The sequence below is a fragment of the Rhodococcus sp. ARC_M12 genome, from assembly GCF_022810385.1.
Classification (GTDB): domain Bacteria; phylum Actinomycetota; class Actinomycetes; order Mycobacteriales; family Mycobacteriaceae; genus Rhodococcoides; species Rhodococcoides navarretei.
On sequence record NZ_JALGQI010000016.1, the window covers coordinates 1 to 57671 of the forward strand.

51 protein-coding genes and 2 pseudogenes (1 of these 53 running past the window's edge) are annotated in these 57671 nt (G+C 65.0%); 20 read left to right on the top strand and 33 right to left on the bottom strand.

The window, feature by feature from the left end; all coding sequences use genetic code 11:
* The coding region (locus MTX35_RS19420; RefSeq protein ID WP_243596519.1) for an AraC family transcriptional regulator at positions 1-121 on the top strand (121 nt) is incomplete at its 5' end.
* Positions 122-256: 135 nt separating this feature from the next.
* On the opposite strand, the gene MTX35_RS19425 is transcribed toward MTX35_RS19420, so the two are convergent.
* The 5 genes from MTX35_RS19425 to MTX35_RS19445 all read right to left on the bottom strand — a co-directional run bounded on the left by MTX35_RS19425 (position 257) and on the right by MTX35_RS19445 (position 6595).
* The gene (locus tag MTX35_RS19425) at positions 257-1000 is read right to left on the bottom strand and encodes a recombinase (protein WP_243596533.1); all 744 of its coding nucleotides are present in this window, start codon (positions 998-1000) and stop codon (positions 257-259) included.
* A gap of 368 nt (positions 1001-1368) precedes the next feature.
* Entirely contained in the window at positions 1369-2535 is a 1167-nt protein-coding gene (locus MTX35_RS19430; protein ID WP_068373931.1) for a site-specific integrase, read from the bottom strand.
* A gap of 205 nt (positions 2536-2740) precedes the next feature.
* Positions 2741-3973, bottom strand: coding sequence for a TniQ family protein (locus MTX35_RS19435; protein WP_243596534.1), 1233 nt, complete (start codon positions 3971-3973; stop codon positions 2741-2743).
* Positions 3970-4908 carry a TniB family NTP-binding protein gene (locus MTX35_RS19440; protein WP_243596535.1) on the bottom strand — a complete coding sequence of 313 codons (939 nt, stop codon included), beginning with the start codon at positions 4906-4908 and terminating at the stop codon, positions 3970-3972. Before MTX35_RS19440 ends, MTX35_RS19435 begins: the two co-directional genes overlap by 4 nt.
* Positions 4909-4912: 4 nt before the next feature.
* Positions 4913-6595: a Mu transposase C-terminal domain-containing protein gene (locus tag MTX35_RS19445; RefSeq protein ID WP_243596536.1), complete on the bottom strand. Its 1683-nt coding sequence runs from the start codon at positions 6593-6595 to the stop codon at positions 4913-4915.
* A 133-nt stretch (positions 6596-6728) separates the two neighbouring features.
* Between MTX35_RS19445 and MTX35_RS19450 the strand changes: the two are divergent.
* Positions 6729-7925: pseudogene (locus MTX35_RS19450) on the top strand (Na+/H+ antiporter NhaA); the annotation flags it as partial.
* A 90-nt stretch (positions 7926-8015) separates the two neighbouring features.
* On the opposite strand, the gene MTX35_RS19455 reads toward MTX35_RS19450, so the two are convergent.
* Both MTX35_RS19455 and MTX35_RS19460 read right to left on the bottom strand, forming a co-directional pair.
* Positions 8016-9101: a DNA polymerase domain-containing protein gene (locus MTX35_RS19455; protein WP_243596537.1), complete on the bottom strand. Its 1086-nt coding sequence runs from the start codon at positions 9099-9101 to the stop codon at positions 8016-8018.
* A 2-nt stretch (positions 9102-9103) separates the two neighbouring features.
* Positions 9104-10153 (bottom strand): ATP-dependent DNA ligase, encoded by a 1050-nt coding sequence (locus tag MTX35_RS19460; protein WP_243596538.1) that lies wholly within the window; start codon positions 10151-10153, stop codon positions 9104-9106.
* A gap of 86 nt (positions 10154-10239) precedes the next feature.
* On the opposite strand from MTX35_RS19460, the gene MTX35_RS19465 reads away from it, so the two are divergent.
* Positions 10240-10839: a hypothetical protein gene (locus MTX35_RS19465; protein ID WP_243596539.1), complete on the top strand. Its 600-nt coding sequence runs from the start codon at positions 10240-10242 to the stop codon at positions 10837-10839.
* Positions 10836-12278 carry an MFS transporter gene (locus tag MTX35_RS19470; RefSeq protein WP_243596540.1) on the top strand — a complete coding sequence of 481 codons (1443 nt, stop codon included), beginning with the start codon at positions 10836-10838 and terminating at the stop codon, positions 12276-12278. The genes MTX35_RS19465 and MTX35_RS19470 overlap by 4 nt, the downstream gene beginning before the upstream one ends.
* Positions 12279-12295: 17 nt before the next feature.
* Here MTX35_RS19470 and MTX35_RS19475 read toward each other — a convergent pair whose 3' ends face one another.
* The 5 genes from MTX35_RS19475 to MTX35_RS19495 all read right to left on the bottom strand — a co-directional run bounded on the left by MTX35_RS19475 (position 12296) and on the right by MTX35_RS19495 (position 16892).
* Complete coding sequence (locus tag MTX35_RS19475; protein ID WP_243596541.1) at positions 12296-13174, bottom strand: universal stress protein; 879 nt, start codon at positions 13172-13174, stop codon at positions 12296-12298.
* Between the two features lie 115 nt (positions 13175-13289).
* Entirely contained in the window at positions 13290-13895 is a 606-nt protein-coding gene (locus tag MTX35_RS19480; protein WP_243596542.1) for a hypothetical protein, read from the bottom strand.
* A gap of 120 nt (positions 13896-14015) precedes the next feature.
* Entirely contained in the window at positions 14016-14843 is an 828-nt protein-coding gene (locus MTX35_RS19485) for a hypothetical protein (protein WP_243596543.1), read from the bottom strand.
* Complete coding sequence (locus tag MTX35_RS19490) at positions 14840-15727, bottom strand: universal stress protein (RefSeq protein WP_243596544.1); 888 nt, start codon at positions 15725-15727, stop codon at positions 14840-14842. Before MTX35_RS19490 ends, MTX35_RS19485 begins: the two co-directional genes overlap by 4 nt.
* 142 nt (positions 15728-15869) lie before the next feature.
* Positions 15870-16892, bottom strand: a complete 1023-nt coding sequence (locus MTX35_RS19495; protein ID WP_243596545.1) for a nitroreductase family protein — start codon at positions 16890-16892, stop codon at positions 15870-15872.
* A gap of 249 nt (positions 16893-17141) precedes the next feature.
* On the opposite strand from MTX35_RS19495, the gene ilvD reads away from it, so the two are divergent.
* Positions 17142-18872, top strand: coding sequence for a dihydroxy-acid dehydratase (ilvD, locus tag MTX35_RS19500; protein WP_243596546.1), 1731 nt, complete (start codon positions 17142-17144; stop codon positions 18870-18872).
* 245 nt (positions 18873-19117) lie between these two features.
* On the opposite strand, the gene MTX35_RS19505 is transcribed toward ilvD, so the two are convergent.
* Positions 19118-21223, bottom strand: coding sequence for an MFS transporter (locus tag MTX35_RS19505; RefSeq protein ID WP_374230334.1), 2106 nt, complete (start codon positions 21221-21223; stop codon positions 19118-19120).
* 139 nt (positions 21224-21362) lie between these two features.
* Here MTX35_RS19505 and MTX35_RS19510 point away from each other — a divergent pair, with 139 nt between their 5' ends.
* A complete protein-coding gene (locus MTX35_RS19510) occupies positions 21363-22034 on the top strand; it encodes a TetR/AcrR family transcriptional regulator (RefSeq protein ID WP_243596548.1) in 672 nt (223 codons plus the stop codon).
* An 86-nt stretch (positions 22035-22120) separates the two neighbouring features.
* On the opposite strand, the gene MTX35_RS19515 is transcribed toward MTX35_RS19510, so the two are convergent.
* Together MTX35_RS19515 and MTX35_RS19520 are read right to left on the bottom strand one after the other, a co-directional pair.
* Positions 22121-22777: a serine protease gene (locus MTX35_RS19515; RefSeq protein WP_121871385.1), complete on the bottom strand. Its 657-nt coding sequence runs from the start codon at positions 22775-22777 to the stop codon at positions 22121-22123.
* A 66-nt stretch (positions 22778-22843) separates the two neighbouring features.
* On the bottom strand, positions 22844-23569 hold the full coding sequence (locus MTX35_RS19520; protein ID WP_243596549.1) for a DUF6319 family protein: 726 nt from the start codon (positions 23567-23569) through the stop codon (positions 22844-22846).
* Positions 23570-23949: 380 nt separating this feature from the next.
* On the opposite strand from MTX35_RS19520, the gene MTX35_RS19525 reads away from it, so the two are divergent.
* Genes MTX35_RS19525 through MTX35_RS19535 form a run of 3 tightly spaced genes read left to right on the top strand, consistent with a single transcriptional unit; the run spans position 23950 to position 28695 of the window.
* Positions 23950-26247 (top strand): glycerol-3-phosphate 1-O-acyltransferase, encoded by a 2298-nt coding sequence (locus MTX35_RS19525; protein ID WP_243596550.1) that lies wholly within the window; start codon positions 23950-23952, stop codon positions 26245-26247.
* Positions 26244-27671, top strand: coding sequence for an HAD-IB family hydrolase (locus MTX35_RS19530; RefSeq protein WP_243596551.1), 1428 nt, complete (start codon positions 26244-26246; stop codon positions 27669-27671). Before MTX35_RS19525 ends, MTX35_RS19530 begins: the two co-directional genes overlap by 4 nt.
* Positions 27664-28695 (top strand): adenylate/guanylate cyclase domain-containing protein, encoded by a 1032-nt coding sequence (locus MTX35_RS19535; protein ID WP_243596552.1) that lies wholly within the window; start codon positions 27664-27666, stop codon positions 28693-28695. Before MTX35_RS19530 ends, MTX35_RS19535 begins: the two co-directional genes overlap by 8 nt.
* On the opposite strand, the gene MTX35_RS19540 is transcribed toward MTX35_RS19535, so the two are convergent.
* The 8 genes from MTX35_RS19540 to MTX35_RS19575 are packed head-to-tail and all read right to left on the bottom strand — an operon-like array spanning position 28677 to position 36061.
* Complete coding sequence (locus MTX35_RS19540) at positions 28677-29738, bottom strand: MSMEG_0565 family glycosyltransferase (RefSeq protein WP_243596553.1); 1062 nt, start codon at positions 29736-29738, stop codon at positions 28677-28679. The genes MTX35_RS19535 and MTX35_RS19540 overlap by 19 nt on opposite strands.
* Positions 29735-30586, bottom strand: coding sequence for a carbon-nitrogen hydrolase family protein (locus tag MTX35_RS19545; RefSeq protein WP_037194809.1), 852 nt, complete (start codon positions 30584-30586; stop codon positions 29735-29737). The genes MTX35_RS19540 and MTX35_RS19545 overlap by 4 nt, the downstream gene beginning before the upstream one ends.
* A 7-nt stretch (positions 30587-30593) precedes the next feature.
* Positions 30594-31886 (bottom strand): MSMEG_0569 family flavin-dependent oxidoreductase, encoded by a 1293-nt coding sequence (locus MTX35_RS19550; protein WP_243596554.1) that lies wholly within the window; start codon positions 31884-31886, stop codon positions 30594-30596.
* Positions 31883-32173, bottom strand: coding sequence for an MSMEG_0570 family nitrogen starvation response protein (locus tag MTX35_RS19555; RefSeq protein WP_243596555.1), 291 nt, complete (start codon positions 32171-32173; stop codon positions 31883-31885). The genes MTX35_RS19550 and MTX35_RS19555 overlap by 4 nt, the downstream gene beginning before the upstream one ends.
* On the bottom strand, positions 32166-33059 hold the full coding sequence (locus MTX35_RS19560; protein ID WP_243596556.1) for a carbon-nitrogen hydrolase family protein: 894 nt from the start codon (positions 33057-33059) through the stop codon (positions 32166-32168). The genes MTX35_RS19555 and MTX35_RS19560 overlap by 8 nt, the downstream gene beginning before the upstream one ends.
* A complete protein-coding gene (locus MTX35_RS19565) occupies positions 33056-34471 on the bottom strand; it encodes an MSMEG_0567/sll0787 family protein (RefSeq protein ID WP_243596557.1) in 1416 nt (471 codons plus the stop codon). Before MTX35_RS19565 ends, MTX35_RS19560 begins: the two co-directional genes overlap by 4 nt.
* A 1-nt stretch (position 34472) precedes the next feature.
* Positions 34473-35528, bottom strand: coding sequence for an MSMEG_0568 family radical SAM protein (locus MTX35_RS19570; protein ID WP_243596558.1), 1056 nt, complete (start codon positions 35526-35528; stop codon positions 34473-34475).
* Between the two features lie 8 nt (positions 35529-35536).
* Positions 35537-36061, bottom strand: coding sequence for an MSMEG_0572/Sll0783 family nitrogen starvation response protein (locus tag MTX35_RS19575; RefSeq protein WP_068048684.1), 525 nt, complete (start codon positions 36059-36061; stop codon positions 35537-35539).
* Between the two features lie 249 nt (positions 36062-36310).
* Between MTX35_RS19575 and MTX35_RS19580 the strand changes: the two genes are divergently transcribed.
* From MTX35_RS19580 to MTX35_RS19590, 3 genes are all read left to right on the top strand, one after another.
* The gene (locus MTX35_RS19580) at positions 36311-36691 is read left to right on the top strand and encodes a hypothetical protein (RefSeq protein WP_243596559.1); all 381 of its coding nucleotides are present in this window, start codon (positions 36311-36313) and stop codon (positions 36689-36691) included.
* Complete coding sequence (locus tag MTX35_RS19585; RefSeq protein ID WP_243596560.1) at positions 36684-37088, top strand: hypothetical protein; 405 nt, start codon at positions 36684-36686, stop codon at positions 37086-37088. The genes MTX35_RS19580 and MTX35_RS19585 overlap by 8 nt, the downstream gene beginning before the upstream one ends.
* A gap of 323 nt (positions 37089-37411) precedes the next feature.
* Positions 37412-38878 carry an HNH endonuclease signature motif containing protein gene (locus MTX35_RS19590; protein WP_243596561.1) on the top strand — a complete coding sequence of 489 codons (1467 nt, stop codon included), beginning with the start codon at positions 37412-37414 and terminating at the stop codon, positions 38876-38878.
* Between the two features lie 97 nt (positions 38879-38975).
* Here MTX35_RS19590 and MTX35_RS19595 read toward each other — a convergent pair whose 3' ends face one another.
* Positions 38976-39404 carry an SRPBCC family protein gene (locus MTX35_RS19595; protein WP_243596562.1) on the bottom strand — a complete coding sequence of 143 codons (429 nt, stop codon included), beginning with the start codon at positions 39402-39404 and terminating at the stop codon, positions 38976-38978.
* Positions 39405-39463: 59 nt separating this feature from the next.
* Between MTX35_RS19595 and MTX35_RS19600 the strand changes: the two genes are divergently transcribed.
* From MTX35_RS19600 to MTX35_RS19610, 3 genes are all read left to right on the top strand, one after another.
* Entirely contained in the window at positions 39464-41737 is a 2274-nt protein-coding gene (locus MTX35_RS19600) for an ATP-dependent DNA ligase (RefSeq protein ID WP_243596563.1), read from the top strand.
* A gap of 232 nt (positions 41738-41969) precedes the next feature.
* Positions 41970-43184: a lipase family protein gene (locus MTX35_RS19605; RefSeq protein ID WP_243596564.1), complete on the top strand. Its 1215-nt coding sequence runs from the start codon at positions 41970-41972 to the stop codon at positions 43182-43184.
* An 85-nt stretch (positions 43185-43269) separates the two neighbouring features.
* Positions 43270-44268, top strand: coding sequence for an iron-siderophore ABC transporter substrate-binding protein (locus tag MTX35_RS19610; RefSeq protein WP_243596565.1), 999 nt, complete (start codon positions 43270-43272; stop codon positions 44266-44268).
* Positions 44269-44270: 2 nt separating this feature from the next.
* Here MTX35_RS19610 and MTX35_RS19615 read toward each other — a convergent pair whose 3' ends face one another.
* The 4 genes from MTX35_RS19615 to MTX35_RS19630 all read right to left on the bottom strand — a co-directional run bounded on the left by MTX35_RS19615 (position 44271) and on the right by MTX35_RS19630 (position 50186).
* Positions 44271-46154, bottom strand: a complete 1884-nt coding sequence (locus tag MTX35_RS19615; protein WP_243596566.1) for an ABC transporter ATP-binding protein — start codon at positions 46152-46154, stop codon at positions 44271-44273.
* Positions 46155-46255: 101 nt separating this feature from the next.
* Entirely contained in the window at positions 46256-48571 is a 2316-nt protein-coding gene (gene lon / locus MTX35_RS19620) for an endopeptidase La (protein ID WP_308198147.1), read from the bottom strand.
* A gap of 108 nt (positions 48572-48679) precedes the next feature.
* Complete coding sequence (locus tag MTX35_RS19625; RefSeq protein ID WP_243596567.1) at positions 48680-49381, bottom strand: type 1 glutamine amidotransferase domain-containing protein; 702 nt, start codon at positions 49379-49381, stop codon at positions 48680-48682.
* 37 nt (positions 49382-49418) lie between these two features.
* On the bottom strand, positions 49419-50186 hold the full coding sequence (locus tag MTX35_RS19630) for a putative protein N(5)-glutamine methyltransferase (protein WP_243596568.1): 768 nt from the start codon (positions 50184-50186) through the stop codon (positions 49419-49421).
* A 184-nt stretch (positions 50187-50370) separates the two neighbouring features.
* Between MTX35_RS19630 and MTX35_RS19635 the strand changes: the two genes are divergently transcribed.
* Both MTX35_RS19635 and MTX35_RS19640 read left to right on the top strand, forming a co-directional pair.
* Positions 50371-51177, top strand: coding sequence for a pentapeptide repeat-containing protein (locus MTX35_RS19635; RefSeq protein ID WP_243596569.1), 807 nt, complete (start codon positions 50371-50373; stop codon positions 51175-51177).
* A gap of 161 nt (positions 51178-51338) precedes the next feature.
* Positions 51339-52226, top strand: coding sequence for an oxidoreductase (locus MTX35_RS19640; RefSeq protein WP_243596570.1), 888 nt, complete (start codon positions 51339-51341; stop codon positions 52224-52226).
* Positions 52227-52236: 10 nt separating this feature from the next.
* Here the strand turns inward: MTX35_RS19640 and MTX35_RS19645 are convergent, their stop codons facing one another.
* Together MTX35_RS19645 and MTX35_RS19650 are read right to left on the bottom strand one after the other, a co-directional pair.
* The gene (locus MTX35_RS19645) at positions 52237-53280 is read right to left on the bottom strand and encodes a glycerophosphodiester phosphodiesterase family protein (protein WP_243596571.1); all 1044 of its coding nucleotides are present in this window, start codon (positions 53278-53280) and stop codon (positions 52237-52239) included.
* Positions 53281-53291: 11 nt separating this feature from the next.
* Positions 53292-53852, bottom strand: a complete 561-nt coding sequence (locus tag MTX35_RS19650; RefSeq protein WP_243596572.1) for a TetR/AcrR family transcriptional regulator — start codon at positions 53850-53852, stop codon at positions 53292-53294.
* A 60-nt stretch (positions 53853-53912) separates the two neighbouring features.
* Between MTX35_RS19650 and zapE the strand changes: the two genes are divergently transcribed.
* From zapE to MTX35_RS19665, 3 genes are all read left to right on the top strand, one after another.
* Complete coding sequence (gene zapE / locus MTX35_RS19655) at positions 53913-54854, top strand: cell division protein ZapE (protein ID WP_243596573.1); 942 nt, start codon at positions 53913-53915, stop codon at positions 54852-54854.
* A gap of 126 nt (positions 54855-54980) precedes the next feature.
* Positions 54981-55355, top strand: a complete 375-nt coding sequence (locus MTX35_RS19660; protein WP_243596574.1) for a hypothetical protein — start codon at positions 54981-54983, stop codon at positions 55353-55355.
* Between the two features lie 85 nt (positions 55356-55440).
* The gene (locus tag MTX35_RS19665) at positions 55441-56325 is read left to right on the top strand and encodes a pirin family protein (protein ID WP_243596575.1); all 885 of its coding nucleotides are present in this window, start codon (positions 55441-55443) and stop codon (positions 56323-56325) included.
* Positions 56326-56334: 9 nt separating this feature from the next.
* Here the strand turns inward: MTX35_RS19665 and MTX35_RS26070 are convergent, their stop codons facing one another.
* From MTX35_RS26070 to MTX35_RS19675, 3 genes and pseudogenes are all read right to left on the bottom strand, one after another.
* On the bottom strand, positions 56335-56889 hold the full coding sequence (locus MTX35_RS26070; protein WP_308198148.1) for a CBS domain-containing protein: 555 nt from the start codon (positions 56887-56889) through the stop codon (positions 56335-56337).
* Between the two features lie 125 nt (positions 56890-57014).
* Positions 57015-57347 (bottom strand): annotated as a pseudogene (locus MTX35_RS26075) (CNNM domain-containing protein); the annotation flags it as partial.
* Positions 57344-57671, bottom strand: the final stretch of a protein-coding gene (locus tag MTX35_RS19675; protein WP_279396118.1) for a hemolysin family protein. The gene runs 1079 nt beyond the window's last position; the window shows 328 of its 1407 coding nt (coding positions 1080-1407); the start codon falls outside the window, past its right edge — the gene reads right to left on this strand; its stop codon occupies positions 57344-57346. The gene MTX35_RS19675 and the pseudogene MTX35_RS26075, both read right to left, overlap by 4 nt.

Here is a 57671-nt window from a genome sequence, read left to right on the forward strand (position 1 = left end):
CGCTTCCGAACTCGGATACAGCGACCTCGCCAACTTCTCTCATGCCTTCAAACGCTGGACCGGGCGCTCTCCGAAAGATTTCCGAAACCCACGACTCTCGGACGACCCGGATTCGACGTAGACCACACAGACGGGGTCAGATCGATGCATCGTTCGTTCGCGGCCTGGTCGATCTTCGTCTCGGAGATGTCGGAGACGTCACCGCCTCCCTGCCGTGAGAAGAAGAGTGTGTGCAGACCCGAGTACGAACCACTTGTCACTCGACGGTGTCGGCCGGTACGCGTGCGGTCTCCGATTCGAGACAGTCGACGAGTGCTTCCAACAGGCTGTCCGCGCGGGTTTCGACATCGGCGAGGACGGAGTCCACGTCGTCGAGAAGACCGTGGGCGTGTCTACGCGCAAGCGTTCCGCGTTCGTAGTAGCCGGGGTCGAGCAGGACCCGCGGTACTGGATCCGGTGCCGTGCTCTGCTCCGGATGTTGTGACCGCGCAGTGGGCTGCAGGTGGGTGGGTGCCCGTCCGTCCAGGTGCATTCGCACGATGCCCGCGACCGCACGGGCGGTCAGCGGGGTCGCAGTCAACGGGGTGTGGCCCCACCGGTCGATAGGAGTCGACAGCGGCTGTTTCCCGGCCGGGTCGAAATACCGGTCGTATCCGCCGAGCCCGGTGCCGTCCACGGCATCGAGAGCGTCGGCGAGCATTCGGGTGCTCGGATACCGGGTCCGATGGCCGAGTACCTCACACCAGCGCTGATACACCATCCGCGGCGAGATGCCCGTCCCCGCCAGCGCGAGGGAGGTGAGGGTATGAACGCCGATGCCTGTCTCGATGCGAAGGGCGTCGAGACCCGCATCGGCGGTGACATCGCATGCCCGCAGGGCCGCGATCTGCGTGTACGGCAGACCTGTCGTAGCGAGCGTGAGGATCAGTACGTCTCTGCGTGCGAACAACGCTGACGGCCAACCGTATTCGGGAAGCCGCGCGATGATTCCGCCGATCACGGCTGCCACCTCTTGCAGGCGCGACGTACGCGCCACGTCCAGCGCAGCCCGAACGATCTCCGCACACCCCGGAGGGGGTAATAGATGCCGATGATGAGCGGTGTCGATCACCGCGATCCGGCGGCGTTGGGTCGTCGGCGCGGCGGGGTGCGCGTGGAGGAACCGAGCAAGTGACTCCGGAGAGGCCGCCAGTGAGGGTTCGCCATGGGCGGTGCACCAGTCCTCGAACAGTGACCACGTGTGCCGATCCCGCCTCGGTATCGACGTGTTCGTGATGTCCGCTGGTCGTATCGGACAAGGGCGGTCGTCGTGGTCAGCATCTGCCCCGGTCGACCCGCCGCCGGTCACTGGCTCGGTCGGGTGCCCGGTCATAGGCCGAGCTCGGTGACCGCGTTGCCGACCAGAGGGGCGTGCTCGCGGGCATATGTTTCGACCATTGCGGGTGTGGTGTGCCCGGTTTGGCGCATGATCGCATGCGCCTCAGCTCCGTTGCGGAAGGCTTGCGTGACGAAGCCGGAACGGAGGGAATGCCCGCCGAGCTGAGCGACGGTGACGGGGTCGTATCCAGCTCGAGTAGCGCGGCGGCGGATCGCCGCGTGCACCGCGGCTCCGGACAGGGCTGAGTCGGAGAGGTTGCCGTTCTTGCGGACGGACCGAAACAGAGGGGACCGTTTCTCGACCACAGGAAGGGTGCCGCGACAGATATGGGAGTCGAATTCCACTGCGCGGGAGAGTATTCGGATGACAGCAACTCTGCCGCCGGTGTCGAACGCTGCGACGATCTGCAGCCAACGCACCCACGCGCAGACCGGGCATGACTCGTAGCGGTCAGTGAACGGTAACGCCTTCACTGCTCCGGTGCCGTCCTGGTCGGTCTTCGACTTCCGGATACGTACGTGCGCGCCGTCGAGACGGTCGCGGCGGACATCGCGGCATTCGAGCGCCACGAGTTCACTACGTCGAAACGCGCCGGTGTAGCCCATCAGCAGCAGCGCGGTGTCGCGCCGTTCGAGGACCTCCGACGCCCACCCGATCGAACTGCGACGCGAGTACTCGACGATCGTGGTGATGTCGGAAGTCAAGAGCGGCGCCCGCGGATTGCGGGGCCGCTCCCCCGCCGACGCGTAGTCGCGGCGGATACCGGCGAGGGTGGCGCGCACCATCTCGTGCCCGCACGGGTTGTCGTGGCCCGTAGCGCGGTGACGGTCGGCGATCGCAGCAACCCACTTACCGAACGTCGACGGTGCGTACGCTCGCGTCCCGTCGACTGTGAGTGTGTCGGCCGCTCCGACGAGGTAAGCGGCCACGGTCGCCGGATGCGCCGGCATCACCTGATGTCCGTGCAGGGTGCACCAAGTCTCGAATCGTCGCCACGCCGATGCGTAGGCGCGGCGGGTTCCGGCCGACCGAGCCGATGCCATCGAACGTTCGATCCGGGCTGCAACGTCAACCGACAACTCGGGAAGCGGTGCCGAGCCGCCGCTGAGAACGATCGAAAGCGCGTCCGCGTCCGCGTTCACCAACGGTTCTCTCATGACGGGAACTGTAACGGAGCCCCCCGACACAGTTCGCGAACCGAAAAGACGCTCAGCTGGCGTTTCGTCGAAGATGCTGCGGGAAGGAAAATTCTCGTCGGTCACCGCACAAATAACGTTGGTGACTATGACCCCGGCGCGAAAACGGGCTTCTCGGCTGTCGCCGCGCGTGCATCGCGGACGACCCCGCTCCATCGGGCGATAGCTATGTCGGCGGATGTTGCAGCGGGATCCCGTGGTCGAGGAACAGTTGCACCGTCTCATCCAGCTCCGCCGCGGTGCGGCACCCCCAGCGCAGGAAGTTGTACAACGAACTGGCGGATGCGCGATCGACGCGCGCCGCCGCGATGGCGGCCTCAGCCGCAGCGTGCGCGTCAGCCCACAGATCGCGCTCGGGTGCGGGATAAGACGAGCGCGTCGGAGCTGTCCCGGGATCGACCGGCTCATAGGGACGTGGACGCAGCAGAGATGCGTGCGCACCGCCGGCATCGATCTCACCGCTCTCGACCATCGCAATGCCGATCGCTGCGGCCTCGAGGACTTTCGCCTGCTCGTCCCAGTGCAGGTCCTCGAACGGAACCCACGCTGTCCGGAGCGGGCGAGAACGACCGGCGGCCTTCCAGATCGCAACGAGTCTCGTCGCCCACCGTCCGGTGCGAACCAGCGGTGTGGACACTTCGTCGACGACGGTGCGCAGAAGCCGAAACCACACAGCGGCGTGCACCCGGCCTGGGCCGAGTTCCACCCATCCCGTCGTCAGAGCCTCGGTACTGCGCCGATCGAGGTCCGTGACCGCTGAGGGAACCGGAACGGGCGAGACCCGTTCGTCCGAACCGAACCGGACCTGATCCCAGAAGATTGCATGACCAGGGAAAGCAGAGCAGGGTTCGAGTCGACAACGGTGGTCGAGGCAGCTGCTCAGCACCGGATATTGCTGCAGCAGAGTCATGTTGATATCAGCAGTGGATTCGAGGCTGTCGAGACATGCCGGGCATGCCCGACTGCGCGGAGTGCTCGCCCACGGCAACCATGCCTCGCTCGTGGGTGTGCGACGTCGTCGATCCTGCCTCGCGAGGTCGGCCGGTAGCAGGATCGAGAATTGGTGGACGTAGGTGTCGAAGTCGCAGTCGGCGGGGTCGGTGCTGTCGAGCAACCACGGTGTCCACCCCGCCAACGTCATCATCCGCACCCTCTCTACCGGGACTGCGCCGCGACCGGCCAGCTCGGCAAGTATCGGCTCCGGTGTGTAGCGGTCGAGATCCTCGACAGCACAATCGATATCGAGGTCTGCTAGCAGGTCAGAAGGCTTGATGGGCGGATACAGCTCGCATATCCGGGCCAACCAGGACGAGAGGACCTCACCTGGCAGTGGCGGCGGGTGCAGCGGCCACGGGCGAACGTACGCATCATCGGGCATCGCCGCGAGCCGCGCGTTCACGCGAGGTGGCGCTCGAACTGGCGGCGTCGCTCCGTGGGACCGAGGTACGGAGTGCGTGTGAGCACCGATGAGGTGATCGCTTCCTCTCCGCTGTCGACGGCGGTCACTGCTGCGGCAGTGAGCAGCGTTGTCAGTTCACCGATGGTGCCCTCGGAGCGAGTGAGGAGGTAGTCGGTCATCTCCGGTGATGTCAGGTGCGAGGGTTTACGGAGGGGGAAGCTCGTGGTGAAGCTGGCCAGCAGTGATCTGGTGTCGGCAGTGTTGGTCCAGACCGGCAAAGTCATGGGATGGAATCGGTTCTCCAGCTGGGGATCGGTTCGGATGGCGAGGTAGGCGTCGCGGGTTCCGACAGCGACAAGAGGAATGCGTAGTTCGTTGCCCAGGAACCGCAGCACGTTCAAGAATTCGCGGCGGACGTTGTCGCGGCCGGCGAGAACATTGTGGAGCTCGTCGATGATCAACATCCGTACGCCGGTGGCGCGGAGCAGCATCAATGCTTGCTGTTCGAGTTCGTGGACCCGATTGCGTGGTCGGGTCGGTGTTCCCAACGCTGTGAGCAGTGCGAGGTAGAACCGGCCGGGTGACGGGTCCGGGGGCATCTGCATGCACAACACCGGTGTCTGCTCGCGGTCGGACAAGCTGATCGGCGGATGAGTGCGCCGGAACTTTTCGATGATCATCGACTTGCCGTTGTTCGTCGGACCGAGCAACAGTAAGTTCGGCATACGCTGTCGGTCCGGCCACGACAGCAACGACTCCAGATGGTCGATGACCGTACGGGCCTGCGGATACCCGATCCACCTCTCCGACCGGATCGACCGGATCCGGTCCGCGTCGTCGAGTGCGGTGAGCGGTCGAACCGACTCCCGAAGGTGCCCCAAATCCTCGCTGGACGACTCGGTGGGTTCGTCGCTGCTTCCTGTCGATGAGGTCATCGCGTCACCATTCCTCGATGTCGCTGAAGACCGGCGTTGCGGTGCCGCCGTCCGCTCGAGGCTCCACCGGCGGGTGGATCGCCGGGATCGGTGCACACGCGGCGGCGCCGGTGAGATGCGTGCGGCGGGCACGGTTGCGCCGGGCTTTGCGGGTGGCTTTCTGCGAGCGGTCGGTGACCTCGCGCATCTGCTCGATCATCGAAAACAGTGCGCTCTCATCGACGTTCGACCGACCTTGTTCGCGGAGACGGGCGATAGCAGCTCTGTGCTCCCACAGTGTCACCGCGGGATGTGACATCGTCCGGTACGGCACCTCGACATAGCCGGCACCGTCTGGTTCGAGGACCCAGATTCTGCTCAAATCGCGTGGGTCACGTCGTATCACGAACCGCCCCAAATCCTCTCGCCGCGCAACCCACGGTTTGAGCGCGTTCGAGAAGTAGTGCACGTGATCGAGGACGAAGCCCGTGCGCGTCAGACGTCGCCGGATGACGGGAAGAAAGTCCACCAGGAACGCGGTTTCGCCGAGCACCACACGAGGGGCATGACCAACTGCGGCGACCCCACCGGCCCACACGGCGGCCGGAGTGTTCCCGATCCCTGTGTGAACGCTCGCGTGATACGAGGCTACAGCCAGGACCAGCCAGCGCTCCAACTCACGCAATGTCAACGCCGCGTGCTTGTCCGAGTCGTAACTTCCTCGGTCCGCTGGGTTCGAGAAGGTGGTCCCAGGCAGCTCGTGCACCGCCGTCATCGCCGTTCCGATGATGCGTTCGACGATCCCGCCGTAGTGCGGTCGGCCCGGAGGACGGTATTCGAGTGTGATGGCGTGCTGGGCGCATCCGCGGCGCAGCGCTTCGCTTTTGAACTCGGAGGCGTTGTCGAGATACAACTGTTTCGGTTTCCCTGCCATCGGCCACTGCACCTGCTCCGCGAGCTCGCATGCCTCCAGCCATGTCTGCTTCTCGCAGCACACGCGGCCCAGGCACAACCCGACCGATATCGACGACGGCGGCTCCAGAGTGACGACGAACCCGAGTACGGAACGGCTGAAGACATCAATGGCGAGCGTCAGGTAGGGGCGGCCGATCGGTTGCCGCTCGTACTCGTCGACGACCATCAGATCGACGACGGTGTGGTCGATCTGGACCTGATCGAGAATCCCCGCAACCGTCGGTGGACTGTCGCCGGCGGAATGACGTGGTCGGGCGGCATCGGGTCCTCCGCGTGACCTGGCCACCGATGCCGGATGGAGCGCGGCGATACGCGCGGTGACGGTATTTCTGGCCGGCACTGGCAAACCCGCGCGGTGACACGCCAACGCGATACGTCGGTGCAGTGCAGCGACACTCAGCTTCTGGCGGTGAAGAAAATAGCGGGTGAGATGATCGCCGATCACTTCCTCGACCTCAGCCGTCACTCGGCTGCGGCCACGCCCTCCCGACGAGACCTTCGTCAGAAGATCGGTGACTGTCCCCGTCCCGTTCCTGAGCCTGCCGACCAACGTGTAGACCTGCCGCCTGGACAATCCCAACCGTTGCGCGGCATCGTCGACCGCTTCCGAACGCACCGGATGCATCTCCAGCAAGGGAGCCAGGACAGCGAAACGGGCCTCGGCCTGGGACCACCGCTCCCCCGACGCTGTCAGCACACCGGTCTCCACGACGTCGAGCTTGTCGGGGTCCATCACAAGCCTCCCTGTCACCGAGAGCCGAACGTGCGACCGTGCACCGCACTTCTGACATCAGAATGTCAGAAGACACGTGCACTCACCCTCGAAACGCCTGCAAAGAGTGCAGCCGTCTTCTGAAACTGACAGCGGCGTCGGATACTTCGTGGTCGCCCTGTTCACGTGGGTTGCGATGTATGAGTCCGGAGTTCACCCCACCCTTGCCGGAGTGATGATCGCGCTGATCCTTCCGGTCTACCCGCCGCGCCGCACCGAGGTGGAACGCGCGTCGGACCTGACGCGCGCGTTTCGGCAGTCACCCAATCCCGAGTACGCCCGAGCGGCCCGCCTCGGACTCGATCGCGCGGTGTCGGTCAACGAACGTCTCATGCGGCTCTACCAGCCGTACACGGCGTTCATCATCGTGCCGATCTTCGCGCTCGCCAACGCCGGAGTGGTGCTGAGCTCGGACACTCTGAAAGCCGCATCGACCTCGACGCTCACCTGGGGCATCATCGCGGGCCTCGTCCTCGGCAAGCTCGTCGGAATCACCGCTGCCTCGGCCATATTCGCGAAACTGCGGCCGTCGTCCCTCGCTCCCGGGCTGACGCTCTCGCATATCGCCGGTGGTGCGGCGATGTCCGGAATCGGGTTCACCATCTCGCTGTTCATCATCGACCTCGCCCTCGACGACGAGTTGCTCGCCGACGAGGCGCGCGTCGGCGTGCTGGCGGCATCGGTGATCGCCGCGGCGCTCGGTTGGATCCTGTTCCGCGTCGACGCGAAGATCCATCCCCCGAAAGCCGAAGCATCCCTGCGCATTCTGCGTCCGGTCAGCGCGAAGCGCGATCACATCCGCGGTCCGGTGGACGCACCATTGACCATCGTGGAGTACGCGGATTTCGAATGCCCGTTCTGCAGCAAGGCCACCGGCAGCGTCGCCGAGGTACGCAAGCACTTCGGCGACGACCTGCGCTACGTCTACCGGCACCTGCCGCTCGACGACTACCACCCCCATGCTCGGTACGCCGCCTACGCCAGTGAAGCCGCGGCAGCGCAGGGCAAGTTCTGGGAGATGGCCGACGTGCTGTTCCGCAACAGTGACGCACTCGAACCCGACGACATCGACGGCTATGCACGCGATCTCGGCCTCGACATGGACAGATTCGAGGACGACATCCGCACCGGCGATCACGTCGTTCGCGTCGAGGACGACGAACTCGACGCGTCGTCCTCGGACGTGGACGGCACCCCGACGTTCTACCTGGGACGCGGCGACAAGGACCTCATCCGACACGTCGGACCATACGATGCGGCGACGTTGATCCGGGAACTCGAATCCATGTGAGCGCGGGCAAGGGTGCACTGAACACGGCTGAATCGACGGGATCCCGTCGATGCGGCCACGTAGTGTGCACTCCTGCCCGGGCCGAGCGAGCTAGCTTTCGGTGCGATTGCCCTCCGCATCCCAGTGCTCGGCAACTTTTTTCGACGGCTGCACTCGTGGCGGTTCGCCCGGCATCTTGGGGTAGTCGGGCGGGAAGTTGAGTTCTCCGCCGGGCAGTGTTTCCCACAGGTGCAGAAGGGGTTCGAGAGCGTAGGCCTGTGAATCCATGTCGGCCCACGGATCGCCGTCCTGAATCAGCTCCGGCACTGTGACGAGGTTGAATTCACGTGGATCGGTGACGTCGGCCAACTGCGACCACGTCAGCGGAGTACTGACCGGCGCGCCCGGCCGAGCCCGCAGACTCCACGCGCTGGCGATGGTTCGGTCCCGGTTGTTCTGGTTGTAGTCGATGAAGATGCGTTCTCCGCGTTCCTCTTTCCACCAGTTGGTGGTCACCCCGTCGTCGCGCCGTTCGAGTTCACGGCCCAGACCGATGGCCGCGTGGCGCACCTGCTCGAAGGTGTACTGCGGCTCGATGCGAACGTAAATGTGGATCCCTCGATTACCGCTCGTCTTCGGGTAGCCGCGTAAGCCCAACTCTTCCAAGAGCTCTCGGGTCACGTCGGCGACGCGCAGGGCGTCCGCGAACGTGGTGCCCGGCTGTGGATCGAGGTCGAGACGCAACTCGTCGGGATGGTCCACCTCCGGTCGACGTACCGGCCACGGGTGAAACGTCAGCGTGCCCATCTGCGCCGCCCACACCAGCGCGGCCGGTTCCGATGGGCACAGCTCCTCGGCGGTGCGCTTGCTGGGGAACGCGATCTTCACCGTCTCGATCCACTCGGGCGCACCCTTGGGCAATCGCTTCTGATAGAAGCCGTCGCCCTCCTTGTCCTGGGGGCCGAGCGCCAATCTCATGCCCTCGCGATAGCCGTCGGGCCATCGTTCCATCGCGGTCGGGCGGTCTCCGATCGCCCGCATCAGTGGCTCCCCGACGGCCGCGAAGTACTCGCACACCTGCAGTTTGGTGATCTCCGGAGTGCGTTCGGTCGCCTCGTAGATCACGCGATCCGGGCTCGACACCCGCACGTCGCGTTCGCCGGCCTGCACGAACGCCGGTGGTGTTTTCGCGGCCATGACTATCGTCCCCCGGCAATGACGTCGGCAACGTCGTAACGCACCGGAACCTCGAGCTGGTCGTAGGCACACGAGCGCGGATCACGATCGGGTCGCCACCGCAGGAAGCGCGCCACGTGCCGCAGCCGTGCCCCTTCCATCTGGTCGTAGGCCACCTCGATGACCCGCTCGATGCGCACCGGGATCCAGTTTCGGTCGTTCGACGAGTTCCAGCGGGTCGCTTCGCCGTCGTACGTGACGTCGTCGCCGAGTCGGAGCGGTTCGAGTTCTTCGAGCAATTCCAACCGGCGCTTGTCGGTGAATGCCGACGCACCGCCGATCATGCGCAGATCGTCACCGTCGTAGAGGCCGAGCAGCAGCGATCCGATCCCGTTACCGGACTTGTGAATTCGATAGCCGATCAATACGCAGTCGGCGGTACGCGCATGCTTGATCTTGATCATCTCGCGCTTGTTGGGCAGATAGACCCCGTCGAGTCTCTTGGCCACCACACCGTCGAGTCCGGCACCTTCGAAACGCTCGAACCAATCCTCGGCCACCGCAGCGGCGTCGGTGGCGGAGGTGACGAAACAGCTCGGCCCGCCCGTGCCGACCGCGTCGAGCAATCTCGCCCGCCGCGTCGAGAACGGCTCGCTCGTCAGGTCCTCGTCGCCGACGGCCAACAGGTCGAAGCCGATGAACTGCGCCGGAGTCTTCTCCGCAAGCATCGTCACCCGACTCGCCGCGGGGTGAATTCTTTCCGACAGCGATTCCCAATCGAGACGAGTGGAACCGTCCTTCTCGCGCGGCACGACGATTTCACCGTCGACAACGATCTTCTCGGGCAGCTCGGATTTGATCGCCTCCACCAACTCCGGGAAATACCGGGCCAGGTCCTTGCCGCCGCGGGACCCCAGCACCACCTCGTCTCCGTCACGGAAGACGATGGCCCTGAATCCGTCCCATTTCGGCTCGTACGACCACACAGCCGGCCCGTCCTCGGGCTGCGCGGGCACCACTTTCGCGGCTTTGGCGAGCATCGGTGCGACCGGCACGGCAAGAGGAAGATCCACGCAGTTCATCCTGCCTCATGCGGCCGACAAGCGAGTCGGATATTTTCTAGACGAACACGGTCGAACCTACGAGGGCAGGACTCACCATGGCGTCATCCAGTCGTTCGGTCCGCGCTCTCGTTCTCGCGCTGTTCGGTTGCACAGCCCTGATGCTCGGCGGGTGCGCGTCGGAGGTGTCCGGCACCGCGATCGCGATCTCCGGCGCGACCATTCCGGCCACCACGACCACCAGTCCTCCCACCACCGCACCGCCCACCGACATCGCCGACGGCGGCAGTGTCGACATCGATGTGGAGGTAGGTGAGTGCGTCACCCTGGGCGGTACCGTCGACGAGGCGGCCATCGCCAACGCGACCTGCGGATCTGCGCAGTCCAACTATGTTGTCTTCGCCAAGACGCCGACCTCGGCCGAGTGCCCCGAGGACGCCGATCAGTACTACTACGAGACCTACTTCGACATCGAACAGGGAGCCCTGTGTCTGGACATCGACTGGCAGGTCGGCGGATGCATGGACCTCGTCGGTGAATTCGCTCAGCGGGTCGACTGCGCCACTCCCGGTGCCGACACCCGCCGCGTCGTGACCATCCTCGAGGGCACCTCGTCCGTCGACGACTGCCCCGATCCGGCGCTCTACGGATTCGAGAAGGACTCGCGCAACTTCGTCGTGTGCGTCGAACAGTTGTGACCACTACCGACATCTCGCTGTCGAGCGCGCGGGGGCGGTGGATCGTCGCAGCCACGGTGCTCGGCTCGGCTCTGGCGATGCTCGACGCCACCGTGGTCAACATCGCGCTCCCCGCCATCGGTCGCGATCTCGGTTCCGGCGTCACCGGCCTCCAGTGGACGGTGAGCGGCTACACCTTGACGCTGGCGTCGCTGATTCTGCTGGGCGGATCCCTCGGTGACCGACTGGGGCGCAGACGGGTGTTCGTCTGGGGCACGGTCTGGTTCGCGGCCGCCTCGGTGCTGTGCGGACTGGCTCCGAGTATCGAGGTGCTGATCGCGGCGAGACTTCTTCAGGGCGTCGGCGCGGCGTTGCTGACACCAGGGTCGCTCGCGTTGATCTCGGCGTCGATCAAGGCCGAGGACCGAGGGGCTGCAATCGGTCTGTGGTCAGGGCTGGGCGGCGTCGCGTCGGCGATCGGTCCACTGCTCGGGGGATGGCTGGTCGACGCCGTCGGGTGGCGATCGGTGTTTCTGATCAACGTCCCGCTCGCAGTCGTGGTCGTGTGGGTGGCGGCGAAACATGTTCCGGAGAGCCGGGATCCGCACGCATCCGGCCGACTCGACGTACCGGGCGCGGTGACGGTGGCCGCCGCACTCGGTCTGCTCACGTACGGCCTCATCGAGTCCCACGTTCTGCCGCTGGTTCTCGGTATCGCGGCCGTCGCACTGTTCGTCGTGATCGAGCGGCGCTCGCACGATCCTCTGGTACCACCATCGCTGTTCGCGTCGCGAGTGTTCCTGGCGGCCAACCTCGTGACGTTCGCCGTGTACGCGGCCCTGGGCGGAGTGTTCTTCCTGCTGGTGTTGCAGTTGCAGTTCGCCGTGGGCTATTCACCCATCGCGGCCGGGGTGGCCACGCTGCCGATCACCGCTCTCATGCTCGTCCTGTCCGTCCGTGCGGGGCGAATCGCCGGACGCATCGGACCTCGTGTTCCGATGACCGTCGGGCCACTGCTGTCGGCGCTTGGCCTGTTGCTGATGTTGCGCATCGGGCCCGGATCCACCTATGTCACAGACGTTCTGCCTGCGGTTCTCGTCTTCGGGCTCGGCCTGTCCGCTCTGGTGGCCCCGCTGACCGGAGCGGTACTGGGTGCGGTGTCCACCGATCGCGCCGGAATCGCGTCGGGCGTCAACAACGCGGTGGCCCGCACCAGTCAGCTGCTCGCCGTGGCTGCCCTACCGGCGCTCGCCGGTATCGCGGGCTCCGATTACTCCGCGCCGGAGGTGTTCTCGGACGGATTCCACACCGCGATGCTGCTGTGTGCCGGACTGCTGGTGATCGGTTCCGTCATTGCCGCAGTACTGATTCGCGGAACCGGCCAGGACGCGTCGAACTGCCCACCGCACTGCGATATCGGCTCACCGCCGATGGCACCGCGGAGCAAGGACCAGGACTGAGCGCTCATCGCACTGGGTCATCGCACGATGAGTACCGAGCAGTCGGCGTGGTGGACGAGGTTCTGACTGACCGATCCCAGAATCGTTCCGAGGAATGCACCCCGGCCTCGGCAGCCGACCACGATCATCGATGCCGACGCGGACATCGCACGCAGGCCTCGCGTCGGGCTCGACTGCGAGCTCACAGTACTCAGTGCCACATCCGGGTACTTCTCGTGCACGGTCTCCACATGCCTGTCGAGCCAATGCTGTTCGTGAGCCCGAATACTCACCCAATCGACATCCTCGAATCCTGTTCCCAGACCTGCCTGAGCGGCGAATCCCCAGTAGTTCACGGCGACCACCGGCGCGCCGAGGGTGTGCGCGATCTCGAGTGCGGCCCCGAGTGCCCGATCCGACTGCTCACTTCCGTCGACCCCCACCACGATCGGGCGGGCAGGGTCGGCACTGTCGACGGCGGTACGCATGAGCAGCACCGGGCACTGGGCATGCGTCACGACTCGGAGCGTGTTGCTGCCGAGAGTCAGGTCTCGCAGTGCGCTCGACTTCCTCGATCCCAGCACCACCAGTTCCGCGCCGGCATTCGACACGTACGAGGCGATGGTCCCATCGGCGGTGACGGTCTCGACGGACACCTCGGGTGCCGCGTGGTGAATCGCTGCCTCGGCGCGAGCGAGATGCTTGCGACCGATCGCGCGCAGGTCTCTTTCCAGCGCACCGCCGTCGACGAACGCCGCCGATCCGTACCAATCCCCCTCGGGGACTGCATGAACCAGACGCACGGGTGCGCGCACCTTCGCCGCATAGGCCGCCGCCCAGTGCGCCGCGGCATCGGCCTCGCTGGAGCCGTCGATGCCCACCAGGATGGGAAGTATGCGGTCGGTGGAATTGCTCATGATTCTTCCTCGTCTCGTGGTCGACTGTCCGTGCAGTCGAATCGAATCGACCGTAGATCTGCAGCCGCGTCCACCTTCAGAGCACTTGGTCCATCATCGAGGTGGCCGAGGTCCCTCATGTCGAGTCTCCCTTGGTTCGACCACGTTCGGTCTCGAACTTCAGCCAGTCGCGGTCCCACTGACGCATTCGCGCACGCCAACCGAAATGCCTCGTCGCCTGGAGCGCGACGAGAACAACGACTGTGCAGGCCACCCAGAACCCAACGGCTGCACTGATTCCCACCACAGCGTTCGAGGTGGAGGACGGCGGTTCCGCAACCCGCCTGCCCTCGGAATCGACTCGCACCGGAACTGTTGCCCCCTGTTCGGCTTCGTCCGGAACTCGAACCTCGTCGCTGTGCCGCTGTCCCGGTGGCCACTCCCAGGCGACCGTTGCGTAGTGCTCGGTCGGATCGAAGACTGCACTCTCTTCCGATCGCAGCGTCGGTTCACTCGTCACCAGGGCATCGATCTGCTGGGTGGTGGCCCGCGTTCGGGCCGACGCGGCATCGAGATCGGCGTACGTGAGCGATCCGAGCAGCGCGGAGAACGGGACGAGTCCCAGAATCACCGCCAGCCCACACGCAAGAACGAGGGCGGAGGTTCGATCACGGCCTCGCATCAGGGGATTGGTACTCCACGGTGCCAGGTGCCACCAGCGAGCGACCTCGAATCCGAACACCGCAACCACCCACTCTCGGAGAATCGTGCGTCCTTCGAGTGTGTCGCAGCGGACGAAGGGCGCACCAGGGCACAAGGTCGTGAACAGCAGGTCATGAACAGCAGGTCATGAACGGCAAGCTCAGCGGAAGAGGGCCGACACCTCGTCGAGATCGGCGTCGGTGCGGCGACCACTCGCATCCAGTTCGACGTAGAAAGTGTCGTAGCCTCGGGGATCTGCCCCGTGCTCACCGGTGCTGCGCCGCTCGAACACTCGCGCATTCGGCCATCGAGAGCGCACTGCCGTTCCGAGGATGTGCCCGTCCGGTGAGACCCCGCCGATCGGTCCGTACTCCGCGATCATCACGGCATGAACCACTGCCCCGATCGAGGCGGTGGTCACCGGAAAGACTCTCGGCCCCCGAGCCGTCGGGATGTCGACCGTGATGGAATCGGACGCCAGCACTGTCTCGTTGTCGGTCATCGTCGTGGCCCTCCGTCGTGCGGCGTTCGATTCCGGGTGAGTGTTGCGGCGAGGGCATGTCAGTTCGACGCCCGAGACCGATGTCGGGGTCACCTCGACCAGTCGGTGCATCGGAGGTTCGTCCGAATGCGGCTGCGGCAGAGCCTGTTCGAGAGCCTCGCTTCGCCCGCCCGGGACGGCACGCGCGATACCGTGGACGACGACGGTGGAGACTGTTCCGCGAACGGAATCCTCGGCGTCGAATTCCAGCACGACCGACGAGTCGAGCATGCTGCGCCCCAACTGCGACCGTCCCGCTGCGTAGAAGTACACCCGACTCCCGATCCAGATGCAGGGCACGACGTCGACGGTCGGGCCGAAGTGGTCGTGGCCGATCGACCGAGCCATCGGCGCGTTTCGTGCGAGTCGGCCGGCGGTGCTCGCGTCGAGGATGCGTCGACGTTCTTCGCTGTGGCGCACACGATTCGGAACCGTCCGGTTGGTCATCGGTCCCTGCAGATCATCACGGGGCAGTGCGCGCGCCGGGTGAGGTTGCTACTGGTCGACCCGAACAGTGCACTGGCCACCACACCTCGCCCGTGGCTGCCGACCACCACGATGCCGGCCCGTGTGGATTGCTCTATCAGTAGGTGTGCCGGGTTGCCCAGCTGCACAACGTGTTCAACGGTGACGTCCGGATATTTTTCGCTCCACCCGGCGAGGCACTCGGACAGCAACAACTGCTGCTCGCGCTCTATCTCGGCATCGTCCGGCGATCCGGGCAGGGACAGAGCGGCACCCTGGGACAACGAGCTCCAGGCATGTGCGGCGATCATCGGCACCGCGAGGAGCGAGGCCAGCTCGAACGCGTGCTCGACCGCCGCCTCACTCGTCGCACTGCCGTCGATACCGACGAGAATCGGTGCGTCGACGGTGTCGATTCCTTCCCGCCACACGATCACCGGACACCACGCCGAGGTCGCGGTCTTCTGTGCCGTGCTCCCGAACAACGCAGACACGATGGGCCCTGAACCGGCATTACCGACGACCAGCATGCGCGCGGTGCGAGAGAGCTCGACCATCATGTCGCATGCAGGCACCTCCGCGACCGAGGTGGTCACCGCGATGTGCGGATGCCGCGCCAGCACTGCCGTAGCGACGTCGGTGACGATGCGTTCGGCCGCCCGACGCTGCTCGTCCCAGATGTCGGCGGGAACGACCGATGCGGACTCGCCCAAGTAGAACGTTGGATGCTGTACCGCCCCGGCGATGTGCAGCGGAGAAGTCAACCGCTCGGCCAGGGTTGCCGCCCAGAGTGCGGCACCGACGCTGCTCGGCGAACCGTCAACGCCCACAACGATGTTCTGATGATGTGCGAGAACCACGGTCATCTCCTGTCCTCGGTCTGAGACGAGCCACACGGTCGGGCCCGTCGACGGTCATCCGTTGTCGGATGCTCACTTCCCATTGGACAACTCGACTACAGCCGCGCCACAGAGCATTTGGTCCCCAGTTCCGGTTCCTGGTCCCCGATCAGCGCAGGGTCGTTCTGCGCGATCCCCGTGCCGTACTTCGGACGGCCACCGACAGCACCGACGACACCGCTCTACGCGGAGTCGGGGCGAGAGGCGAGCCGATGGCAGGCGCACCGATCCGAATCAGCACCTGCGGCACACCCTGTCCCGGGGCCAACGACTCGACCAGGCGGCGACTACCGGACTGCTCGGTCATGTGAGTCAGTGGGCAGGTCGCCAGCCCGTCGGCGGTTGCGGCCAGCAGGAAGGCGGACATTGCGCGCCCGCACTGCAACCAGTCCAGACGCTCGTCCGACGCGGTACCGAGCAGCGCCACCGTGGACTCGTCGGTCGCCGGCTCTCGTGTTTCCGTCCTGCCCGCTCGGTGCGGTTCGGGGAATTCACGGCCCACCTGCACCCTCGAGGACTCCGCGCGATCGGTGAGGGCCTCGGGCGGAATTCCTCCCGATCGGAACGAGTGTCCGGCCCACCACCTGATCTCGGCCTGATACGTCGCGTCGTACTTGCGAACATTCGCGCTCAACTTCGATGCCGCGGCCAGCGTCTCCTTGGATTCGTCCGACAGGAACGTGACTCGAATGTCGTCGCCTGCGTCGATCCGCCCGACGTACCGGGCCGGAATCCGGTTGTCGGGCACCGGGCCGAACGCCCGACGATCCGAGTGGCGGCGGTTGATCGCAGCCAGCAGGTCGAACTCGTGTGATCGAGGGTGCGCGTCGTGGGACAGTCGGACGCGCGCGAGATGGTCCGGCGCACCGGGCGTCGGCATCAGGTCGACGTCGGTGGTCCATCGAAAGGCCGCGGCTGCCGTACACAGATGGTCCAGCGCTGCCCCACAGCTGAGCACCATCTGCCGCTCGGTGGGATCTATCGCGCCGAGCAGTCGGGATCGGTCGGTGTACAGATCGAGTCCGTGTTCGGAGTGGACCCACCGCCACGGCTGACTGTTGTGCACCGACGGAGCGCGGCAGGCGAGCTCCACCAACATCTCCGTCACGGCCGAATCCGGCTGATCGTTCATCATCTCTCCTCGACCTCCCACCGCGGGGCGGTGACTGTGCCCTCCACTGTCGGCCCGCGTCGGCGCTGTGGGACAGGGCCGATGGTCACTGCAAGGAGGGCCCTTGTGGTGTAGAAACCCGGCCGAGGGTCAACCGCAGTGGCGATGCGCCGAATCCACGGGTTTAGTGTTGACGGTGAATGCGACCTCAGGAGCGGAACCTCCAGGACGCGACCGAGGATCCACATCCGCCGACCGCTCAGGAGCGTCATGACGACCCCGCAGAATCCCCCAGAAGAGCAGATCACCGCAGACGTCGACGTCAAGCCACGCAGTCGCGACGTCACAGACGGGCTGGAGAAGACCGCCGCCCGCGGCATGCTGCGCGCCGTCGGAATGGGCGACGACGACTGGGGCAAGTCCCAGATCGGCGTTGCGTCGTCGTGGAACGAGATCACCCCGTGCAATCTCTCGCTCGAACGGCTGGCGAAAGCCGTCAAGAAGGGCGTCCACGCTGCCGGCGGCTACCCGCTGGAATTCGGCACCATTTCGGTGTCCGACGGCATCTCGATGGGGCACGAGGGCATGCACTTCTCGTTGGTCTCACGTGAGGTGATCGCCGACAGCGTCGAGACCGTCGTCAGCGCAGAACGTCTCGACGGTTCCGTCCTGCTCGCCGGTTGCGACAAGTCGCTGCCCGGAATGCTCATGGCCGCAGCGCGTCTGGATCTGGCGAGCGTCTTCCTCTACGCCGGCTCCACCCTGCCCGGCTTCGCGACCCTGTCCGACGGCAGCGAGCATCAGGTGACGATCATCGACGCCTTCGAGGCCGTCGGTGCGTGTTCGCGCGGATTGATGTCCCGGGCCGACGTCGACACCATCGAACGCGCCATCTGCCCAGGCGAGGGTGCCTGCGGCGGAATGTACACCGCCAACACGATGGCCAGCGCAGCCGAGGCCATGGGAATGTCTTTGCCCGGCAGCGCATCTCCCCCCGCTCCCGATCGCCGCCGCGATGGATTCGCACACGCCAGTGGCGAGGCCGTCGTCGATCTCTTGCGACGCGGCATCCGCACCAGCGACATCCTCACCAAGGAAGCGTTCGAGAACGCCATCGCCGTCGTCATGGCCTTCGGTGGTTCGACCAACGCCGTGCTGCACCTGCTCGCCATCGCCCACGAGGCACAGGTGGACCTGACCCTCGCCGACTTCACCCGCGTCGGCGCGAAGGTGCCGCACCTGGCCGACGTCAAGCCCTTCGGCAAGCACGTCATGACCGACGTCGACGCGATCGGCGGAGTGCCGGTGGTCATGAAGGCCCTGCTCGACGCCGGCCTGATGCACGGCGACTGCATGACGGTGACCGGAAAGACCGTCGCGCAGAACCTCGCTCACATCGCACCGCCGGACCCCGACGGCAAGGTGCTGCGCGCACTCGACAAGCCGATCCACCCGACAGGCGGCATCACCATCCTCGAGGGCTCGCTCGCCCCGGGCGGAGCGGTGGTCAAGTCCGCAGGCTTCGACTCCGATGTGTTCGTCGGCACGGCACGGGTTTTCGAGCGTGAACGCGCAGCCATGGATGCTCTCGAAGACGGCACCATCGCAGCTGGGGACGTCGTGGTCATCCGCTACGAAGGTCCCAAGGGCGGGCCGGGAATGCGCGAGATGCTCGCGATCACCGGTGCCATCAAGGGCGCGGGACTCGGTAAGGACGTCCTGCTGCTCACCGACGGCCGATTCTCCGGCGGCACCACCGGCCTGTGCGTCGGGCACGTGGCACCCGAGGCAGTCGACGGCGGACCGATCGCCTTCGTCCGCGATGGTGACCAGATCCGACTCGACGTCGGCAAGGGCACCCTCGACCTGCTCATCGACGCAGCCGAACTGGACTCCCGCGCACAGGGCTGGGCCCCACTGCCGCCGCGCTACACCCGCGGAGTGCTGGCCAAGTACTCCAAGCTGGTCGGTTCGGCATCGAACGGTGCGGTGCTGATCTAGCACTACCCACCTGCTCCCCGCCCCACCCCGCCCCCCTGCCGCGTCCCCCTGCCGCGTCAATGGACCACTGCATACGTCTCGGCGGTGCAGCGGTCCATTCACGCATGAACACCGTGCGCGTGAATGTCACCCTGCAGACGTCTCGGCGGTGCAATGGTCCATTCACGCGAGCGGGGTGGGCGAACGGGCAGGGGCGAACGGGCAGGGGTTGGCGGGCAGGGTGGGTGAGCGGGGTCAGGGCGGAGCTACAGCGGCATTGCCCACATGGAGCTCGAGCGCTCCTTGAATGCCGTGCAGTTCGCGTGTTGCGTGCTGGCCCGCTGGTAGAAAGTCTGCAGCGGCGCGGTGGGTTCGGCAGGCTTCGGTGCTGGCGCAACCGGAAGATCGCTGAGTTCGAGCGCAGCATCGAGAGCTTCCTCGGCCTCGACGCGCCTGGTCCGCGCCAGATTCGACAGCGCCAGCTGATGGATCGTCACCCGATCGCCGGACTTGCCGGCCACCGTGGCCGCAGCGGTGACCGACGCATCGAGCTCGTACACCTTCGAAGCCAGCTGATAGATGCTGGGCCGCTCGAGTTCGACGTCCACCAGAGCCGGCTCGGCCACGGTCCGAAATGTGTGCTTCGGACCGGCCTTGTCGGGCTTTGCTGCCGACGGCCGCTCCAACAGCTGCTCGAGCTCGGCGACCTCACGATCTGCTGCAGCATCCTTCGCCTGCGGTGCGACGAAGGGCACGATCGGCTCGAACGCGATCTTCTCCGACGACGTCGAAGCCACCGTTTTCGACGGGATCAGCAGCGCCACGATCACGGTGCCGACGCCGAACACCACGGCAGCAACCACACTCGTGTGCACCACCGCGTCCCCGAACGCCGCGACAGCATTCGCTTCGAGATTGTCGGCGAACCCACCGAGGAAGGAGTTCTGGTCGCGGATGATGTCGGAGACGATCACCGCACCTGCGAGCGAATCCTGAGACGCAGCAAGCCCTTCCGCCGCCTGCCCGGTGTACTGGCCGTTCGGCTGCTTACCGGGGAAGGTCTGCAGAAAGCTCTCGATTCCCTGACGGTAGGACGCGGCGAGCACCGACCCCAGCACGGCGATACCGAGCGATCCGCCGAGTTCGAGTGCGGTGTCGTTGAGACCGCCGCCCACCCCGAGTTTGCTGTCCGGAAACTCGCCCATGATGGCGTCGGTGCAGGGCGAGACGGAAAGACCGATCGCGAGACCCAGCAGCGTCAGCACCGGCAGAAAATCGGAGTACGTTGCCGCCGAGTCGATTCCGATGAGCGAGACGACCGACAGCGTTCCCACGATCATGCCTGCGGTCACGGTGATACGCGGCCCCAGTTTCGGCGTGAGCCACATCGTGATTCCCGATCCGACGAAGACCGCCCCTGCCAGAGGCAACAGGTGCACACCGGTGGACACCGGGCCGTAGCCGAGAGCGAACTGGAGGTACTGGGCGACGAAGTAGATCGCGCCGAACGTGACGAGGAAGAAGACGACCACCGCGAGGGTGGCGCCGCTGAGGACGCGGGAGGAGAACATTCGGACGTCGAGCAGCGGATTGGGATGGCGCAGTTCCCATCCCACGAAACCCAGGACCGACAGCAGCCCGACCAGCGCGAAGTACAGCGGTCCGACCGTCCAGCCGAAGTGCATCCCCTCGATGATGGCGTACACGATCGTCGACACGGCCAGCACCGATAGCAGTCCACCGATCCAGTCGATCGCCCCCGGCGCGACGGCTCGAGACGGCGGGACCAGCACGACGGCTCCGACGATGGCGGCCAACGCAATCGGAACGTTGATCAGGAACGTCGAATGCCAGGTGAAGCTCTCGAGGAGCCAGCCGGCCAGCAAGGGACCGGCCGCGATCGCGAGCCCGGAGGTGGCCGCCCACACGGTGACGGCAGTGGCGCGCTCACGCTTGGGGAACGTCGCGACCAGCAGCGACAGCGTCGCGGGCATGACGATCGCAGCCGCGACACCCATGACGATGCGGGCGAGGATGACTCCGAGGGTTGCATCGGTGAGCGCCCCGGCCACCGAACCGGCAACGAAGATGATCAGGCCGAGAATCAGCGCGCCGCGGCGGCTGTAGCGATCACCGATCACGCCGCACAGCAGCATCAACGACGCGTAGGGGACGGTGTACCCGTCGATCACCCACTGCAGGTCGCTGCTCGTCAGACTCAGATCGAGTGTCATCGACGGTGCGGCGACCAACAGCGACGTGTTGGCCATGACCACGATCAGCAGGCTCAGGCACAACACCACCAACGCCGACCAGCGTCGCGGGTACGGTTTGTGCATATCTTGGACAGGCGTCATCGCAAGCAGTGTCATCGTGTGTTCCCCCCCCGTTGGCAAAGTGCGAGACACACCTTGCACAGTGCTGTGCAGCTTAGGAAGCTTCGGCTAGGATCGGCAATCTTTTGTGGCGGCAACCACACTCTGCGCCCGCGATCGTGCTAGATCTTGTCCTGTGCGTAAGACGACGGAGTCGGGATCGACTGCACGGGACGCGGCAGCGCCGCCCGTGCAACGGCGTGACGCCCGGTCCAACCGAGCACGAATTCTGCATGTCGCACAAGGGGTCCTGGCAGACAATCCTGATGCAACCATCAACGACGTCGCCGCCGCTGCCGGAGTGGTCCGGCGAACCGTCTACGCCCACTTCGCCTCTCGCGAAGCTCTGATCGACGGTATCGCCCTGGAGGCAGCCGAGCGAATTTCGGCTGCGCTCACTCGAATTCCTGCAGCAGACGAATCGGCGGTGACGGTGTTCGTTCGACAGACGCTGGCTTTGGCGCGCGTCGGAGATCAGTACCGGCTACTGCTCGCGGTCGCGCGATCCGATCTGGGACACAACAGCATCCACGATCTACTGACTCCGATGCGCGACGCGGCTGCCGCGGTCATCCGTCGAGGACAGCGCGAGGGTGTGTTCTCGTCCTACCTCGCGGCAGAGGTTCTGATCCTCAACATCGAGGCCATTGCGCTGTCGATCCTCGACGCCACCAACGCCGGATTGCTCGGTGACCCGGCGGGAGCGGCAACGACGTCGAGCTTGGTGTTGCTGGGAATCGCGCCGAACGACGCGGAACGCATCGTCGCGGACGTTCGGTCGGCCGATTCGTCCGCTCGCGCCCGCTGAGAGCAGCACGGCCCCCGCGAACGACGAAGGCCCCGTTCGCGCAGTGTGATTGCGCGAACGGGGCCTGCGGCCGATAACCGAAAGATCTAGGGAGCCGGAACGAATCCTGCGCCGAGTCCGTTGCCCTGGTCGACATTGCGAAGGATCGCGTCGAAGTTGGTGCCGACCTCGGGGCCGAAGCACGCGACGCCGAGGTAGGCGTTGACCATGCCGACGAGTGTGTTGCCGACGACGACCGGGCTGCCCGAGTCACCTTCGACGACGCACAGCTGAGCCCAGGTCTCCTGCGACTGCAGGATGTCGCCGTACGCGAGTCCGCAGGTGTTGCCGGTGGTACGGCCTTCCTTGCAGACGATGTTCGGGAACGCCGTCGGCGGGCCGACCTGAGAGATGGTCACGTTGCCGACGCGGTTGATCGGTGCGACCTTGTCACGCTGGAATTCGATGAGGGCGTAGTCGTACTCCGGGTTGGAGAAGGCGATGCGCCCGACCTCACCGAGGGAGGTGTCGTACTCGGGGACGATGGAGGCACCTGCTTGGCCACAGTGACCGGCGGTGAAGCCGACCAGGTTTCCGTTGCGGTCGTTTCCGATCGTCGTCAGCGTGCACTCGGCCTGGCCTCCGACGATGATTCCCGAGCCGCCGCCGAGAGCAGCTGGAGTGGCCGCGGATGCGGTCCCCACGCCGACGCTGGCTACGATTGCAGCCGCCCCCACGACGACGAGCATGAATTTCTTGAACATGTACTCCCTCTCAGCGGTGTCGGCAGAACCCTAGCAACAAGAGGTGTACGAACACGAGCGAGTCGCTCATACGTCCTGCTCGAGGGCAGCAAGCGTCGTGCGCGCCTCCTCCAATTGGCGGCTCAGTTCTGCAACGCGACGAGCAGCCTCCTCGCGCGCGTGGGAGATGACGGCCTCGACCGCGTCGCATGCGATGGGATCGCCCAACTCTCGAACAGCGCGGCTCACCGACTCCGGGCTCACCGATTGCGCCTTGGTGGGCCGCTTCGCGCCCTGAGTGACCGTGACCGACCAATCGTTGTCGGCCCCGGCATGAATGGTGACGCTGATTCCGCCCGGTGCTTTCTTCTGTCGACGCGGGGTCGGACTCGGCGTAGGCACCTCCGATCCCGTCGACGCGGTAGGAGTGGATGCAGTCGAAGCCACCGGTGCAGTGGCTGCAGCCGGTCGCTTCGGGGTGGGGGCCGATGCGGGTTCTCGAGCCGGTGCCGATGCCGGGATTCGCTTGGCGGCCGGTCGTTTCGCCGGTGCCGGAGGGGTCGCGGGATTGCGGGTGATCCGCAGTTCCTCTGCCTCGTAGGGCAATTCGTCGTTGACACCCTTCGGGCTGATCGTCACCGTGTTGCCGTCGATCGACACGACCTTCGCCGACGTCCCGTCGGGCAGGCCGAGGCTCGGGTTCGGTTCACGGAGATAGACGGTGGCCCGACGGCCCTCGGCGAGCGCCGCAGCCAGCGTCGTCAGATTCTCGGGAGTCAACGAATCGTTCACGGCGCGCCCACGGGGTGGCATCGACTACCGGCCTTTCTCGAAAGTGTTTGCGAATACTGTCGCACAAATGCACGCACGATGTCGCCGTGCAGCGCAGGGCGCGTCGGATCGATGCACGAAGTATTGTCTGTTAATCCAAGTAACTGTAACCGCAAGTAACTGTTACTTGGATTAACACTTAGATTGGGGTGGCCGAGAAGGCCGATGTCGACAACTCTATACGACAGTCCTCGTGCGCGCCCCTTCGGTCCCACCGAGTCCGCTCGCGTACCGACGAGTAGCCGCGCGACTGGCCGCGACATCGGTGTCCGGAGCCACCTCGCCGAACCGCCCTCGCGCACGGTTTCTGCCGCGTAGCCTGGCGGCGTGCCTTCTTGCGCAGGTACGGAACAGGAGTCTCGATGTACCACCTCGACGCGGACGAGCAGTCGCTCAGCGACGGTCCGCACGTGTATTTGCTCGACGCCAAATCCACCCTCGAGGTTCAGGCTCTGAATCAGTGGATCGACGCCACCACTCCCGACGGCGAGCCCCGTCCACCCTCGGTTGTGCTCTCCGGCGAGGCGAGAACGTCACTGTCGGACAGTGTTCGCGGATACGCCGAGGATCCGCTGCTGATCCCGCTTCGGGTGACGCTGTCCGATCGCAAGAACGGCATCCTGCACCGAATCTTCGCTCCTCGCGGGCGCTCCAAGCCAACGCAGGTGTGGCAGCGATGGGTGGCGGGAGACGATCCCGACCACTCCGCAGTTCTCGTCGGCGAGCCCGCGACGCTCAGTGATCTACAGGATCGGTTCGAGCGCGGTGGCGGCACGTCGCTGTCGTCGTTCATTCTGCGGCAGGCCAGTCTGGCTCTGGACAAAGCCGAGCGCGGCGTCATCGGGTCGGAATACAAGATCCCGCGCTTCGTCGTCGAGGACATGACCGAGCAGAAGAAGTTCCGAGACGGCATCACCGAACTGGCGGAGGAAGTCGGCCAGGATCGCGACGCCGTCGACACACGCGTCCACGACATCCTCGACGAGATGGTCGCGACCGAGACGCGCCGCGCAGTCGAGATGTGGGGAACGCTCGGGGCGTACTTCTCGCGGGCGTACAAGGTCGATGTGGACCGCGATCAACTCCAGAAGGTGCGCGAGCTCAACAAGAACTATCCGTTGGTGTTCCTGCCCAATCACCGTTCCTATCTCGATCCGCTCGTGTTGCGTCCGGCGCTGTTGGCCGAAGGGTTGCCACTCAACCACGTCATGGGCGGAATCAACGTCGGCTTCTGGCCGCTGGGTCCGATCGCCAAACGCAGTGGCGTCGTGCTGATTCAGCGCAAGTTCTCCGACGCGATCTACAAGTGGACTCTGCGTCAGTACATGAGCTTCCTGCTGAGCAAGCGGTTCAACCTGGAGTGGTACATCGAGGGCGGCCGTAGCCGCACCGGCAAGCTTCGCCCGCCGAGGTTCGGCCTGTTGACCTATCTGGTCGACGCACTCGAGACCAGCGATGCCGAGGACGTCTACCTGGTTCCCACGTCCATCACCTACGACCGTCTGCACGAGGTCGGCGCGATGGCCGAGGAATCGCACGGAGCGAAGAAGCAGGCCGAGGGCATCCGGATGGCCATCGGTTACATCCGCGCACAGGGCACATTGCGCGGCAACGTGTACCTCAACTTCGGCGAGCCGATATCGGTCGCGTCGATCGTCGCCGAGAACACCGACAAGCGGGTGGCGGTGCAGAAGATCGCACTCGGTGTCTCCCACGCGATCAACGACGCGACACCGGTGACGCCGGCGGCCTTGGTCACCATGGCTCTACTCGGCATCGAGGATCGCGCCCTCAACGTCAACGAGATGTGGGCCATCATCGCCCCACTGGCCCGCTACATCAAACGCCGCAACCTGCCCACTGCGGGCGGAGTGGACATCGCCGACGTCGACGTCGTCCGATCGGCCGTCATCGCACAGGTGAACGCGAACGTCGTCAAACGGTTCGACGACGGCCCCGAGCCGCTGTTCTATCTGGCTCAGGACAAGCATCTCGTCGCAGCGTTCTTCCGCAACAACGCCATTCACTTCTTCGTCATGCGGGCCATCGGCGAGTTGGTCGTTCTGCCGACCAGCGGTGATTCGACGCCACTGACTCAGGAGTCCCTGTGGCAGTCGGCACTGCAGCTGCGTGATCTGCTCAAGTTCGAGTTCTTCTTCGGCGACAAGAAGGACTTCGGCGAACGACTCGAGTCCGAGGTCGATCTCATCGACCCGGACTGGCGCACCCACATCAGCGACCCCGATTACGCTGCGCGACAACTTCAGTCACAGGATCTGCATCTCGCGCACCGCGTGCTGCAGCCGATCTTCGAGGCATACCAGGTGGTAGCCGATCAGCTGATGCTGCTGCCGCAGAGCGGGGAATTCGACAAGTCGAAGTTCATCGCGGAATGCCTCGGTGCCGCTCAGGCCAGACGGCTTCGTCAGCAGCTCGATCACAGCGAGTCGATCTCCGGCGAATTGTTCGATACGGCACTGCAATTGGCGGAGAACCGCGATCTCGTCGATTCCGGCTCCGACGGTATCGCGCGTCGACGCCGGGACTTCGCACTCGAGATCGACGAGTGGGCACGCAAGGTGCGCACGATCCGCGACATGGCCCACCGCATGCTGCGCCAGGTAGAACCGATCTCGGCCCCCGAGGAGAACAATTCATGACCGAGTTCGACGATCGGCTGATCGCGATCGCCGCCGCTCCACCCGGCCGAGACACTGTCGCATTCTTCGATCTCGACGGCACCCTGATCAACGGGTTCTCCGCCCGCGCAGTGTTTCTCGAACGTCTCAAGACCCTCGACGTGACGGTCAAGGAACTGTGGGAGATATCGAGCGCCGTCGTCGAGATGCGGATGCGCAACTCCCCGGTCGACAATCTGATGGGCAAGGCCGTCCGCGGCCTCGAAGGACGTCGGGAAGAAGATCTGATGGAGCAGGCCTACACGCTGTTCCGCAACGAGATCGCGCCGATGATCTATCCGCAGGCACGCGCCCTCGTCGAGGCGCACCGCCATGCCGGCCATCGATTGGTGATGGCCACCTCTGCCACGCCCTACCAGGCGCTGCCCGTTCAGCAGGACATGATGTTCGAGACGCTGCTGTGCACCACCCCTGTGGTCACCGACGGGATACTGACCGGGGAGCTGGTGGGCGACTCGTTGTGGGGGCCGCGCAAGGCACAGGCCGCGATCGACTACGCCGAACGTGAGGGCATCGCCCTCGCGGGCTGCTTCGCCTACTCCAACGGCGGAGAGGACGTGCCACTGCTCGAGGCCGTCGGACGTCCCGTCGCGCTGAACCCCGATCCGGATCTTCAGCGGTACGCCGCGAAGAAGAAGTGGCCGTCGCTGACGTTGGAGAGCCCCAAGCGTGGCACCGACCTCACCTCCGCAGTGCGAAGCACCGCCGCTCTCGGATCGGTACTGGCCAGCGCGTCGATCGGGTTGGGGCTGGGGCTGCTGACGCGCAGTCGCCGCAACGGAGCGAACATCACCAGCACCATCGCACCGGACATCGCGCTGACCATCGCCGGGGTGAAGCTCGACGTGACCGGCACCGAGAATGCATGGTCGGCGCGGCCGGCGGTGTTCATGTTCAACCACCAGAGCACAGCCGACTCGATCATCGTCACATCCATCCTGCGCCGCGACATCACCGCCGTCGCCAAGCGAGAGCTCGAGCGCGACCCACGGTTCGCGCTGCTGGGCAGGATCTTCGACGTCGCCTACGTCGATCGTGGTGATCCTTCACAGGCCCGCGAGGCGATGCGTCCGGCCATCGAGAAGTTGCACAGTGGTATTTCCGTCGCCATCGCGCCCGAGGGCACACGGATGCCGACGTCCCGTCTCGGCCGGTTCAAGAAGGGCGGCTTCCACCTGGCCATGCAGGCCGGAGTGCCCATCGTCCCGATCGTCATCCACAATGCCGGTGACGTGATGTGGAAAAAGGATTTCACCGTCCACTCCGGTACCGTCAAGGTCACCGTCGGCGAGCCCATTCCCACCACGGACTGGGAGCCGGACAAGATCGACGCGTACGTGGACGATGTTCGTTCCTATTTCGACAGAACGTTGGGATATGCCTGAGAACCAGATCAACTCGGTGGTGCAAGCGGAGATCGAACGCAATCTCCTGGGGGGCACGCCGAAGTACACCCGTTCCGACATCGTCGACAAGTCGGGGCTGCCGCTCGAACGGGTCATCGCGCTGTGGATCGGCATGGGCTTCCCCATCCACACCGATACCGAGGCGGTCGTCTACACCGACGCGGACCTCGAGGCACTGAAGTTGATCACCGGACTCACCGAGCAGAAGGTCATCAAGCCCGAGATGGAGGTCGCGATCGCGCGCACTCTCGGGCAGTCGATGTCGAGGCTCGCGGAATGGCAAGTGGGCGTGGTGAACTCTCACATCCTCGAGCGCATCACCAGCAGCGAGGAAGACCAGAACGACATCGACGTCATCCGGCGCAACGCCAGGGACATCGCGGCCGAGACCGTCCCCACCCTCGAAGCGCTTCAGGGCTACACCTGGCGTCGCCACTTGGCCGCGGCGGCCGGACGGTCCATCGCCGCTCCCGACGACGCCACCGACAGCCCCATCATGGCCGTCGGGTTCGCCGACATGGTCGGCTACACCAGTCTGACGCGTCGCCTCGACATCGGCGAATTGACGACACTCCTCGAGGAGTTCGAGTCCCTGGCCACCAATATCATTGCGCGCGGGCGTGGTTCGGTGATCAAGAACGTCGGCGACGAGGTGATGTTCAGCGCACAGACTCCCGAGGATGCCGCTCACATCGCCCTCGACCTGCAAGACGCTTTCGCCGAGCAGGAGGACATGCCGGATCTGCGGGTCGGGCTGGCCTGGGGACCGGTTCTGGCCCGCTACGGCGACCTGTACGGGTCGGTGGTCAACATCGCTGCGCGCCTGACCAGTTCGTCCAATCCGGGAACGATCCTGGTCGACACCGTCATGACCGAGGAACTGCGTCACGATTCCGAGTTCTACCTCAAATCGGTCCGCTCGCTACGGGTCAAAGGGTTCCACAAGCTCAAGCCCCATCGACTCAAACGCAACAAGCGTAGCGGTCAGCGCAGCGAGGAGTAGAACTCCAGGTGTCGACGCGCAGCCTCGTCCCAGGTGAGGCTCTGCGCGAGCGCCAGCCCCGGTAGTGGATTCCGCGGTTCTCGCACGGCACGTTCGAGCTCGGCTGCCATGCTCTCCATCGAAGACGCATAGGTAACGCTGTCTCCGAACACTTCCCGAAGTACCGGTAGATCTCGCGCGACGACGGGAGTCGATGCGGCGAGTGCCTCCATGGCGGCCAGTCCGAAGCCCTCCTTGGTGGAGAAGAACGGCAGCACGGCAGCCTGCGCCACGAGGTACGGCAGCTCGTCGTCGTCGACGGTACCGAGAATCATCGGCTCGATCCCGAGTTCCACTGCGCGACGGTCGAACTCCGCGCGATAGTCGCGATAATCGAACAGCGTCTCGCCACCGGCGAACACCAGTCGAAGGTCGTGCGAACGCAACCGGGCGAACGCGTCGAGCAGATCGAGACTGCCCTTGCGTGGTTCGATGCCGCCGACGGCTAGCACGTACCTGCCGAACTTCTCCTGCCAGTGTGATCGGCCCGATTCTTCGGCTGCGGTGAACCTGCCTGCATCGACACCGTTCGGAATGACGGTGGGGTCGAATCCCCATCCACGCTGGACATCGCTCGCGACCGCTGCCGACACGCAGATCCGTGCGTAGGGGGCGTTGATCGCGCGTTCGTGGCACGCGGCCAGCTCGGGCGTGGTGAACTCGTCCAGGTGATGGATGGTCCTGATGCAGCGGCCGACGGCATTGGCGGAGATGCAGTCCTGGGCATGGACGATGTCGTACTCGCCCGGCGTGAAGGCCTGTCGCAGAACATCTATCGACCGCAGAATTCGTTCTCCGACGTTCTCCCCGTCCCGATGCACGAACGGGACCATTCTGATGTCGACGGCGGGGTCGACGGCACGAAAGAACGTGCTGTCGCCGCCGCGCCCGAGAGACCACACCGACACGTCCTGCCCGGCGCGCGCCAGTGCCTCGGCCAGCGCCAGCGTGTGCACCACTCCGCCGCGCGGCTTGGACGAATAGGTCAGCAGGCTGATCTTCACTGACCCGGCTTCTCCTGCAACAGATTCGGGTACGCGTCCACTCGACGCTCCGCTAGGTGATGCAACCCCCGGCGGGCTCGGTCGACCTCGGCGTCGACATCGATCTCGTGCACCGCAAGACCCCCTTTGGACCAGGTCCGCGCCAGGACGTCGCCACCGGGGCCGACGATCTTCGCCTGCCCGAGAAAGCGGAGGGACCCCATCACTCCGGTTTGGTTGGAGGAGACCAGCACCACCTGATTCTCGGCTGCCCGGGCTGCGTCGTACAGATCGAACAGACGGGACTGTCGATCGTTCGGCAGCGAGGATGCACGGTCGGTGACGCTGGCAGGCCAGGCAGACAGCGCCGCAATGATTCTCGCGCCGTCGAGTGCCAGCGTCCGCGCCGACTCCGGGAACGTCTTGTCGTAGTCGATCAGCATGCCCATCCGCCCCACCGGGGTATCGAAGGCCTCGAAGTGGTCGCCGGCCGCGTAGGCGAGCGACTCCCCGAGCGGCTGGTGCACCTTTCGGTGGCTACCCAGAATGCCGTCTCCCGTGAGGCACGCTGCAGCGTTGTACCGCAGCCCTTTCGAGAGCTCGGTGTACCCGATGCAGATCGTCATGTTCCCGGCCGCGGCGATGATCGCAGCCAGTTCCGGACCGTCGGGATCGAGGGTGGGCGGTAGTTCCGCGGGATCCGGATTGCTCAGGCTGTTGATGTAGCCCCCGAGGGACGCGTCGGGCAGCACCAGGAGGTCGATGCCTTCCCGCGCCGCACTGGAGATGATCGTGGTGATCTTCAGAACGGCCCGGTCGACATCACGCCCGAAATGCGCTGCCAGTGCGCCGATCTTGATGGGGGCCACGTCGAACTCAGACCATCTGACTCTGCGGCTGCGGTGAGTTCCGAGACTGCGCAGCACTGATTTCCAGCCCGATCTGGTCGGCGAGGAAAGCAGCGTCGCGGGCCACCGAGGCGAAGCGTCCCGAACCCCAGGTGTGCTGCCACGGCAGACCCAGGAAGTACAGGCCCGGTACCGAGGTGACACCACGGTTGTGCGTCGGGTGCCCTTCGCCGTCGAAAGCACCGACCTTCAGCCAGCGGTAGTCGGTGCGGAAGCCGACCGACCATACGACGGCCGTGATGTCTGCGGTGGCGATGTCGAGTTCGGTGATCTCGGACTCCGGACGCCACACCGGCACATAGCGATCCTCGGTGGGGGCAGTGATGCCCTCGCGCTCGATGTAGGCGTCGATGCTGTCCTTGATGCTTTCGGCCACCCGATCCGCAGCATCGAGCGACGCCTCGAGAGTGGGTGCGAACTGCAGAACGCCGTCCTCGACGCCGAGCAGTCGGCCGTAGAGCTGCATTCCCTCGGTGGCGAATGCGCGCAGGTCGATGTCTCGTCCACCGTCACGGCCGGTGACGTAGTGGTTCGTGTTCTCGCGTTTGCCGACGCCACCGGGTTGATCTTCGATGGAGACATCGTAGACGCCCATGTCGTGCAACCAGGCGACACAGTCGCGGCCGCGATAGAAGCGCGCGACGCGGGGAGCGGTGCCGGCCACCAGGTGGACGCGTCGGCCGTCGAGGTGCAGATCCTCGGCGATCTGGGCGCCGGACTGGCCGGTGCCGACGACCAGTACGTCTCCATCCGGGAACTGATGCGAGCCGCGGTATTCGGACGAGTGCAGCTGGACGATGTTGCGCGGGAGCTTCTCGGCGAACCGTGGGATGGTGGGGATGTGGTAGCCACCGACAGCGACGACGATCTGGTCGGCATGCATGGGGCCGGCGGAGGTCTGCAGGTCGAAACCACCATCCCCGCTCTGTAGTGCGGTTGTGACCGAAACACGTTCTCGCACGGGTGCATCGAAGCTCTCGGCGTAGCGACGCACGAAGGCATGGACCTCGTCGCGCGGCATGAATCCGTCGGGATCGTCACCGTCGTAGGAATATCCGGGAAGTGCGCACTGCCAATTCGGGGTGACGAGAGTGAAGTTGTCCCAGCGCGAGTCCTTCCACTCGTGCGCGATCGTGTCGCGCTCGAGAACGACATGTTCGATGCCGCGCTGCGTCAGATGCCAACTGATGGACAGACCCGCCTGTCCGCCGCCGATGACTATCACGGAGTAGTTCTCTATTGCACTGTGGTTCTCTGTCATAGCAATTCAGCTCCCGACATGCTCAGTACGCGAACGGTACCGGCCTCGTACGAGGTACTGGCACCGTGAATCTCCTCCATCTGCTGTGCGGCCGAGGTGCACCGCATTCCGAACTTGGCGAGAACTCGATCGCTGGCGACCGTCAATGCCTCCGACGTCCGCTGCACGAACTCCGCCACCGGGTACTCCTGGCCGGGTGTCAGGTAATCGTGCATCACCAGCGAGGGTGAATAGCAGGACTGTTCGCGGCCGTCGGGCCATCGCACGAGGAACGACATCTCAGGCATGGATCGGCTCCTTCGTGATGGTCCGATAGACCGACGGCCGGCGATCACGCAGGTTGTACATACCGCCGCCACGTGCTGCGCCGATGAGGGCAGCGACGTCGACGGTGGCCGTCGCCAAGCCTGGTTCGACACCCGTTCCGGCGAGAATCTCTCCTCCGGGGCCGACGATCTTTGCGCTGCAGACGAATCGAAGAGATCCGAAGGTACCCGCCTGATTGGCTGCGACCCAGATGATCTGATTCTCGAGCGCCCGGGCTCGATCGTAGATGTCGAACCGCTGCTTCCAGCGGTCCTCCTCCATATTCTCCACCGTCGCGGTACGTGCCGTCGGCCAGGCGGAGATGGACGCGACGATCTCGGCACCGTCGAGCGCCAGTTCCCTTGCTGCCTCGGGGAATCCCTTGTCGTAGCAGATCTGCATGCCCATGCGGCCGATCGGAGTATCGAAGGCGGAGTAGCTGTCTCCCGCGTCGTAACAAAGGTTTTCACCGAGCGGCTGGTGCACCTTGCGGTACGAACCCAGAATGCCGCTGCCGTCGACCGTCACGGCGGCGTTGTAGCGGGTGTCGCCGTCCTTCTCGCAGAAACCGAAGGTGATGACGGTATCGCCCGCCATGTCGATGACCCGCTTGATCTCGGGGCCGTCGAGCTCCAGAGCGGGCGGCAGCGCCTTCAGTCGACGCTGTCGCGATTCCTCGGTCTCGTCACCGCCGCCGAGACTGGGTAGGTAGCCGCCGAGGCAGGCCTCGGGCAGGACGAGTAGTTGGCTGCCGCGGTTGCGTGATTCCTCGAGCAACGCGGCGATGGTCGCGTAACCCTGTTCCATGTCGCGGCCGAATTCGGCTGCGGCGACAGAGATAGTGACGGGCTGCGGGTGGGTGGTCATGCTTCTCCCAATCCGGTCACGGTGGATGTGACCGCGCGAGTGGTGATTCCATCGGGCCATCGCAGCGCGACGCCCGGAATGTCGGTGAGCTCTCCGCATTCTGCGGACAGTGCTGGTCCGGACGGTGCAGTAGGTGCACCTGGACGGTCCGCGGTGATCATCGCGAACCCTGGAAAACACGTGATCCATTCGCCCATCGACGCTGCGCCCGGCTTCGGTATCGACGCGACATCGAGCACGGCACCGGTTCCGCTCGCTTCGGCGAGCATTCCGGTGGTGCCGGCCAGGCCTGCCATCGAGACGTCCTTGGCGGCCTTGGGTGCGGTGCGGGCGACGAACGACGCCATGGTCGTCAGCTCTTCGGAGTTCCGGCGAGAGGACGAATCCCATTGCTGACCATGGTATCCGCGTCGCCAGTCGCCTTCGATGTCGGCGGTGAGCGTCAATCGATCGCCGACGCTTCCCCCGCCGGCCCGCACCGGGTTCGCTGTGCGCCCCAGAGCGGTGACCGACAGCGACGACGGCACCCCGGCCTGGGTGTGGCCGCCGAGTACCGGAACCTGCCATGCCGCAGAGGCATTGGCGAGACCACGGATGATGCGGGTCAGCCGACTCTGCGTGGGTGCTCCGACGGAATCGAGCATTCCGACAGCGTGCGCACCCATCGCCGAGAGGTCGTTCAGATTGACCAGCGCGGCACACCAACCGGCCCAATCGGGGTCTCGATCGACCATGGAAGGGATGATGGCATCGCACGCGGCGATCATGTCGCTACCCGGTACCGGAACGCCGTCGTCGCCTCGAAAGCCTCTGGCACCGAGCCCGAGTGGCTGCGCTCGGAGAGGTGCGAGTACCCCGGCGAGCATGGCCTTGGTGGAGGAGACGAGCCGTTCGATGCGGTCGATCGGCCAGTACATCGCCACGTGCGGCGTATTGGCCACCTCGACGTCGCCGCGTCGAATCCACCCGAGCCGGGTGAACAGTTGCTCGTTGCTCTTCTGCACCGTCGCGTCGAAGCGAAGTACGCCTCGACTCTCGGCATGGGCACAGGCTGCCCGAACAAGGGCGGGCCCGACGCCGGAAGTGCGTGCCGAGGCAGCGACCACGAGGCGACTGCCGGCCCACCACCCCAGATCCGTTGCCGTGCAGGGTGCCAGCCGCACTCCGCCGAGCACGGTGCCGTCTCGGTCGGTGGCCACGAGAACGACGCAGCGGGAATCGTCGTCCACGTCGTCGTGATCGGTGCCGGCGAACAAACCTTGCTCAGCGACGAACGTCTCTGTACGCAGTGCCCGGTACGCATTCAGTTCTGCTGCGCCGCTGCACGGCTGGACGATGAACTCCGGCTGCACGACAGTGATTGCAGCACCGGACAATCCGGCGAGATCGTTGCCCTCTACGACGCCGTACATGTCAGCCTCCCGCGTTCTGCAGGACGCTGCACGCACCGCATGCCGCGCAGCCTGCCTTCTGATCGGATCCGAGCATCGCCGCGGCCTGCAGTTCCTTGGCGACGCGTCGAGTGATGTCTTCGAGCACGTCGCGATCGGGAGCCGTCGCCCGGTCGACGTCCACCGCCAACGTTCCGGCGAGAGGACGGAACGGGACGACGAAGGGGTAGACGCCCATCTCGATGAGTTCTGCTGCCCCGGAGACCAATTCGTCGGGATCCTCGCCGAGCCCCACCAGGATGTACGTCGAGACCTGGTTGCGTCCGAACACACGAACCGCTTCTTTCCACGCAGCGCGGTACTCGTCCATCGAGACCGAGGCCTTGCCCGGCATCCACGTGCGCCGAACGTCGTCGTCGAGAGATTCGACGTGGATGCCGATGGATTCGGCTCCGGCGTCGTACAGATCTTGAATCGTCTGCAGGTCACCGGGAGGTTCGCACTGCACCTGAATAGGCAGCTGCGGAACCACCGCCTTGATGGCTCGCACACATCGGGCCAGATGACGGGCGCCGCGATCCTTCGCGGCCGAGGTACCCGTCGTCATGACCATCTGCGTGACGCCGTCGAGCCGCACCGCTGCCTCGGCCACCTCGGCAAGCTGCACCGGAGTCTTGACGGCGATGGTGTCGCCGGCCTCGAGCGACGCCTCGATGGAGCAGAAGCGGCACCGTTGATCGGCGTCGTAGCGGATGCAGGTCTGCACGACGGTGGTCGCGAGAACTCTGGAGCCGTGCAGCTTCGCGATCTTCTCGTAGGAGATCCCGTCGGCGGTGGCGAGGTCGTAGAACTTCGGCCGGTCGACGGCTTGAACATCGAGACCGATGTCGTTGCCGTCGAACAGGACTCGGCCCTCTTCGAGTACGTACGGACTGAGCGGATTGCGCGGGATGGCTGCGCCGAGGCCGTCGATGCGGACATGTCCGTCGTCACTCGGCCCTGCACCGGCAGTTCTGGACACCGGCGTCGCTCCTCGAATGCCGAGCAGCGCCAGATCCACGCGCGTAGAGACGGACATAGGTGCCCCTAGACCATGTAGGTCGAGTTGATGATGGCACCCTTGCGCGCGTAGTGGATCAGCGCGTCCTGCACGTCCAGGGGGTGTGCAGGGATGACGCCCTCGATGAGGTCTTCTTCGCGGCCACCGTGCAACGCGAGCCCGAAGCGGCAACAGAACACGGTGCCACCCTCGGCGATGAATGTCGCGAGAGAATCGTTGATGTTCTGCTCACCGGGGAACCCGGAGTCACCGGTCGTCGGAAAGCCACGGGTGGCAAGGCAATTGATAGCGCCAGGGCCGTAGAAGTACATGGCCGACTCGAAACCCTTACGCAGAGCTCGCGTCGCTTGAAGTACTGCGACGAACGACACCGAGGACTCGTGGGCAATGCCGTGCACCAGTGTGAAGTAGCTTTCGCCGTTCTCCGCCTTGTAGTCGGGGAAGATCTTGGTGGACCCGTAGATGTTGCTGCCCTTGGGAAGTGACGGGTGCGGGATCTCTTCGAGAGACTTCTTGATGTTCTCGGCGATGGCCTGGTCGATATCTGACATGTGCTTCTCCTAGAGTTCACAGAGCTGACTGAATCGGGTGGACGCCTGTGGCCACCTGGGGAAAAGAGGTCATGTCCGGCGGGAGAGCAGATCCTCCGCGGCCATAGGACAAGTACAAGCCTCATCCATTTCCTGTTGGTCACACCCGGAACAACGCCGTGTTTCGAGGGCCTCACAGTGTTGACGTGGTGTTACGCGGATACCCTGGAGGCCGCTCCATCCATCCACCCGAACTTGGCGAGGAACTCGATGATCGGCGCCGTCACCGGCTTGTTGTACGCGTTGTCCCTGGTCGTGGGCATCTGGGTACTCGTAAAGCTCGCAATGAACCGACCCGTCCTGCTGAAGAACAGGTCCGATCGCGCACTGTTCTGGACCATCGCTGCCACCGAGGCAGTCGTCGCACTTCAAGCCGTCATCGGGTTCGTCATGATGTTCACCTCGGACCGCGAGATTCATCGGTTGACCTTCGGGTCCTACCTCGTCGGACTGCTGTTCCTACTCCCTCTCGGGACGTGGTGGTCCCTGGGCGACCGTTCCCGCGGCGGCACAGCGGTACTGCTCGTTGCCGTCCTCACCCTCGCAGCCATGGTGCTGCGCCTGAGCCAGATTTGGGCCGGATATGCCTGACAACCTCCAGCAAGCGACGCGCACCGGCTTCGGTCGCTTCCTCATCGCCGTCTACGCAGTGTTCGCAGTCGCCGCGACGTCACGCTCGATCGTGCAGCTGACCACACGATTCGACGACGCACCGGTGGCGTACCTGCTGTCCGCCTTCGCTGCGGTGGTCTACATCATCGCCACGGTGGGACTGGCCCGAGCTACAGAAGCGTCACGACGAGTGGTGACGGTCTCCTGCATCATCGAACTCGTCGGAGTGATCGGCATCGGCACGCTCAGCTACATCCAGCCCCAGGACTTCCCGGAGCCGACGGTGTGGTCGCACTTCGGATCCGGCTACGTCTTCATCCCGGTGGTACTCCCCATCGCGGGACTGTGGTGGTTGCGAAAAACCCGACAGCAGTAGGGGTCGGACTGAATTTCGCCCAATTGGCGGAAGTGTCGGACGCTCCCTACCGGCTCGTGGGCCGCTCGTGCCGCGATGTCGGCTCCATGACGACACCGGAGTCCCGACGATGGGACAGGTTATGCACTGTGCCGGCCGTCGACTTCAGGTGGGAAGTCGAGATACTTGCCGCGTTGCTCGTGATCGGAACCGTCCCGAAACCGGCGCAGCCGCACCTAGCACACGCCACCGACAGGCTCTGGATAGCGAATACTTAAGCAGGGCAACAGTTTTCGATTCAACGATGGTTGCCAGTCGAACGCACGTTCGATACACTTACCTCCATGACCACGGAGATCTGGCAACTGAGCGAGAGCGAACTCCTCGCCGACGCCGACGCCGTCTCCCATGAAATTCAGTTGTTGGAGGCCCGGCGGATCGCCCTCGTCGCCGAGATCGACACCCGCGTCTTCCGCGAGAAACTCGGCTTCCCCGGACCCGCAGGCTGGCTGACCTCCACCACCCTGCTCTCGCCGTCCACGGCCACCAAGATCGTCGCCCTCGCCCGCGGCATGAAAAACTTCCCCGACATCGCCGACGCCGTCAACACCGGTGTCATCTCCGTCGATCACGCCGCGCTGATCCTCACCTTCGCCGAAACCCCACCGAAGGACCTCCCGGAAGAGGGTCGCGTCATGGCCCGCACCGCGTTGATCGCCGCCGCCACCGGGCCCGAAGCACGCACCGGCCGGATCCGAGCAGCGATCACCAAACTCGAGGACGAGTTCGGCGGCAAGACCCCACCACCCGAGAACACCGACCGCAACGAACTGTTCGCGTCGACAACCTTGAACGGACGTCTGGTGGCGAAGATGGATGTCGACGCTGTCACCGGAGAGAAACTCCTCACCGCCCTCTCCCCGCTGACCGAACCGCAACCCGCCGCCGACGGCACCCCAGACGACCGCAGCCCCGCCAAACGGCGCGCCGACGCCTTCGGACACATCCTCGACCAATACCTCGCCTCGAGCAGCCGGCCCATCGAAGGCGGAGAACGCCCGCACCTGAACCTCCACATCAACCTGCGCGACCTCACCGACCTCCGCGACAGCGCCGACACCGCCGACTCCGACGACATTGCAGACAACGAGAACACCCGCACGGCAAACGAATCCGATACAGACGGAGCCGATCCCGTCGACATCAACACCGGCAACCCGATCCACCCCAACTCCGCTGACGAGCCGGATACTGGAACCGCCGACCCGTACAGTGACGGCACCAGTCGCAGCGGCAGTGACACCGCCACTGGCGGTGAAGGTGACCGCTGTGCGACCGATCGTGGCACCTATCGAGATCTGTTCGGCGACGGCACTTCGGTCGGCTGGCTACCGTGGATGGGACCGCTCTCCCGCAACACTTCCCGGCAGTTGGCGTGTGATTGTGTTCTCACCGCCATCGTCATGGACGAGAACGGTAACCCGCTCAACCTCGCCCGCACCGCCCGCACCGTCACCGCCAAACAACGCAAAGCCCTCACCGCCCGCGATCACGGCTGCGCCTTCCCCGGCTGCGGCAAACCCGCCGCCTGGACCGAAGGACATCACATCTGGCACTGGGCCGACGGCGGCCCCACCGACATGAACAACCTGGTCCTACTGTGCGGATTCCACCACCGACTCATGCACCACTCCGACTGGGAAGTGTTCATCGGCACCGACAACCACCCCTGGTTCGTCCCACCCGCCACCGTCGACCCGTATCGACAACCGCGACAATCCCACGCCCGAGCCGGACCCCACATCGCATAGACGTGCTCGCACTATCCACACACCACTCCAGCCCCGCACCGAAACACCGGTGCGGGGCTGAAAGAGCTTGTCGTGCAGCTACTTCAGCAAGGATCCGTCAACTCAATGCCGCCAGATTGGCCACCGACTGCTTCACATCGGTGTCCAGCGCTCGCGCCACCACCGATCCCACCGGACCGAAGAGCACACCCCCACCGAATTTCGCATCGAGCGTCAGCTCCGACCCGCCCTCGGCCTCACGCACATGTACGGTCAGCGAGATTCGCACCCCGCCCTTGCCGCGGCCCGACATTTCGATCAGCTTCGGCTCGTCGTACTCGGTGAACTCCCACTTGATCGTGTTCTTGAAACCCTTCACCTTCACCAAGGATTCGACCTCCGTGCCCTTGCCGACCTTCTCCGGCGGCGGAGTGCACCAACCACCGTGGATGGTCATCCACTCGTCGAACCGGTCGAGCGCGGAAGCCTTGTCCCACGCGCCCTGAGGGTTCTCGGGCATCTGTACCGAGACACTGATCGTTGCCATGCATTCGAGCCTGTCACAACTTGCTCGCAGGTTCAGACGGCGACCACTAACCTGAGACGATGGCCACGCTCGAGATCGAAGGTCGCAAGGTCTCCGTCACCAACCTCGACAAAGTGCTGTTCCCCGAAACCGGCACCACCAAGAGCCAGATCATCGAGTACTACACCACCATCGCGCCAGCGATGCTTCCCCACCTGGTGGGCCGCGCAGTGACCCGTAAGCGGTGGCCGAACGGCGTCGACCAATCGTCGTTCTTCGAGAAGAACCTTGCCGCATCTGCACCCGACTGGCTCGATCGCCGTTCGATGCAGCACTCGGATCGCATCGTCACCTACCCCCTGTTCTCCACGGCAGCCGATCTGGCCTGGCTCGGTCAACAAGCGGCCATCGAAGCGCATGTGCCGCAGTGGCGATTCGACGGCACCGAACCCGGCCCCGCCACCCGCATGGTGTTCGACCTCGACCCCGGTGACGATGTCGATCTGGCCAGGTGCGCCGACGTGGCCTGCGAAATCAAGGACCTGATCAGCGATATCGGTATGACCGCGTATCCGGTCACCAGCGGCAGCAAGGGAATTCACCTGTACGTGCCGCTGGAGAAGCCGCTGTCGACCTCCGGCGCATCCACCGTCGCCAAACGCGTTGCCACCCTTCTCGAAGAGCGTTCTCCGGATCGGGTCACGGCAACGATGGCGAAAGCGAAACGAACCGGGCGGGTATTCGTGGACTGGAGCCAGAACAACGGCAAGAAGACGACGGTCGCACCGTACTCACTGCGCGGACGATCACGCCCCACCGTCGCGGCACCGCGCACCTGGGCCGAGCTCGAAGCATCCGGCCTACAGCAGCTTCGGTTCGAGGAGGTCCTCGAGCGCTACGCAGAATCGGGCGACCTGCTCGCAGATCTCGACCCCGCCATGGACTCGGTCCCCGAAAGCGACACCACCACAAACAAACTCGACAAGTACCGCAGCATGCGCAGCGCCGACAAGACACCCGAACCGATACCGACCACCACCGAGCCGCAGGGCAACAACGACACTTTCGTGATTCAAGAACATCATGCCCGACGCCTGCACTACGACTTCCGACTCGAACACGACGGCGTCCTGGTCTCGTGGGCCGTCCCCAAGAACATCCCGGTCGATCCGAAACAGAACCGACTGGCCGTTCACACCGAGGACCACCCACTCGAATACGCGACGTTCTCGGGTCGGATTCCGAAGGGCGAGTACGGCGGCGGCGACGTCTCCATCTGGGACAGCGGAACCTACGAACTCGAGAAGTGGCGCGACGACGAGGTCATCGTCGTCCTGCACGGATCGAAGGCGACCGGCCGATTCGCCCTGATCCGCACCAAGGGCAATCAATGGCTCATGCATCTGATGAAGGACGCACCGAGCGACAATCCCCCACCGAAGAACATCTCACCGATGCTCGCCACCGCAGGCGACATCCTCGATCTGCCGGACGACGAGTGGTCGTTCGAGGGCAAATGGGACGGGTTCCGCATCGTCGCCGAACTCACGCACGGTGAGATGACACTGCGTACACGCAGCGGCAACGACTACACCGAGAAATTCGGCGCGCTCCAATCGCTGGCGGACGACCTGTCCGACCACGATGCGGTCGTCGACGGCGAAGTGGTCGTGTTCGACGACAGCGGCATCAGCAGCTTCGAGAAATTGCAGAACGCGACTCGCGACCAGATCCGATTCATCGCCTTCGATCTGCTCTACCTCGACGGCACGTCACTGCTGCGCAAGAAGTACTCGGATCGACGACGACTCCTCGAACTACTCACCACCGGACTGGACTCGGTCCTGGTTCCGCCGCGGCTGACGGGCACCGCTGCGGACGCCATCGCCGAAAGCAGAGAACGGGGCTGGGAAGGCGTCGTCGCAAAACGAACCGACTCCGTCTATCAACCCGGCAAGCGCGCCCACACGTGGATCAAGTTCAAGAACTGGCGGACCCAGGAGATCGTGATCGGCGGATGGCGTCGGGGGCAGGGTCGCCGTTCCGGCGGGTTCGGCTCCTTGCTCATGGGCATCCCCGACGGTGACCGACTGCGTTACGTGGGACGCGTCGGAACCGGGTTCGACGACCGTGCGCTCGATACGCTCGCAGCACTCCTGGCCCCACTCGAGGCGTCGGACAGTCCCTTCTCGTCGATGCTGCCCGCGACCGATCGGAAGGGGGCAGTGTGGGTCGAGCCTGCCCTTGTCGGCGAGGTGCGGTTCTACGAGGCGACGGAATCGGGCCATCTACGGCACCCGAGTTGGCGCGGCCTACGCCCGGACAAGGAACCGAAAGACGTCGCTCTCGAGTAGCGCTACGTCCGCGGGACAGAGTATTTCGCTTCTTTCCAAGAAACCGGCAAGTGAACCGTTCTTCTGTTGCCTTAGAATCGACGAGTGCGTACCGTTCGTCCTATCGTTTCCGGGGGGAGCGTAACGGGTCACGCTTTGACAGCTATATCGGTTTGCGGGCCGGCTCTACGGGGGCTTGCCAGATCGCCGCAGCGTTCGTCGCTTCGGTTCAGGCACGGAGGGGATTACTTACATGCGGGTTCTCAAATTGGCAGGTGCTGCCACATTCACGGCAGCGGCCGTGTTGTGTTCATCGCTCGTCGGCGCAGGTCAGGCGGCGGCAGAGCCACTGATGCCGACCCCCATCGCAGACGGGTTCGGTGCACCGCCTGCGGGTCTGGACGCCCTGCAACCGGGCGACGTGATCTCCAGCCGACCGATGCCCCCGCCGCCCGGATTCTTCGATGTCGACGTATGGCAGCTGAAATTCCGCTCGACCGATTCGACGGGTGATCCCATTGCGGCGATCAATACCATCATGGTCCCGCGCAACAAAGCTCCCAATGGCCCGTTGCTTTCCTACCAACACATCATCAATGCACTGGGTCTCGAATGTGCACCTTCACAGGCCCTTTGGACCAACGACCCCAATTTGGCCATTCGTGAGGCTCCGGCGCTGAACGCCGTGCTGCAGCGCGGCTGGACTGTCGCCATCGCCGATCATCTCGGACCGAGAAGCGCCTACGGTGCCGCCAAGCTCGGCGGGCAGATCGTGTTGGACAGCATTCGCGCCACTCAGCGCTTCGATCCCATCCAGGTTCAGCAGAGCCCGGTTGCGTTGGCCGGCTACTCCGGTGGCGGAATGGCCACGGCATGGGCAGCTGCGCTGCAGAACGACTACGCACCGGAGCTGAACATCGTCGGCAGCGCAAACGGTGGTGCTCCGATGAATCTCGAGCGCATGGCCCGCGATCTCGGTTTCGCCCCGCACCCCATGTTCGGTCTGGCGTTCGCCGCCGCGCTCGGTATCGAACGCGAGTACCCCACCCGCATCCCGATCAGTTCTCAGCTCAACCCGGTGGGTAAGGAGATCGAGAGAAAGATGCAGAACGGGTGCACCAACGACATCATCGCCGCGGGTGCAGGCAAGAGTGCCATGGAGGTCGCGGGCACGTTGGATCTGATCAACAGTCCGGAAGCGATCGCCGCCGTCAACGAGAACAGCGTCGAGCTGTATCCCGGCGTACCGAAGGCACCGTACTTCGAGTGGCACAGCCCGTCCGATGTCTTGATCCCGGTCAGCGCCATCGACAACACGATCGACCGATACTGCCGCGCCGGAGTCCTGGTGACCGAGGTGCAGGTACCCAGCAACGATCACCTGACCGCTGCAGTGCTCGGCCTACCCCAGGCGCTCGAGTGGATCGATCAGCGATTCGCCGGAGTACCGGCTACCTCCACCTGCTGATCGGCTCCTCCGACCCTGGCACATGATCAACGCAACATTGGGTCGGTTAGGCTAACCTCGCTAAGTTCCGGTGCGAGGAGATCACATGAAGAAGACCGTCCAGCTCGTCGCCGCCGGTGCCTCCGTTCTGGCACTGGCGGTCGGCTGTTCGTCCGACAACACCACGGCCACGTCCGCTGGCTCAGACAGCGATTCAGGCGGCTTCCCCGTCACCATCGAGCACAAGTTCGGTGAGACGGTCGTCGACGCCGAGCCCACCCGCGTCGTGACGATCGGGTTCAACGAGCAGGACTTCGCGCTCGCGCTGGGCGTGAAGCCCGTCGCGACACGCGGCAACCTGAGCTACGACTACCGCCAGCGTCCCTGGGCGCAGGAAGCGTTGGGCGGCACCGAGATTCCCGAGGTCGGCAGCACCGATCTGAACCTCGAGCAGATCGCAGCGCAGTCACCCGATCTGATCCTCGGGCCGTACTCCTTCATCGACCAGGGCCAGTACGACACGCTCTCGGGAATGGCACCCACGATCGCCGACATCGGCGGCTACGACGACGTGCCCGCGGCAACCTGGCAGCAGGAGTTCGCCGTTGTCGGCGAAGCCCTCGGCAAGTCGCAGGAGGCACAGGGCCAGACGGCCGAGTTGGAGCAGAAGTTCGCCACCACCGAGTCCGAGAATCCTCAGTTCACCGGTAAGTCACTGTCTCTCGCGTTCGTCATGGACGACGGCAGCTACCTCCTGCTCGGCAAGGACGACATCCGCGCGCTGTTCTTCACCGACCTCGGCTTCGAGATTCCCGACGCCTCCGAGACCATCAGTCCCGAGAACCTCGATCGACTCGACACCGACGTCCTCGTCATCGCCGGCCAGAGTCGCGAACAGCTGCAAGCGAACCCGCTGCTCGCTGCCCTCGACGTGGTGAGCCAGGATCGAACCGTCTACATCGGCTCCTTCAGTACGGACCTGCCCTCGGCCCTGGGCTACTCGAGCCCACTGTCGCTGGACTACGCGATCGACGGTTTCACCCCCATGCTCGCCGCCGCCACCGACGACGACCCGTCCACGGTGGTCCCCGACCCGGCTTCGTAGGGTCACTCCACGGGAGCCACAGTCACGGTCTGCGCGAACTGCGTGCGGTGCAACTCCTCGTAGCGACCTCCCGCTGCGAGGAGTTGATCGTGTGTGCCGCGTTCGACGACTCGCCCGTCCTCGATCACCAGGATCATGTCCGCGGCCCTGATCGTCGATAGTCGATGCGCGATCACCACCGATGTCTTTCCCTCCAACGCCTCGGCCAACGCGGCCTGCACCGCGGCCTCGGACGTCGAATCCAACGAGGCCGTTGCCTCGTCGAGGATGACGACCCGTGGCTGTGCGATCAGCAACCGGGCGATCGTCAGGCGCTGACGCTCACCGCCGGAGAGCCGATATCCACGCTCGCCGACGACGGTGTCCAGGCCGTCGGGCAGGGATCGCACGAGATCTGCCAGCCTCGCCCGCGAGAGTGCATCCCACAGTTCGTCGTCGGTGGCGTCGGGCCGCGGTAGCAACAGATTCGACCGGATGCTCTCGTGGAACAGGTGCCCGTCCTGCGTCACCATTCCCACTGTGCCGCGGACGGATTCGGCAGTCAGATCTCGTACGTCCACGCCACCGAGCCGTACCGCGCCGCCATCGACGTCGTACAACCGCGCGATCAACTGCGCGATCGTGGACTTGCCCGCACCGGAGGTACCGACGAGCGCGACCATCTGGCCGGGTTCGGCCCGGAACGACACTCCGTGCAGAACCTCCTCTCCCCCGCGCGAATCCAAGGTGGCGACCTCTTCGAGCGAGGCGAGCGAGACTTTGTCCGCGGACGGGTACGCGAACCTGACATCGTCGAGTTCGACGGCCACCGGCCCCGGCGGTAGCACTGCCGCGTCGGGCTTGTCGGCGATCAGCGGAACGAGATCGAGAACCTCGAAGACCCGCTCGAAGCTCACCAATGCGCTCATGACCTCCACGCGAGCACTCGCCAGCGCAGTCAACGGAGAGTACAACCGCGCCAGCAGAAGCGACAGGGCCACAACCGAACCCGGGTCCAGTGTCCCTCGAAGGGCATAGAATCCGCCCAAGCCGTACACCACGGCGAGCGCCAACGCCGAGACGAGTGTCAGCGCCGTCACGAACACCGTCTGCACCATCGCACTCCGCACACCGATATCGCGCACCCGCGCCGCCCGTACCGCGAACTCGACCGATTCCTGCTCGGGATGACCGAACAGTTTGACCAGTGTTGCTCCCGGTGCCGAGAAGCGCTCGGTCATCTGCGTGCTCATCGCCGAATTGTGTGCTGCCGCTTCACGTTGCAGACGTGCGAGGCGTCGGCCCATCCGGCGTGCGGGCAGCACGAACACCGGCAACAGGACGAGCGCGAGAAGCGTGATCTGCCAGGAGATCCCGATCATCACCACCAGCGTCAGCACCAACGTCACCAGGTTGCTGACAACACCGGACAGGGTGGTGCTGAATGCGCGCTGCGCTCCGATCACGTCGTTGTTGAGTCGGCTCACCAGCGCACCGGTGCGGGTTCGCGTGAAGAACGCGATCGGCATGCGCTGCACGTGGTCGAACACCGCGGTCCGCAGGTCCAGGATCAAGCTTTCGCCGATGTTCGACGAGAGCCACCGATTGATCAGACCGACCACGGCGTCCACCAGAGCGATGGCCGCGATGGCCAAGGCCAGCATCACCACCACGCGCAGCTCTCGACCGTCGACGATCGCGTTGACCACCCGACCGGCCAACACGGGCGTGGCCACCGCGAGAACGGCCAGAGCCACGCTGAGCGCCAGGAATCCCCCCAACGCCCGGCGATGCGGAGCCGCGAACGTCAGGATCCTGCGGGCCGTCGCCATCGAGAACGACGACTGGGTATCAGGCCTGTTCATGGTGCGATACATCTGATTCCAGGCGGTCATCTCCATGCTCATGTCAGCACCCTCATGTCATCACTCTCATGTCGTCGATCTCATGTCATCACGGTAGAACCTCGACATAGCTCGAGGTCAAGCGCGGCTCCTGTTGCCCATGATCACGCCGCCGCGGCGGCTGCCACCGGTTCCAGCGCGAGCGCCAGAATGTCAACGACATCGGTCATCGGACGGACGTCCAACGCCTCGAGCACTTCCGCGGGCACGTCGTCCAGATCCGGCTCGTTGCGAGCCGGAATGAACACCGTCTTCAGTCCCGCGCGCTGCGCAGCCAACAGTTTCTGCTTCACTCCACCGATGGGCAGCACCCGACCGTTCAACGTGACCTCGCCGGTCATGCCGACATCCGAGCGCACCGGCCGCCCTGTGGCCATCGATACCAGGGCCGTCACCATCGTCACACCGGCCGACGGACCGTCCTTCGGCACCGCGCCCGCCGGAACGTGGACGTGGATGCTGCGATCGAGAGATTCCGGCGTGACGCCGAATTGCGCTGCGTGCGAGCGCACGTAGGACAGCGCGATCTGTGCGGACTCCTTCATCACATCGCCGAGTTGGCCGGTGAGCTCGAGCCGGGCGTCGCCGTCGGTCGCCGCTGCTTCGATGAACAACACGTCGCCGCCGAGGCCGGTGACCGCAAGACCGGTGGCGACACCCGGCACCTCGGTGCGCTCGTGCGCTTCGGGAGTGAAGCGTGGTCGACCGAGGTACGTCACCAGATCCGGCTCGTCGATCTCCAGGACATCGGTGGAGCCCACCAACCTGGTAGCCACCTTGCGAAGTGCCTTGGCCAACAATCGCTCCAGTTGCCGCACTCCGGGCTCCCGGGTGTAGTCGGCCGCGATCGTGCGCAGCGCCGCGTCGGTGACCGTCACCTCCTCGGATGTGATTGCAGCCCTGTCCATCTGACGCGGCAGCAAGTAGTTCCGTGCGATGACGACCTTGTCGTCCTCGGTGTAGCCGTCGATGGTCACCAATTCCATGCGGTCGAGCAGCGGACCGGGAATCTGGTCGATCACGTTGGCGGTCGCGAGGAAGACCACGTCGGACAGGTCGAGATCCAGATCGAGGTAGTGATCACGGAACGTGTGGTTCTGCGCAGGGTCGAGCACCTCGAGCAGAGCGGCACTCGGGTCACCGCGATAGTCCGAGCCGACCTTGTCGATCTCGTCCAGCAGCACAACAGGATTCATCGATCCCGCCTCACCGATGGCCCGGACGATGCGGCCCGGCAACGCGCCGACGTAGGTGCGGCGGTGACCGCGGATCTCGGCCTCGTCGCGAACGCCGCCCAGAGCGACGCGCACGAACTGTCGGCCGAGCGCACGGGCCACCGACTCGCCGAGGGAGGTCTTGCCGACTCCTGGCGGACCTGCGAGCACCATGACGGCACCCGACCCACGCCCACCGACCGACTGCAAGCCACGTTCGGAGCGACGTGCACGGACGGCCAAGTACTCGACGATGCGATCCTTCACGTCATCGAGGCCATGATGATCGGCGTCGAGAACTGCACGTGCAGAATCGATGTCGTTGTTGTCGGTCGTGGTGTTGTTCCACGGTAGGTCGAGCACGGTGTCGAGCCAGGTTCGGATCCAACCCGATTCCGGACTCTGATCGCTTGCCCGCTCCAGTTTGCCGACCTCACGCAGCGCCTGTTCGCGCACCTTCTCGGGCAGGTCTGCGGCCTCGACGCGGCCGCGGTAGTCGTCGGCACCGTCGGGCTCATCCTCGCCGAGTTCCCTCCGGATGGCGGCCAACTGCTGTCGGAGCAGGAACTCCTTCTGAGTCTTCTCCATCCCCTCGCGGACGTCGCCCGAGATCTTGTCGTTGACCTCGACTTCGGCGAGATGGGCCTTGGTCCACTCGATGAGCGACGTCAGACGCGTTGCCACGTCCGGGGTTTCGAGTAGGTCACGCTTCTGCACGTCGGTGAGGTACGACGCGTAGCCGGCCGTGTCGGCGATCGCGCCCGGGTCGGTGAGCTTGTTGACCGAGTCGATCACCTGCCAGGCGTCCCGGCGCTGGAGCATGGCCACGACGAGTTGCTTGTATTCGGTAGCAAGGGCTGTGAGGTCGTCGTTCGGGGACACGTCGGCGACGGTCTCGACCTCGACCCAGAGGGCGGCACCGGGACCGCTGACACCGTGGCCGATGTGCGCGCGTCGGGTGGCCTTGACGACAGCGGCCGGGCGACCGTCCGCCAGGCGACCCATCTGCACGATCGTGGCAAGGACACCGTAGGCGGCGTAGCGGTCTTCGAGACGCGGAGCGACGAGCAGCGTGCCGTCGTTGCTCGCCTTCGCTGCATCGACGGCGGCGCGCGCAGCCTCGTCGAGTTCGACGGGCACCACCATCCCGGGCAGGACGACCGGGTCGGTCAGGAACAGCACGGGGACACGAACGGTTTCGGTCACTTCTCCTCCAAAGGATTGAGCTATTGGGGCTCAACTTCGAAAGCAGTAGTGATGTTCCCACCGATGGCCGGTGTTCTCCGTGGGCAGAACACCGGCCGCTGGCGACGACTACTTCAACGAACTGACCAGCTTCTCCGCGAGCGGACGCGTCGAGGCCGGGTTCTGCCCGGTGTAGAGATTTCGGTCGACGACGACGTTCGGCCCCCACGCATCGGTGGAGTCGAACTTCGCGCCGTTCTCGCGCAGGCGGGTCTCGAGCAACCACGGGGCCTTGTCGGCGAGACCGGCCTGGGTCTCCTCCTCGTCGGTGAATCCGGTGAGCTCGTAGCCGTCGAACGCCCAGGTTCCGTCGCTGCGGACGGCGGGGAGCAGGGCGGCAGGCGCATGGCACACCGCGGAGACAACCTTGTTCGCATCGAGGAAGTCGACCACCAGCGCGCCGAAGCTCTCCGACACGGCGAGATCCTCCATCGGCCCGTGACCGCCGGGGACGAACACCACGTCGAAGTCCGACGCCTTCTGGTCCTCCAACTTCGCGGGCGAGGACAGGATCGACTCGATCGAGGCGAGGTAGCTCTTCTGGTCGGCCACCTTCTCCTCGTCGCCGCCGTTGGCATCGACAGCCAGGCTGCCTTCGTCGACGACGGGAGCCTTACCGCCCGGCGTCGCGACCGTGATGTCCCAGCCTGCGTCGACGAACGTGCGATGGGACTCGACGAGCTCCTCGGCCCAGTACCCGGTGGGATGCTTCGTACCGTCGTTCAATGTCCAGTGGTCGGCAGCGGTTACAGCGAACAGCAATGTAGTCATGGCGGGTGGATGCCACGCACACGCCCGATCGAAACACTCATCGCCTCGGCAGTGAACCGACCACCACGACGGCGTCGAACGCCTCGGATTCGTGGATACGGCCGGAGAGGCCGGCGTCGACCACGGCCTGAAGCGTCGAATATGCCAGGGCTGCACTGGTTTCGATGAGGAGATGACCGCCGGGAGCCAGCCATCGTGACGCCCCCGCAGCAACCCGGCGGTGAATTCGGGCACCGTCCGTACCGCCGTCGAGCGCGATGTGCGGCTCGTGGATGCGCGCCTCTCGTGGCATCAGCCCGATGTCGCTCGTCGGGACATAGGGCGCGTTGACGACGATCGCATCGAACCTGCCGAGCAAACCCGGCGGCACGGCGTCGTACAGGTCGCCGAGGTACACCGTGCCCCCGACGTCGGCGAGGTTTCTCGACGCACACTCCACCGCCACCGCGTCGACGTCGACGGCGTGCAACTCGAGGACGCCACCGACCGACAGGCCTATGGCTCCGGAACCGCAGCACAGATCGAGCAGCACCGAAGGATGCAGCGCTGCAGCACATTCGACGAGAAACTCGGTTCTTCGGCGAGGCACGAACACACCCGGCTCGACGGCGATGCGTCGACCACAGAACGCGACCCAGCCGACGACGTGCTCGAGCGGCTCACCCGCAACGCGGCGTGCGAGCCTCTCTCTGAGCTCTGCCGGAGTCGCCGCGGATTCGACGAGGATGTCGGCTTCCTCCTCGGCGAACACGCACCCGGCATCGCGCAGCGAGAACACCACCTCGTCGTACTCGAGTTCCGACATCGACCGTGCCTCCCGGAGTGCTTGTCGCCCGCCTGCCCGCTCGCTGAAATACTGTAACGCGGTATGTCGCAGGCGAGCGGAGCCCGATGGGCTGGGAATTTCATCGCACTGATCGACAGACCGGAGTGACTGCGCCGAACAATCTCGTTTGACGCTGCCACTCCACGAAGGACAGAGTGAGCGCATGCGCGCGCCCGAGAACCTACTGGCCGATTGCGGCAGTTGTTTCGGCCTCTGTTGCGTCGCTCTGCCCTTCGCGAGGTCCTCGGACTTTGCAGTCGACAAGGCCGCCGGGGAGCCATGTCGCAATCTTCGGCAGGACTCGGCATGCGGCATTCACTCGACGCTCCGCGAGAAGGGCTTTGCCGGGTGCACGGTGTACGACTGCTTCGGTGCGGGCCAGCAGGTGTCGCAGTCCACGTTCGCAGGACGGGACTGGCGGGAGCAGCCGTCGAACTCGTCGAAGATGTTCGCGGTGTTCCCGATCATGCGTGATCTGCACGAGTTGCTCTGGTACCTGGCGGATGCCCGTGACCGGGATGCGACGGCTTCATTGCACGATCGACTGTCCAGCGACAACGCAGAACTGCATGCACTGACCGAATCACCGCCCGACGTGCTGCTGTCGGTCGACGTCTCCGGTCTGCGCTCGCGGATCAACGAAGTGCTGCTCGAGGCAAGCGATCTGGTTCGTGCCGAAGTGAAAGGCAAGAAGAAGAACTACCGCGGCCGCGACTTGATGGGTACGCAACTGGCCGGTGCGAACCTGCGCGGTGCCAGCCTGCGCGGCACCTACCTCATCGGGGCGACGCTGCGCGGAGCCGACCTGCGCCTGACGGATCTGATCGGTGCAGACCTCCGCGGCACCGACCTTCGAGGTGCGGATCTGCGCGGCAGCCTCTATGCCACGCAGTTCCAGATCGATGCGGCACGGGGTGACCGAGCAACCCGGCTGCCCGAATCCTTGGCCCGTCCGAGTCACTGGACCTGACACTCGGGGCGTTCGGCCCGGCGAGACAGTCCGGACACATGCACCCGCCGCACGGAAAGCCCGAGATGCAGGATTTCCGGTCCGCTTCGGAAAATCCGAATGTTCATCGGCTTCTGAGCTGCTCATGGGCAAAGTCCAAAACAGACCGGTAGCCTGACTCCGTGCCCGAAACCAAGCAGAGACGCGTTGTCATCACCGGAGCGAACACCGGCATCGGCTACTTCACCGCCTTGGAGTTCGCGACGCGCGGCGACCACGTGACGCTCGCATGCCGCAACCAGGACAAAGCCGAGGCAGCCGCGGCGAAAATCCGGTCGGAGGCCCCGAACGGAACGGTCGACACGGCCGCGCTGAACCTTGCCGATCTGGCATCGGTGCGTGACTACGCCGCGTCGGCTCCCGAGTCGATAGACGTATTGATCAACAACGCCGGCGTCATGATGCCTGCCTCGCGGACCGAAACCGAGGACGGATTCGAGCTTCAGCTCGGCACCAACCATCTCGGTCACTTCGCGCTGACCGGGCTGCTGTTCCCCAAGCTCGCCGACCACGCGAAGATCACCACCATCGCATCCGTCGCGCACCGTCAGCGCCCCAAGCTCGACTTCGACAATCTCCAGCTCGAGCGTGGCTACAACGCTCAGCGTGGGTACGCGAACTCCAAGCTGGCCAACATCCTGTTCGCGCTGGAACTCCAGCGTCGGATCGACAAGGCCGGCTCGACGGTGACCAGCAATGCTGCGCACCCCGGTATCTCGTCGACCGAGCTCTACTCCAGTCCGGACGGCTTGGGCAGCAACAAGATTCTGGCTGCGCTGGCACCCATCGGATTGAAGTTCATCTCTCAATCTGCCCGTGCCGGAGCGCTTCCCACGATCTATGCGGTCGACGTCGCTGGCGGCGGGACCTACAGTGGCCCCACGTCGCTGTTCGAGTCCCGCGGCAAGCCCGGCCCGGCGTCCATGACTCGCATGGCTCAGGATCCCGCGCTCGCGGCGAAGCTGTGGGACGCCAGCGAGAAGCTGACCGGGGTCGGCTACCCGCTCTGACCGCGGACCGTCACCGGGCGGGTTCGGGTAGAGGAAGCCCGCGCTCGCTCATGACGGCACGCAACCGGTCGGGGTAATCGGTGATCAGGCCGTCGACGCCCAGATCCATCAGGGCATGCATGGTGTCGGGATCGTCGACGGTCCACGGGATGACTCGTATCCCGCGTTCGTGCGCGGCGTCCACCACGTCCTGCGTGACGTAGAGCTCGAAGTCGGGGTCGCCGACCTTGCCGCTCTGTGGGGTGCCCTGCACGGGCGAGTACGCCGACGCCCCGAACGAATCGATCGCGGCGATCGCGTCCCCACCGACATCATCGATATCGATCCCACCCAGCCAGGGTGACGCCCCGTCCTGCCCGATCTGCAGGAAGTCACCGTTGGTCAGCGCGACCACCGGTACGTCCGGTTCGGTGTCGCGCACCAGCTTCAGTGCGCCCCAATCGAAGCTCTGCACGGTGACCCTGTCCAGCATCCCGGCATCGCGGATGGTCCCCAGCACTGTCTCGACGAACTGCTCACGCGGAGCGGTCTCGGTAGGGCTGCCCGCCTCGACCTTGGTTTCGACGTTCAGCGTCACTCCCGGTGCGTCGGCCGACTTCACCAGATCCAGCACCTCGGTAAGCGTCGGCATCCGGGCACCGGCCACGCGCCGCTGCTCCGGGTGGTCCGCGAGCGGTAAGGCTCCGCAATCGAGAGTGTGGATCTGCGCGAGTGTCAGCGTGTTCACGAACTTCCCGACGTAGGGAAATTCCGGATCTGCCGGCGTGATTGCACCGGTGTCGATGCACTTCTTGTCGGAAACCTTGCGGTCGTGGGTGACGATCGCGATGCCGTCCTCGGTGATCTGCGTATCCAGCTCGAGGGTGCTCACCCCGAGTTGCAATGCGTTGGTGAACGATTCGATCGTGCTCTCGGAGACCAAGCCAAGTCCGCCGCGATGGGCCTGCAGGTCGAACGAGCCGAGCGGGGCCGGGTCCGCTGCCGAGTCCGTGCCACACCCCGTCAACACCGCGAGGGGAACACACACCAGGGGCACGTACCGACCGAATCGCATGCTCGACGAGGCTACGGACGGTCGGTGTCCACCGAGTTCCCTCGCAGTGAACTCCCCGCACCCGCGAGGTATACGGAGACTGGAAAACGAAGCGCTGCAACATCCTTCGCAGAGGAGCGTCCGAACACCACGTCGGCCACCAGCCCCTCACACAGCGAGACCAGGCCGTCTCCGTGCGCGGGCTCGGAGAACAATTCCCGCGCCCGTTCGATCGAGAAGAACGATCGAGCCAGCACGTCTCGAACATCCTGCGCAACAGCGGGATCCAGCATCAGCGCGTAGCGGGCTCGAAGCTCGACCAGGCGATGGGTGAGCGCATCGTGGAGATACCGCGCGACGACCGTGGCGACGTCGCTCTCGGTACCGACGATATCGACGAACGTCGCACGCGAGAGCTCGACCAGGCGCGCGGCGACCGCCGACAACAGGTCGGACTTGGTGCGGAAGTAGTAGGACGTCGAACCCGCTGGATAGTCGAGCGCCGAGTCGAGCGACCGATGCGTCAACGCACGCAGGCCGTCGTGCGCGATGACCACGAGTGCCGCGTCGGCGATGGCGGTTCGGCGATCCATGGTCGTGACCCTACACACCTCCTCTACAAAAGTAGAGGAATCCGGCGTACGGTTCGATCCATGAGGCCGATCGCACCGCGCCACGCATTCGACACCGAGTTCACCCTCGACGACGCGCAAGCCGCGGCAGCAGACACGCTGTCGACCCCTGGCACCGAGGGTGCCTACCTGTGGGGCCCGGTCGGCCGTGGCAAGACGTGGCTGCTCGACGCCTACTTCTCCGGTGTCGCGACCACCGCCAAGAAGCGCGTCCACTTCCACAGCTTCTTCCGCGACCTGCACGCTGCGTACTTCCGTCACCGCTTCTCGATCGACGCGGCCATCGACGACATTCTCGCGACGGACGACACCGGCCTGCAGGCCGAGCTGCTGTGCTTCGACGAGTTCCACGTCCACGACATCGGCGACGCCCGGCTCATCACGCGCATGCTCGATACCCTCTTCGCCCGCGGCGTCGCTCTGGTCGTCACCTCCAACTACGCCCCCGACGATCTGCTGCCGAATCCGATGTTCCATCCGACCTTCGTTCCGACGATCGACAAGCTGAAGAGGAACCTCGAGATCATCTGCGTCGACGGTCCTGTCGACTACCGTTCCGTCGGCACGAGTGGGTCGCGATTCGCCTCGGGAACGTGGACTCTCGAGCCCGGCTCGGTTGGTCGCACGTTCACGGAATTGTGCTGCGCCGCTCGTTCGACGGGCGACTACCTCCGGATGCTGGAGACCACAACGAACTTGACGGTCACCGAGGTTCCTGCGCTCGAGAGTGTGGACGAATTCGCCGCTCAGCGGTTCGCGAATCTCGTGGATGTCCTGTACGACCACGATGTGCGAGTCGACTTCCACGCCCTCGTCCCGCTGCACGAATTCGGCGTCGGATGTATCGGTCTCGACACCGAACGATTGGTCAGCCGGCTCGGCGAGCTGAGCACACTGCCACTCCAGCGCGCGGCGTACACCGCCGACGGGCCCGCACACACAAAGGGAGACACCCACTACTGACGGCGGTCGGGGGCGACAGCAGTAGCGGGTGTCTCAACTCCTATTCGCCGCCCCTCATCGGGTGGATGGGTCTGGATGGGAAATTCTTTCGAAGTTTTTTCGACCGCCCAGGAATAGCCTGTGACCATGGCATTCACAGCAGCGAACCACTACGACTTCAGCGGCGACGACCTCACCGGAACCGTCGACGCCCATCGATCCGCCGGAGTCTGGGCGGCGCAGCTCGTACTCAGTGGTGAGACGCTCGAATCCACCGACGTCACCCGATCCGATCTGGGCTTCGAGGTGCGAACCGTCGTGCAGAACCTCTCCGACGGCAACCGAACCCACCTGCTCCTCGTACTGCCGCGCGTCAACATCGACGCGGACGACAGTCAGCCGGTCACGTTCACCTCGTACGCCGTCCTGTACACCGTCCACGGCGGATCGACCGAAGCGCACGGTGCTGCCGAGTCCTACGACGTGCGGCTGCTCAGCGGAACCGCGTCACACGTCGGTTAGAGCCGGACCGGGAACAGCTCTCGTCGCAATCCGGTTGTTCTGCGCAGTCGATTCGAACGCCAACTTCGCGCCATCAGGAGCAGACGTGATCCAGATTCTCACACCACGCGAGGTGCCCCTCGGTGGTCCACGCGCGCTGAAGGTTCGGCGGACTCTTCCACAACGGCAGCGTTCCCTGATCGGAGCATGGTGCTTCGCAGATCACTACGGCCCCGATACCTCGTCGATGGACGTGCCCCCGCACCCACACACCGGATTGCAAACCGTCAGTTGGTTGTTCTCCGGCGAGATCGAGCACCGCGACAGCGTGGGATCGCATGCGATGGTGCGGCCTGGCGAGCTGAATCTGATGACGGCCGGCTACGGCATCAGTCACTCCGAAACCTCGACCCCAGGCACCGAGATCCTCCACGGCATGCAGCTGTGGGTTGCCCTTCCGGCTCGATCTCGATTCACCGCACCGACTTTCGAGCACTATGTGCCGCAGACCCACACGAGCCAAGGGCTGACCGCACGAGTATTCCTCGGCTCACTGCTCGGCGAGACCTCGCCGGTGGCCACGTTCACCCCACTCCTCGGAGCCGAGATCGTGCTCGACGCCGGAGCCCACGTCACCCTCGAGGTCGACCCGACGTTCGAGCACGGCGTCATCGTCGATCAGGGCACGGCGACGATGGACGACACCACGCTCGGTGCAGCCGAACTCGGGTACCGCGAACCGGGCAGCTCGACGCTCGATCTGCGTAATCCGGGCCGCGAGCCGGTGCGGCTGCTGCTGCTCGGAGGACCACCGTTCGGCGAGCAGATCGTCATGTGGTGGAACTTCGTGGGCCGAAGCCACGAGGACGTGGTCGAGTACCGAGCCGCATACGAGAGCGGCAACGAGCAGTTCGGCACCGTCGAGGGCTACCCGGGAGCTCGCCTGCACGCACCGCCGCTGCCCAACAGCCGGATGCAGCCGCGCGGCTGAGCACCTCGGCTACGCGGCAGGGGCTGTGGGTAGCACCCGTTTGATGACGTCGGTGAGCGTGACGACGCCGAGGAACTGTCCGTCGGTCTCGACGACCGCGAGCTGAACACTCCTGTTCCGCATCTGCTCGAGCAGCTCGTAGACGGGCGTCGATCCCTCGACCGTGAAGGCCTCACGCGCGTAGTCGGCAGCCGGCTCGCCGAGATCCGCGAGCAACGTGTCACGGACGTGGACGACGCGAGGCGTCGCGCCGGAGTTCTCGGCCAGCAGCACCCGAAGGTGACCGGACCGCAGCGCCGCCTCCTGTACGTCGGACACCGAAGCACCGTGCGGCACCGAGGTCGTCTTGGAATCCGGCACCGTGATCTTTTCGACCGTCAGTGTCTCGAGTTCGATCACCCGGGTGATCTGGGTTTGCAGCTCCGGCTCGAGCACCCCGACCTGGGAGGAGTACTCGACGAGGTTGCGGATGGTCTCGGCATCGCGGCCACCGACAGCGGCGCTCTCCACCGGTTCCACACCCGACCGTTCGACGAGCGTGTTGGCGATCTTGTTGACCCACACCAGAAACAGCCGGAAGGGGCGGATGAACGCCCGAGACGGCAGCCCGATGATGGTGGCGGCAAGTTCGGGATGCGCGATACCCAGGACTTCGGGGCCATCTCACCGATCACCAGGTGCAGGAACGTCACGAGCAGCAGCGACAGCGCGAACGCGGCGGTTCCGGCCAACCAACCCGGCACACCCCACGAGGTGAATACCGGACCCAGCCACGAATCGACGGCGGGCTTGGTGACGGCACCGAGCGCGAAGGTGCACGCTGTGATGCCGAGTTGGGCACCGGCGAGCATGATCGTGAGCTCGTTCATTCCGCGCAGCGCCGCCCGCACCGATCGGCTCGTGCCTGCCTTTTCCTCCAATCGATGCCTGCGAGCACCGAGCAGCGCGAACTCGATGACGACGAAGAACGCACTCAGTGCGATGAGCAATACCGTCACCGCGACGACGACCCACGCGTTCATCGGTCCGTCTCCTCGGCCGACTCCTGCGAATCCTCGCTGCCATCCGGCGAATTCTCGTGCAGTCTGATTCTCAGCTCACTCGGTACGTGCCGGTCCACCTCGAGGACCTCGACTTCGAGCGACGGACGCGGCGGTACCTCTTCCATCAGGTCGGCCCCGAACACCGCGAGGTCGATACGCACCGTGTCTCCGACCTCGGGCAGATTCCCGCCCTCTGCGATGAGCAGGCCGGCGAGCGTCTCGTAATCGCCTCTCGGCAACAGCATGTCCCGACCGATGGTGCGTTCGACCTCGTCGACGTGGACGTCGCCGTCCATGAGCCAC

Bases quoted from the DNA above. Each gene is read 5' to 3' on its own strand.
- MTX35_RS19575 (WP_068048684.1), bottom strand. From the start codon at position 36,061: ATGTCAGATATCGACCAGGCCATCGCCGAGAACATCAAGAAGTCTCTC.
- MTX35_RS19595 (WP_243596562.1), bottom strand. From the start codon at position 39,404: ATGGCAACGATCAGTGTCTCGGTACAGATGCCCGAGAACCCTCAGGGC.
- MTX35_RS19515 (WP_121871385.1), bottom strand. From the start codon at position 22,777: ATGTTCAAGAAATTCATGCTCGTCGTCGTGGGGGCGGCTGCAATCGTA.
- MTX35_RS19550 (WP_243596554.1), bottom strand. From the start codon at position 31,886: ATGACAGAGAACCACAGTGCAATAGAGAACTACTCCGTGATAGTCATC.
- MTX35_RS19520 (WP_243596549.1), bottom strand. From the start codon at position 23,569: ATGCCACCCCGTGGGCGCGCCGTGAACGATTCGTTGACTCCCGAGAAT.
- MTX35_RS19570 (WP_243596558.1), bottom strand. From the start codon at position 35,528: ATGTCCGTCTCTACGCGCGTGGATCTGGCGCTGCTCGGCATTCGAGGA.
- MTX35_RS19445 (WP_243596536.1), bottom strand. From the start codon at position 6,595: ATGGACCCCGACAAGCTCGACGTCGTGGAGACCGGTGTGCTGACAGCG.
- MTX35_RS19645 (WP_243596571.1), bottom strand. From the start codon at position 53,280: ATGCGATTCGGTCGGTACGTGCCCCTGGTGTGTGTTCCCCTCGCGGTG.
- MTX35_RS19630 (WP_243596568.1), bottom strand. From the start codon at position 50,186: ATGTCGGAACTCGAGTACGACGAGGTGGTGTTCTCGCTGCGCGATGCC.
- MTX35_RS19585 (WP_243596560.1), top strand. From the start codon at position 36,684: ATGCCTGACAACCTCCAGCAAGCGACGCGCACCGGCTTCGGTCGCTTC.
- MTX35_RS19525 (WP_243596550.1), top strand. From the start codon at position 23,950: ATGTACCACCTCGACGCGGACGAGCAGTCGCTCAGCGACGGTCCGCAC.
- MTX35_RS19475 (WP_243596541.1), bottom strand. From the start codon at position 13,174: ATGAGCAATTCCACCGACCGCATACTTCCCATCCTGGTGGGCATCGAC.
- MTX35_RS19565 (WP_243596557.1), bottom strand. From the start codon at position 34,471: ATGTACGGCGTCGTAGAGGGCAACGATCTCGCCGGATTGTCCGGTGCT.
- MTX35_RS19650 (WP_243596572.1), bottom strand. From the start codon at position 53,852: ATGGATCGCCGAACCGCCATCGCCGACGCGGCACTCGTGGTCATCGCG.
- MTX35_RS19660 (WP_243596574.1), top strand. From the start codon at position 54,981: ATGGCATTCACAGCAGCGAACCACTACGACTTCAGCGGCGACGACCTC.
- MTX35_RS19440 (WP_243596535.1), bottom strand. From the start codon at position 4,908: ATGACCTCATCGACAGGAAGCAGCGACGAACCCACCGAGTCGTCCAGC.
- MTX35_RS19530 (WP_243596551.1), top strand. From the start codon at position 26,244: ATGACCGAGTTCGACGATCGGCTGATCGCGATCGCCGCCGCTCCACCC.
- MTX35_RS19610 (WP_243596565.1), top strand. From the start codon at position 43,270: ATGAAGAAGACCGTCCAGCTCGTCGCCGCCGGTGCCTCCGTTCTGGCA.
- MTX35_RS19590 (WP_243596561.1), top strand. From the start codon at position 37,412: ATGACCACGGAGATCTGGCAACTGAGCGAGAGCGAACTCCTCGCCGAC.
- MTX35_RS19625 (WP_243596567.1), bottom strand. From the start codon at position 49,381: ATGACTACATTGCTGTTCGCTGTAACCGCTGCCGACCACTGGACATTG.
- MTX35_RS19535 (WP_243596552.1), top strand. From the start codon at position 27,664: ATGCCTGAGAACCAGATCAACTCGGTGGTGCAAGCGGAGATCGAACGC.
- MTX35_RS19560 (WP_243596556.1), bottom strand. From the start codon at position 33,059: ATGACCACCCACCCGCAGCCCGTCACTATCTCTGTCGCCGCAGCCGAA.
- MTX35_RS19455 (WP_243596537.1), bottom strand. From the start codon at position 9,101: ATGGCCGCGAAAACACCACCGGCGTTCGTGCAGGCCGGCGAACGCGAC.
- zapE (WP_243596573.1), top strand. From the start codon at position 53,913: ATGAGGCCGATCGCACCGCGCCACGCATTCGACACCGAGTTCACCCTC.
- MTX35_RS19580 (WP_243596559.1), top strand. From the start codon at position 36,311: ATGATCGGCGCCGTCACCGGCTTGTTGTACGCGTTGTCCCTGGTCGTG.
- MTX35_RS19605 (WP_243596564.1), top strand. From the start codon at position 41,970: ATGCGGGTTCTCAAATTGGCAGGTGCTGCCACATTCACGGCAGCGGCC.
- MTX35_RS19505 (WP_374230334.1), bottom strand. From the start codon at position 21,223: ATGACACTGCTTGCGATGACGCCTGTCCAAGATATGCACAAACCGTAC.
- MTX35_RS19490 (WP_243596544.1), bottom strand. From the start codon at position 15,727: ATGACCGTGGTTCTCGCACATCATCAGAACATCGTTGTGGGCGTTGAC.
- MTX35_RS19465 (WP_243596539.1), top strand. From the start codon at position 10,240: ATGGCGTCATCCAGTCGTTCGGTCCGCGCTCTCGTTCTCGCGCTGTTC.
- MTX35_RS19495 (WP_243596545.1), bottom strand. From the start codon at position 16,892: ATGAACGATCAGCCGGATTCGGCCGTGACGGAGATGTTGGTGGAGCTC.
- ilvD (WP_243596546.1), top strand. From the start codon at position 17,142: ATGACGACCCCGCAGAATCCCCCAGAAGAGCAGATCACCGCAGACGTC.
- MTX35_RS19485 (WP_243596543.1), bottom strand. From the start codon at position 14,843: ATGACCAACCGGACGGTTCCGAATCGTGTGCGCCACAGCGAAGAACGT.
- MTX35_RS19555 (WP_243596555.1), bottom strand. From the start codon at position 32,173: ATGCCTGAGATGTCGTTCCTCGTGCGATGGCCCGACGGCCGCGAACAG.
- MTX35_RS19635 (WP_243596569.1), top strand. From the start codon at position 50,371: ATGCGCGCGCCCGAGAACCTACTGGCCGATTGCGGCAGTTGTTTCGGC.
- MTX35_RS19600 (WP_243596563.1), top strand. From the start codon at position 39,464: ATGGCCACGCTCGAGATCGAAGGTCGCAAGGTCTCCGTCACCAACCTC.
- MTX35_RS19430 (WP_068373931.1), bottom strand. From the start codon at position 2,535: ATGAGAGAACCGTTGGTGAACGCGGACGCGGACGCGCTTTCGATCGTT.
- MTX35_RS19615 (WP_243596566.1), bottom strand. From the start codon at position 46,154: ATGAGCATGGAGATGACCGCCTGGAATCAGATGTATCGCACCATGAAC.